At 44.5% G+C, this 55,766-nt stretch carries 64 protein-coding genes, 1 tRNA gene, 1 pseudogene and 2 riboswitches (2 of these 68 cut by a window edge); of the genes and pseudogenes, 16 read left to right on the forward strand and 50 right to left on the reverse strand.

Features of this window, described 5'->3' with window-relative positions:
- Together fdhF and ATL39_RS17660 are read right to left on the reverse strand one after the other, a co-directional pair.
- A protein-coding gene (fdhF, locus tag ATL39_RS16030) for a formate dehydrogenase subunit alpha (RefSeq protein WP_120194387.1) crosses the window boundary here: on the reverse strand, positions 1-105 show its start. It extends 2,877 nt beyond the left edge of the window; only the first 105 of its 2,982 coding nucleotides appear in the window; it begins with the start codon at positions 103-105; the stop codon falls past the left edge of the window.
- A gap of 153 nt (positions 106-258) precedes the next feature.
- Complete coding sequence (locus ATL39_RS17660) at positions 259-387, reverse strand: hypothetical protein (protein ID WP_281270904.1); 129 nt, start codon at positions 385-387, stop codon at positions 259-261.
- 163 nt (positions 388-550) lie between these two features.
- Here ATL39_RS17660 and ATL39_RS16035 point away from each other — a divergent pair, with 163 nt between their 5' ends.
- Positions 551-1,450: a helix-turn-helix domain-containing protein gene (locus ATL39_RS16035; RefSeq protein WP_120194388.1), complete on the forward strand. Its 900-nt coding sequence runs from the start codon at positions 551-553 to the stop codon at positions 1,448-1,450.
- Between the two features lie 37 nt (positions 1,451-1,487).
- Here ATL39_RS16035 and metK read toward each other — a convergent pair whose 3' ends face one another.
- Entirely contained in the window at positions 1,488-2,699 is a 1,212-nt protein-coding gene (metK, locus tag ATL39_RS16040) for a methionine adenosyltransferase (RefSeq protein WP_120194389.1), read from the reverse strand.
- Between the two features lie 175 nt (positions 2,700-2,874).
- Positions 2,875-2,988, reverse strand: a riboswitch (SAM riboswitch).
- A gap of 216 nt (positions 2,989-3,204) precedes the next feature.
- Between metK and pckA the strand changes: the two genes are divergently transcribed.
- Positions 3,205-4,803: a phosphoenolpyruvate carboxykinase (ATP) gene (pckA, locus tag ATL39_RS16045; protein ID WP_120194390.1), complete on the forward strand. Its 1,599-nt coding sequence runs from the start codon at positions 3,205-3,207 to the stop codon at positions 4,801-4,803.
- Between the two features lie 33 nt (positions 4,804-4,836).
- On the opposite strand, the gene ytkD is transcribed toward pckA, so the two are convergent.
- The 3 genes from ytkD to ATL39_RS16060 form a co-directional block, all read right to left on the reverse strand.
- On the reverse strand, positions 4,837-5,310 hold the full coding sequence (ytkD, locus tag ATL39_RS16050) for an RNA deprotection pyrophosphohydrolase (protein ID WP_120194459.1): 474 nt from the start codon (positions 5,308-5,310) through the stop codon (positions 4,837-4,839).
- Between the two features lie 43 nt (positions 5,311-5,353).
- Positions 5,354-5,830: a YwpF family protein gene (locus ATL39_RS16055; RefSeq protein WP_120194391.1), complete on the reverse strand. Its 477-nt coding sequence runs from the start codon at positions 5,828-5,830 to the stop codon at positions 5,354-5,356.
- A 69-nt stretch (positions 5,831-5,899) separates the two neighbouring features.
- A complete protein-coding gene (locus ATL39_RS16060) occupies positions 5,900-7,063 on the reverse strand; it encodes a MalY/PatB family protein (RefSeq protein ID WP_120194392.1) in 1,164 nt (387 codons plus the stop codon).
- A gap of 216 nt (positions 7,064-7,279) precedes the next feature.
- On the opposite strand from ATL39_RS16060, the gene ATL39_RS16065 reads away from it, so the two are divergent.
- Complete coding sequence (locus ATL39_RS16065; RefSeq protein ID WP_120194393.1) at positions 7,280-7,642, forward strand: YhjD family protein; 363 nt, start codon at positions 7,280-7,282, stop codon at positions 7,640-7,642.
- A gap of 24 nt (positions 7,643-7,666) precedes the next feature.
- On the opposite strand, the gene ATL39_RS16070 is transcribed toward ATL39_RS16065, so the two are convergent.
- Positions 7,667-7,858 (reverse strand): hypothetical protein, encoded by a 192-nt coding sequence (locus ATL39_RS16070; protein WP_120194394.1) that lies wholly within the window; start codon positions 7,856-7,858, stop codon positions 7,667-7,669.
- 176 nt (positions 7,859-8,034) lie between these two features.
- Positions 8,035-8,110: transfer RNA gene (locus ATL39_RS16075), tRNA-Ala, on the reverse strand.
- 410 nt (positions 8,111-8,520) lie between these two features.
- Here ATL39_RS16075 and ATL39_RS16080 point away from each other — a divergent pair.
- A complete protein-coding gene (locus ATL39_RS16080) occupies positions 8,521-9,054 on the forward strand; it encodes a hypothetical protein (RefSeq protein WP_120194395.1) in 534 nt (177 codons plus the stop codon).
- Between the two features lie 128 nt (positions 9,055-9,182).
- Here ATL39_RS16080 and ATL39_RS17495 read toward each other — a convergent pair whose 3' ends face one another.
- The 3 genes from ATL39_RS17495 to yugI all read right to left on the reverse strand — a co-directional run bounded on the left by ATL39_RS17495 (position 9,183) and on the right by yugI (position 11,361).
- Positions 9,183-9,344, reverse strand: a complete 162-nt coding sequence (locus ATL39_RS17495; protein WP_170146970.1) for a hypothetical protein — start codon at positions 9,342-9,344, stop codon at positions 9,183-9,185.
- A gap of 63 nt (positions 9,345-9,407) precedes the next feature.
- Complete coding sequence (locus ATL39_RS16085; RefSeq protein WP_120194396.1) at positions 9,408-10,760, reverse strand: glucose-6-phosphate isomerase; 1,353 nt, start codon at positions 10,758-10,760, stop codon at positions 9,408-9,410.
- 157 nt (positions 10,761-10,917) lie between these two features.
- Positions 10,918-11,361: a S1 domain-containing post-transcriptional regulator GSP13 gene (gene yugI / locus ATL39_RS16090; protein ID WP_120194397.1), complete on the reverse strand. Its 444-nt coding sequence runs from the start codon at positions 11,359-11,361 to the stop codon at positions 10,918-10,920.
- 206 nt (positions 11,362-11,567) lie between these two features.
- Between yugI and ATL39_RS16095 the strand changes: the two genes are divergently transcribed.
- Entirely contained in the window at positions 11,568-12,914 is a 1,347-nt protein-coding gene (locus tag ATL39_RS16095; protein ID WP_120194398.1) for a sodium-dependent transporter, read from the forward strand.
- Positions 12,915-12,955: 41 nt separating this feature from the next.
- Here ATL39_RS16095 and ATL39_RS16100 read toward each other — a convergent pair whose 3' ends face one another.
- The gene (locus ATL39_RS16100; RefSeq protein WP_120194399.1) at positions 12,956-14,143 is read right to left on the reverse strand and encodes an aminotransferase; all 1,188 of its coding nucleotides are present in this window, start codon (positions 14,141-14,143) and stop codon (positions 12,956-12,958) included.
- A complete protein-coding gene (locus ATL39_RS16105) occupies positions 14,143-14,640 on the reverse strand; it encodes an Lrp/AsnC family transcriptional regulator (RefSeq protein ID WP_120194400.1) in 498 nt (165 codons plus the stop codon). The genes ATL39_RS16100 and ATL39_RS16105 overlap by 1 nt, the downstream gene beginning before the upstream one ends.
- A gap of 159 nt (positions 14,641-14,799) precedes the next feature.
- Here ATL39_RS16105 and ATL39_RS16110 point away from each other — a divergent pair, with 159 nt between their 5' ends.
- Positions 14,800-15,390 (forward strand): cysteine hydrolase family protein, encoded by a 591-nt coding sequence (locus ATL39_RS16110; protein WP_120194401.1) that lies wholly within the window; start codon positions 14,800-14,802, stop codon positions 15,388-15,390.
- A 59-nt stretch (positions 15,391-15,449) separates the two neighbouring features.
- Here the strand turns inward: ATL39_RS16110 and ATL39_RS16115 are convergent, their stop codons facing one another.
- The 4 genes from ATL39_RS16115 to ATL39_RS16130 form a co-directional block, all read right to left on the reverse strand.
- The gene (locus ATL39_RS16115) at positions 15,450-15,920 is read right to left on the reverse strand and encodes an S-ribosylhomocysteine lyase (RefSeq protein WP_120194402.1); all 471 of its coding nucleotides are present in this window, start codon (positions 15,918-15,920) and stop codon (positions 15,450-15,452) included.
- Between the two features lie 115 nt (positions 15,921-16,035).
- On the reverse strand, positions 16,036-17,112 hold the full coding sequence (locus ATL39_RS16120) for a DctP family TRAP transporter solute-binding subunit (protein WP_120194403.1): 1,077 nt from the start codon (positions 17,110-17,112) through the stop codon (positions 16,036-16,038).
- A gap of 48 nt (positions 17,113-17,160) precedes the next feature.
- Positions 17,161-18,426 carry a TRAP transporter large permease gene (locus tag ATL39_RS16125; RefSeq protein WP_120194404.1) on the reverse strand — a complete coding sequence of 422 codons (1,266 nt, stop codon included), beginning with the start codon at positions 18,424-18,426 and terminating at the stop codon, positions 17,161-17,163.
- Positions 18,427-18,453: 27 nt separating this feature from the next.
- Entirely contained in the window at positions 18,454-19,002 is a 549-nt protein-coding gene (locus tag ATL39_RS16130; protein WP_120194405.1) for a TRAP transporter small permease, read from the reverse strand.
- A 634-nt stretch (positions 19,003-19,636) separates the two neighbouring features.
- On the opposite strand from ATL39_RS16130, the gene ATL39_RS16140 reads away from it, so the two are divergent.
- Both ATL39_RS16140 and ATL39_RS16145 read left to right on the forward strand, forming a co-directional pair.
- Complete coding sequence (locus ATL39_RS16140; protein ID WP_120194407.1) at positions 19,637-20,119, forward strand: divergent PAP2 family protein; 483 nt, start codon at positions 19,637-19,639, stop codon at positions 20,117-20,119.
- Between the two features lie 18 nt (positions 20,120-20,137).
- Entirely contained in the window at positions 20,138-20,950 is an 813-nt protein-coding gene (locus ATL39_RS16145) for a cobalamin-binding protein (protein ID WP_120194408.1), read from the forward strand.
- A gap of 56 nt (positions 20,951-21,006) precedes the next feature.
- Here the strand turns inward: ATL39_RS16145 and ATL39_RS16150 are convergent, their stop codons facing one another.
- Positions 21,007-21,336, reverse strand: a complete 330-nt coding sequence (locus tag ATL39_RS16150) for a YuiB family protein (protein ID WP_120194409.1) — start codon at positions 21,334-21,336, stop codon at positions 21,007-21,009.
- A 97-nt stretch (positions 21,337-21,433) separates the two neighbouring features.
- Complete coding sequence (locus tag ATL39_RS16155) at positions 21,434-22,639, reverse strand: NAD(P)/FAD-dependent oxidoreductase (protein WP_120194410.1); 1,206 nt, start codon at positions 22,637-22,639, stop codon at positions 21,434-21,436.
- 327 nt (positions 22,640-22,966) lie between these two features.
- Between ATL39_RS16155 and ATL39_RS16160 the strand changes: the two genes are divergently transcribed.
- Positions 22,967-23,956, forward strand: a complete 990-nt coding sequence (locus ATL39_RS16160) for an NAD(P)/FAD-dependent oxidoreductase (protein ID WP_120194411.1) — start codon at positions 22,967-22,969, stop codon at positions 23,954-23,956.
- Between the two features lie 53 nt (positions 23,957-24,009).
- On the opposite strand, the gene ATL39_RS16165 is transcribed toward ATL39_RS16160, so the two are convergent.
- Positions 24,010-24,519: a hypothetical protein gene (locus ATL39_RS16165; RefSeq protein WP_120194412.1), complete on the reverse strand. Its 510-nt coding sequence runs from the start codon at positions 24,517-24,519 to the stop codon at positions 24,010-24,012.
- A 207-nt stretch (positions 24,520-24,726) separates the two neighbouring features.
- On the opposite strand from ATL39_RS16165, the gene ATL39_RS16170 reads away from it, so the two are divergent.
- A complete protein-coding gene (locus tag ATL39_RS16170; protein WP_245961017.1) occupies positions 24,727-26,310 on the forward strand; it encodes an aryl-sulfate sulfotransferase in 1,584 nt (527 codons plus the stop codon).
- Positions 26,311-26,475: 165 nt separating this feature from the next.
- Here ATL39_RS16170 and ATL39_RS16175 read toward each other — a convergent pair whose 3' ends face one another.
- Together ATL39_RS16175 and ATL39_RS16180 are read right to left on the reverse strand one after the other, a co-directional pair.
- Complete coding sequence (locus ATL39_RS16175) at positions 26,476-26,829, reverse strand: HesB/IscA family protein (RefSeq protein WP_120194414.1); 354 nt, start codon at positions 26,827-26,829, stop codon at positions 26,476-26,478.
- 67 nt (positions 26,830-26,896) lie between these two features.
- The gene (locus tag ATL39_RS16180; RefSeq protein ID WP_245961015.1) at positions 26,897-27,097 is read right to left on the reverse strand and encodes an aspartyl-phosphate phosphatase Spo0E family protein; all 201 of its coding nucleotides are present in this window, start codon (positions 27,095-27,097) and stop codon (positions 26,897-26,899) included.
- 272 nt (positions 27,098-27,369) lie between these two features.
- Here ATL39_RS16180 and mqnE point away from each other — a divergent pair, with 272 nt between their 5' ends.
- On the forward strand, positions 27,370-28,476 hold the full coding sequence (gene mqnE, locus ATL39_RS16185; RefSeq protein WP_245961016.1) for an aminofutalosine synthase MqnE: 1,107 nt from the start codon (positions 27,370-27,372) through the stop codon (positions 28,474-28,476).
- Positions 28,477-28,495: 19 nt separating this feature from the next.
- Here the strand turns inward: mqnE and dapF are convergent, their stop codons facing one another.
- Genes dapF through ATL39_RS16200 form a run of 3 tightly spaced genes read right to left on the reverse strand, consistent with a single transcriptional unit; the run spans position 28,496 to position 29,859 of the window.
- Positions 28,496-29,359: a diaminopimelate epimerase gene (dapF, locus tag ATL39_RS16190; RefSeq protein WP_120194415.1), complete on the reverse strand. Its 864-nt coding sequence runs from the start codon at positions 29,357-29,359 to the stop codon at positions 28,496-28,498.
- Positions 29,356-29,604 carry a hypothetical protein gene (locus tag ATL39_RS16195; RefSeq protein ID WP_120194416.1) on the reverse strand — a complete coding sequence of 83 codons (249 nt, stop codon included), beginning with the start codon at positions 29,602-29,604 and terminating at the stop codon, positions 29,356-29,358. The genes dapF and ATL39_RS16195 overlap by 4 nt, the downstream gene beginning before the upstream one ends.
- 18 nt (positions 29,605-29,622) lie before the next feature.
- Positions 29,623-29,859, reverse strand: coding sequence for a YuzB family protein (locus tag ATL39_RS16200; protein WP_120194417.1), 237 nt, complete (start codon positions 29,857-29,859; stop codon positions 29,623-29,625).
- A gap of 216 nt (positions 29,860-30,075) precedes the next feature.
- Here ATL39_RS16200 and ATL39_RS17715 point away from each other — a divergent pair.
- Positions 30,076-30,228 (forward strand): annotated as a pseudogene (locus ATL39_RS17715) (TetR/AcrR family transcriptional regulator); the annotation flags it as partial.
- A 408-nt stretch (positions 30,229-30,636) separates the two neighbouring features.
- Positions 30,637-31,710: an NAD(P)/FAD-dependent oxidoreductase gene (locus ATL39_RS16205; protein ID WP_425453036.1), complete on the forward strand. Its 1,074-nt coding sequence runs from the start codon at positions 30,637-30,639 to the stop codon at positions 31,708-31,710.
- A gap of 21 nt (positions 31,711-31,731) precedes the next feature.
- On the opposite strand, the gene ATL39_RS16210 is transcribed toward ATL39_RS16205, so the two are convergent.
- Positions 31,732-32,043 (reverse strand): DUF1462 family protein, encoded by a 312-nt coding sequence (locus ATL39_RS16210; protein ID WP_120194419.1) that lies wholly within the window; start codon positions 32,041-32,043, stop codon positions 31,732-31,734.
- A gap of 203 nt (positions 32,044-32,246) precedes the next feature.
- Here ATL39_RS16210 and ATL39_RS16215 point away from each other — a divergent pair, with 203 nt between their 5' ends.
- Positions 32,247-32,489 (forward strand): NifU family protein, encoded by a 243-nt coding sequence (locus ATL39_RS16215; RefSeq protein ID WP_120194420.1) that lies wholly within the window; start codon positions 32,247-32,249, stop codon positions 32,487-32,489.
- A 74-nt stretch (positions 32,490-32,563) separates the two neighbouring features.
- Here the strand turns inward: ATL39_RS16215 and thrB are convergent, their stop codons facing one another.
- From thrB to ATL39_RS16240, 5 genes are all read right to left on the reverse strand, one after another.
- Entirely contained in the window at positions 32,564-33,493 is a 930-nt protein-coding gene (thrB, locus tag ATL39_RS16220; protein WP_120194421.1) for a homoserine kinase, read from the reverse strand.
- The gene (gene thrC, locus ATL39_RS16225; RefSeq protein ID WP_120194422.1) at positions 33,483-34,553 is read right to left on the reverse strand and encodes a threonine synthase; all 1,071 of its coding nucleotides are present in this window, start codon (positions 34,551-34,553) and stop codon (positions 33,483-33,485) included. The genes thrB and thrC overlap by 11 nt, the downstream gene beginning before the upstream one ends.
- Positions 34,550-35,848: a homoserine dehydrogenase gene (locus tag ATL39_RS16230; RefSeq protein WP_120194423.1), complete on the reverse strand. Its 1,299-nt coding sequence runs from the start codon at positions 35,846-35,848 to the stop codon at positions 34,550-34,552. The genes thrC and ATL39_RS16230 overlap by 4 nt, the downstream gene beginning before the upstream one ends.
- Before the next feature lie 128 nt (positions 35,849-35,976).
- Entirely contained in the window at positions 35,977-36,774 is a 798-nt protein-coding gene (locus tag ATL39_RS16235; RefSeq protein WP_120194424.1) for a TIGR01457 family HAD-type hydrolase, read from the reverse strand.
- Positions 36,775-36,786: 12 nt separating this feature from the next.
- A complete protein-coding gene (locus ATL39_RS16240; RefSeq protein WP_342768794.1) occupies positions 36,787-37,248 on the reverse strand; it encodes a DUF86 domain-containing protein in 462 nt (153 codons plus the stop codon).
- A 152-nt stretch (positions 37,249-37,400) separates the two neighbouring features.
- Between ATL39_RS16240 and glpX the strand changes: the two genes are divergently transcribed.
- Together glpX and ATL39_RS16250 are read left to right on the forward strand one after the other, a co-directional pair.
- Positions 37,401-38,375 (forward strand): class II fructose-bisphosphatase, encoded by a 975-nt coding sequence (gene glpX, locus ATL39_RS16245; RefSeq protein WP_120194426.1) that lies wholly within the window; start codon positions 37,401-37,403, stop codon positions 38,373-38,375.
- Between the two features lie 15 nt (positions 38,376-38,390).
- A complete protein-coding gene (locus ATL39_RS16250; RefSeq protein ID WP_120194427.1) occupies positions 38,391-38,669 on the forward strand; it encodes a DUF3055 domain-containing protein in 279 nt (92 codons plus the stop codon).
- 41 nt (positions 38,670-38,710) lie between these two features.
- Here ATL39_RS16250 and ATL39_RS16255 read toward each other — a convergent pair whose 3' ends face one another.
- The 19 genes from ATL39_RS16255 to ATL39_RS16345 all read right to left on the reverse strand — a co-directional run.
- Positions 38,711-39,037 carry a YutD family protein gene (locus ATL39_RS16255; RefSeq protein ID WP_120194428.1) on the reverse strand — a complete coding sequence of 109 codons (327 nt, stop codon included), beginning with the start codon at positions 39,035-39,037 and terminating at the stop codon, positions 38,711-38,713.
- A gap of 59 nt (positions 39,038-39,096) precedes the next feature.
- Entirely contained in the window at positions 39,097-40,008 is a 912-nt protein-coding gene (lipA, locus tag ATL39_RS16260; RefSeq protein WP_120194429.1) for a lipoyl synthase, read from the reverse strand.
- 191 nt (positions 40,009-40,199) lie between these two features.
- A complete protein-coding gene (locus ATL39_RS16265) occupies positions 40,200-40,304 on the reverse strand; it encodes a methionine/alanine import family NSS transporter small subunit (protein ID WP_120194430.1) in 105 nt (34 codons plus the stop codon).
- Positions 40,304-41,833, reverse strand: a complete 1,530-nt coding sequence (locus ATL39_RS16270) for a sodium-dependent transporter (RefSeq protein WP_120194431.1) — start codon at positions 41,831-41,833, stop codon at positions 40,304-40,306. The genes ATL39_RS16265 and ATL39_RS16270 overlap by 1 nt, the downstream gene beginning before the upstream one ends.
- Before the next feature lie 262 nt (positions 41,834-42,095).
- Entirely contained in the window at positions 42,096-42,584 is a 489-nt protein-coding gene (locus ATL39_RS16275; RefSeq protein WP_120194432.1) for a dihydrofolate reductase, read from the reverse strand.
- A complete protein-coding gene (locus ATL39_RS16280; protein ID WP_120194433.1) occupies positions 42,581-43,375 on the reverse strand; it encodes a thymidylate synthase in 795 nt (264 codons plus the stop codon). The genes ATL39_RS16275 and ATL39_RS16280 overlap by 4 nt, the downstream gene beginning before the upstream one ends.
- Positions 43,376-43,391: 16 nt before the next feature.
- A complete protein-coding gene (locus ATL39_RS16285; protein ID WP_120194434.1) occupies positions 43,392-44,789 on the reverse strand; it encodes a bifunctional metallophosphatase/5'-nucleotidase in 1,398 nt (465 codons plus the stop codon).
- Between the two features lie 35 nt (positions 44,790-44,824).
- On the reverse strand, positions 44,825-45,649 hold the full coding sequence (locus ATL39_RS16290) for a sulfite exporter TauE/SafE family protein (protein WP_120194435.1): 825 nt from the start codon (positions 45,647-45,649) through the stop codon (positions 44,825-44,827).
- 65 nt (positions 45,650-45,714) lie between these two features.
- Positions 45,715-46,581, reverse strand: a complete 867-nt coding sequence (locus tag ATL39_RS16295; RefSeq protein ID WP_120194436.1) for a DUF72 domain-containing protein — start codon at positions 46,579-46,581, stop codon at positions 45,715-45,717.
- Positions 46,582-46,769: 188 nt separating this feature from the next.
- Complete coding sequence (gene sufB / locus ATL39_RS16300; RefSeq protein WP_120194437.1) at positions 46,770-48,167, reverse strand: Fe-S cluster assembly protein SufB; 1,398 nt, start codon at positions 48,165-48,167, stop codon at positions 46,770-46,772.
- A gap of 65 nt (positions 48,168-48,232) precedes the next feature.
- Positions 48,233-48,682, reverse strand: coding sequence for a Fe-S cluster assembly sulfur transfer protein SufU (gene sufU, locus ATL39_RS16305; protein ID WP_120194438.1), 450 nt, complete (start codon positions 48,680-48,682; stop codon positions 48,233-48,235).
- Positions 48,669-49,892 carry a cysteine desulfurase gene (locus ATL39_RS16310; RefSeq protein ID WP_120194439.1) on the reverse strand — a complete coding sequence of 408 codons (1,224 nt, stop codon included), beginning with the start codon at positions 49,890-49,892 and terminating at the stop codon, positions 48,669-48,671. The genes sufU and ATL39_RS16310 overlap by 14 nt, the downstream gene beginning before the upstream one ends.
- Positions 49,893-51,203: a Fe-S cluster assembly protein SufD gene (sufD, locus tag ATL39_RS16315; RefSeq protein WP_120194440.1), complete on the reverse strand. Its 1,311-nt coding sequence runs from the start codon at positions 51,201-51,203 to the stop codon at positions 49,893-49,895.
- Between the two features lie 20 nt (positions 51,204-51,223).
- Complete coding sequence (sufC, locus tag ATL39_RS16320; protein ID WP_120194441.1) at positions 51,224-52,015, reverse strand: Fe-S cluster assembly ATPase SufC; 792 nt, start codon at positions 52,013-52,015, stop codon at positions 51,224-51,226.
- 244 nt (positions 52,016-52,259) lie between these two features.
- Positions 52,260-53,099 carry a MetQ/NlpA family ABC transporter substrate-binding protein gene (locus tag ATL39_RS16325; protein ID WP_120194442.1) on the reverse strand — a complete coding sequence of 280 codons (840 nt, stop codon included), beginning with the start codon at positions 53,097-53,099 and terminating at the stop codon, positions 52,260-52,262.
- Between the two features lie 16 nt (positions 53,100-53,115).
- Positions 53,116-53,781 (reverse strand): methionine ABC transporter permease, encoded by a 666-nt coding sequence (locus tag ATL39_RS16330; RefSeq protein ID WP_120194443.1) that lies wholly within the window; start codon positions 53,779-53,781, stop codon positions 53,116-53,118.
- Positions 53,774-54,802 (reverse strand): methionine ABC transporter ATP-binding protein, encoded by a 1,029-nt coding sequence (locus tag ATL39_RS16335; protein WP_120194444.1) that lies wholly within the window; start codon positions 54,800-54,802, stop codon positions 53,774-53,776. Before ATL39_RS16335 ends, ATL39_RS16330 begins: the two co-directional genes overlap by 8 nt.
- 171 nt (positions 54,803-54,973) lie before the next feature.
- Positions 54,974-55,082, reverse strand: a riboswitch (SAM riboswitch).
- Positions 55,083-55,268: 186 nt separating this feature from the next.
- Complete coding sequence (gene gcvH, locus ATL39_RS16340; RefSeq protein ID WP_120194445.1) at positions 55,269-55,652, reverse strand: glycine cleavage system protein GcvH; 384 nt, start codon at positions 55,650-55,652, stop codon at positions 55,269-55,271.
- Between the two features lie 27 nt (positions 55,653-55,679).
- Positions 55,680-55,766 carry the end of an arsenate reductase family protein gene (locus ATL39_RS16345; RefSeq protein WP_120194446.1) on the reverse strand. The gene runs 273 nt beyond the window's last position, so the window shows 87 of its 360 coding nt (coding positions 274-360); its start codon lies off the right edge, out of view — the gene reads right to left on this strand; the stop codon is at positions 55,680-55,682.

Here is a 55,766-nt window from a genome sequence, read left to right on the forward strand (position 1 = left end):
GTTAGGAAGTTCTGAAGGTGTTCCAATTGTATATTGCAGGACACTCTGGTCATTTTCTACTGTTTTCTTTTCACCGTTAAAGGTGATTTGAATTCTTTCCGGCAATGTTCATCATCCCTTTCTACTATTGTTAAGCTGCCAAACCCCGCTATCGAGTTTATAGACCTAAACTATAAAAAGTATATACCCCTCATTGCCTTTTGACAAACGTAAAGGAAGATGATCCAAATTATGTAAAGATACCGTACTGCCCGTCAATTAATGTTTGTGGGGAAGATTAAGCGGCATTAGTTGGGAGAATCCTGTAAAAAGCACATCTATCCCCTGAACATTCATTAATATCGTGCATATTGCAGCAGAAGCAAACACATACCCTATTTTATTCAATCAAATCACCTCCTCTTCACAAAAAATAGTATAATATAACTACTACTTATTAACATTTTCCTTTATAAGCCATTTATAGGCATTTTATATAGACTTTTTACTTCCATCTTTAGTACCTGTTGGTTATAATAATTATAGGAATAAACAGAAAGGAGGAAATCTAGTGGACTTTTCGAGAGTAGGGAAAAAAATTCAGGAGCTGCGCCAGTATAATCATATGACCCAGGCTGAACTGGCTGATGGCATCTGCACCCAGGCCCAGATAAGCAAAATTGAAAACGGCTCTATTATCCCGTATTCGAATACGCTTTTTCAAATTGCTGAAAAACTTGGCGCTGATATGTATTATTTCTTTGAAGAAGCCGTTTCAGAGCGCCCGGACTACGTGCAGGACGTTTTTGACCAGCTTGAGGAATGCCGCTTCACGCAGGATTATAAACAGATGGAAGCTTTGATTTTATATGAAAAAGACAACCCTCTTTTTACGCCCCCTTTGTACAAACAGTACATAGCCTGGCATAAGGGAATTTTTTTATACCATCTTTATAGAAAAACGGAAGAAGCCTTCGAGCAGCTTCTATTCTCCATCTCGATTGACCCTAATCCTTCTTTTACCGAAAGAAAAGCCGAGATAAGCAACTCTTTAGCTGTTTTTTATAATCTGGAAGAACGCTACGAAGACGCTGAAGCCCTATGTAAAGAGGCGCTGAATAAATGGAAGCAGATGAAAAAAAGAAAAGATCCTTCTATTGAAATGAAGTTAACCTACACGCTCGCCATTTCACTCACAAAACAACAGCGCTATAAAGAATCAGCGCAGTGGTGTGAAAAAGGCATAAAACGCTGTCTGGAGACAAGAACTATGTACGTTTTCGGTGAGCTGCTTTATCAGAAGGGCCGGAACCTCCTGCTGATGGGAGAAACCGAAAAGGGACTCGAGCACTGGAATGAAGCTTTGGGGATGTTTAAATCCACCCGGCAGCACCATTTGGTCGATTTAATGGACAAAGATATGAATCAGTTTATAAAAGATGGCGTATTAAAAGAAATACACTACGAATAAAAAAAGACGACCCCATTTTAGGGCCGTCTTTCTTTTTTTATTGTTTTTTTTCTTTTGCCAGCTGGTTCAGCAGTTCAGCTTTATCTGTTTTTTCCCACGGCAGATTTACGTCTGTACGTCCAAAGTGGCCGTAGGCAGCCGTCTGTCTGTAAATAGCACGGCGCAGGTCCAGCATTTTGATGATACCTGCAGGACGCAGGTCAAAATTATCCTTCACCAGGTCCACCAGTACGCTTTCCGATACTTTTCCGGTGCCGAATGTTTCCACCGCAATAGATACAGGACGGGCAACTCCGATAGCATAGGCAAGCTGCACTTCGCATCGTTCTGCCAGTCCAGCAGCTACTATATTTTTCGCAACATAACGGGCGGCGTACGAAGCGGAACGGTCTACTTTTGTCGGATCCTTCCCTGAAAAGGCTCCGCCTCCATGACGGGAATATCCTCCATACGTATCCACAATTATTTTTCTTCCCGTCAGACCGGCATCCCCCTGAGGGCCACCGATAACAAACCTGCCGGTTGGATTCATAAAGTACTTTGTTTCTTCATCTAAAAGAGCTTCCGGTACAACAGGGTCAATAACGTGTTCTCTCAAGTCGCTGTCTATCTGCTCCAGCGTAATATCTTCCTGATGCTGGGCTGAAATAACAATCGTTTCTACACGAAGCGGTTTCCCGTCATCACCGTATTCGATCGTTACTTGTGTTTTTCCGTCGGGACGAAGGTAAGGCAGAATTCCTTCTTTTCTCACGTAGGTCAGCCTTCTGGCCAATTTATGAGCAAGGGAAATTGGAAGAGGCATTAATTCTTTTGTTTCGTTATCCGCATAACCAAACATAAGACCCTGGTCTCCTGCACCAATTGCCTCCAGCTCGTCTTCTGTCATTGAACCTTCGCGCGATTCCAGCGCTACGTCGACTCCCTGGGCGATGTCTGCTGATTGTTCATCAATGGAAGTAAGAATGGCACACGTTTCGGAATCAAAACCGTATTTTGCCCTGGTGTATCCCACCTCTTTTAGCGTTTCTCTTACAATCTTCGGAATATCTACATACGTAGATGTACTAATTTCTCCAGCAACAAGCACAAGGCCTGTATTCACTACTGTTTCGCAAGCTACTCTCGCATTTGGATCCTGCGATAATATCTCATCTAATATTGCATCTGAAATTTGATCACACAGTTTATCAGGGTGTCCTTCTGTAACAGACTCTGATGTAAACAGGCGGCGTCCAATTGTTTCCATGAAATATCCTCCTTTTTATCCTGCTTATAACTTATTCTGCCGTACTTCTGCCTGCTGCATACTATTATGCACGCTGCCTAAGCCGCCTTATTATATAGAAGAAGAAGAGAAAGAAAACACAAAACCCCCTTTTCCATGGCGAGGAAAAGGGGGTTTCTATCCGTTCCTTTTTCGCCTCTTATCTTCCAAGACGACAGTCGTCTCTCCAGGTTAGCACCTTTCCGTTTCATACTTTCGGATGGTTGCCGGGTTTCGCAGGGCCTGTCCCTCCACCAGCTCGGGATAAGAGTATCCGTTCGAAAAATATGTTACCTCAGTTCCAATCTCTTGTCAAATAAAGCATTTTCCTATGCTGTATGTCTTAAAAAAAATTTCTTTTCCATTAACAGAATAGCGTGATTTATTTTTGAAAATTTCCAATAGTAGTATAGACTAATATTTTTAATGTGTTATACTAATTAACAATTAGATGATACTATTCAAGAAAAGAAAGGATTTTGCCGCCATGACTACTTTAGATTTTTCCAATGAAATTCATCACCTTCTTCATGGTGACAACATTCATATGAATCTGCCCGTTTCACACCTTGTAGAAAGAGCGTTGGCCAGAAAAGAAGGCATTCTTACAGCCAGTGGAGCCCTTAGTGTGGAAACCGGTAAATATACGGGCCGTTCTCCAAAAGATAAATTTATCGTTGAAGAAGAGAGCGTACTAAATGATATAGACTGGGGCCCGGTAAATCAGCCGATCTCCAAACAGATCTTCACGGATCTTTATAAAAAAGTAATGGCTCATCTTGCTGAGCAAAAAGAACTGTTTGTCACGCAGGCTTTTGCAGGAGCAGACCCTGCCTACCGGCTTCCGATCCGTGTGATTAATGAAGATGCCTGGCATAACCTTTTCGCCAAGCAGCTGTTCATCCGTCCCTCGGAAGAGGAACTGCAGACACATGAGGCCGGCTTTACGATTATTTCTGCTCCACACTTTAAAGCGGACCCTGTCGTGGACAAAACATCCTCCGAAGCATTTGTTATTATTTCATTTGAAGAACGTATTGTACTAATCGGCGGCACCGAATACGCCGGAGAAATGAAAAAATCGATTTTCTCCGTCATGAACTACCTTCTTCCCCAGCAGAACGTATTGTCTATGCACTGTTCAGCCAATGTTGGCACAGAGGGTGATACCGCTTTGTTTTTTGGTCTTTCCGGTACAGGGAAAACTACTCTTTCCGCTGATCCGAACCGCTACCTGATCGGAGACGACGAGCACGGCTGGTCCGATAATGGTGTATTTAACATTGAAGGCGGCTGCTATGCTAAATGTATTAATTTATCTTTCAAAAAAGAGCCCCAAATCTGGAATGCTATTCATTTTGGAGCTGTTATTGAAAATGTTAAAACGGATAAAGAAAGCCGTACTCCTGACTACGATAATGTATCCTTAACGGAAAACACGAGGGCCGCCTACCCGCTGGACAGCATTCCCAATACGATGATGCCGAGCATTTCCGGACATCCATCGACTATTGTGTTTTTAACGGCTGATGCTTTCGGCGTGCTGCCGCCCATCAGCAGACTTTCCAAAGAACAGGCTATGTACCATTTTCTAAGCGGATACACGAGTAAGCTTGCCGGAACGGAACGTGGTATTACGGAACCAGAGGCTACTTTTTCCACATGTTTCGGTTCTCCATTTCTTCCTTTGGAAGCATCCCGTTATGCGGAAATGCTTGGAGATAAAATAGAACAGCACGAGGTAAATGTGTTTCTTGTAAATACCGGCTGGTCCGGTGGTCCTTACGGTGTAGGGGAAAGAATGAACCTTGCTTATACGAGAGCGATGGTTCAGGCAGCACTGCAGGGAGAACTGCAGAACTGCGAAACGGTTAAGGATCCATTTTTCGGCCTTCATATCCCGCTCCGCTGTCCAGGCGTTCCCGATGAGGTGCTTCAGCCGAGACAGACATGGAAAGATACGGCCGCTTATGATGAAAAGGCTAAAGAGCTTTCCCAGCAGTTTCAGGAAAACTTTAAAAAATTTACTTCTGTTTCCGATAACATTCGAGCCGCAGGCCCGAGCGTGTTCGCTTCAGCAGAATAAAGAAAAGCACTGCCGGCTGTCGGCAGTGCTTTTTCATGTCCAATTTCTTTGTTTGAGCTCAGTAAGGCAGTAAGGAATAACGTCATCTCTCATTAAAAAACTAAAGGACGCATTATTTTTTAAATCTGCCGGAAGCTCCCTGGAGAGAACCGGTCCCAGGGTTTCCATATAATCCTCTTTCGGGATGAGTTCTTCTACCCGGGCAAAATATACATTTTTATAAATAACCTCGGCTTTTCCTGTTACTTTATACTGTCCAAGCCATTCGATGGAAGCTAGACCAGCTCCTGTTTCTTCCCAGACTTCCCGCACCGCTGCGTCGTCTGGAAGTTCGCCGGCTTCCACTTTCCCGCCCGGAAATTCCAGCCCGCGTCTTGAGTGCCTGGTAAGCAGCCACTGCTCTTTGTACCGGCAGATTACCAGCACATGTCGCGGATCCGAAATAAAACCATGATCGTTAAATGTCAGCTGCACTTCATTTTTATAGTAATCCTGGAACGTAAAAATGTTCATGAAAAGCTCCTTTAGCTCGTGTTCCTGCCGGCCTGTTTTAGTTTGTACTGCCGAATGATTCAAAAATACGCTGGGCCATTTTTGCTGACCGTATTCTGGAATTTTTTTTGCGCACCTGAAATTCTTCAATCATTTCCGTTCCCGTGTATCCCTCTTTAGCAAGATCCTCTAAAATCATCTGCGAAACATCTTCCTGACCGCCTGCCATCTTTGCCTTAATCAACAGGCTGATGCCTTCGCTTAAATCAGACTGATCCATCACTGTTCCTGTCATGATCGCCGGTTCGTTTCGGGGGTCGGTAATGATAACTTCTATAACAAGTGGGTTTTCCTGGTCTCTGGAATGAATAAACCAGGTCTCCTGATCCCGGTCGACTACTGCATTAATAAGCCAGCTCCCGTCTTTTTCTTCCCGGTTGATAATTAATCCTTCTTTTAAAGGAATCGGAAGGTGGACAATCTCTCCATCTTCCTGCTCCAGGCATTGAAAGGACACAAGCCGAAACGTCTTCATTAAGGTTTCCCCCCGCTGTCATTCTATGTAAAAGAGGCCGAAGCCGGCCTCTTTCTGATGCCCGTTATCTTAAAGAGCCTGATACGCTTTATATAGACGCTGGAGACCTTCTTCTACGTTGGCACGGGGGCAGGCTACATTAATACGGATAAAACCTGCTCCTTCTGTTCCAAAAATGTGGCCGTCACTTACCGCCAGCCTGCCTTCTTCACGCAGCCAGTTCTGCTGCTCCGTGGCAGAAAGACCGAGGGCCCTCATATCAATCCAGATTAAATAGGTGCCCTGCGGCTTGATCACATGAAGATCCGGCATATTGCTTTCCACATAATCTTTAACGTATTCCACGTTCCCACGAAGGTATGCAAGCAGCTCTTCCAGCCATTCTTCGCCTTCACGATAGGCCGCTTCTGCTGCAGCCGTTGCAAACGGGTTGTTAATTTCTACAAATTCGTCTGCCAGATGTTTTTCATAGGCTTTTCTGGAGTCGACCTGGTCAAATACAACGTATGATAAAGATAAAGCAGCCAGATTAAAGGTTTTGCTTGGCGCCATGCACGTCATCGTTTCCACGCCATGCTCTTTTGCTATGGTGGAAAACGGAGTGTGCGTGCCTTCCAGAATCAAATCTGCGTGTATTTCATCAGACACGACAAACACGCCATATTGTTTACAAAGAGCAGCTACCCCCTGCAGTTCTTCTTTTTCCCAGACACGTCCGATCGGATTGTGCGGGCTGCAAAGCAGAAGCATTTTCGCTCCCTGCTTCATCTGTTCTTCGAGATTTTCCAGGTCGAACGTAAACCCTTCGTCTGTTTCTTTTAAAGGATTTTTCATCATTTTGCGTTCATTATTATCAATAAGTGCGTAGAACGGGTAGTAAACCGGCGGCTGGATAATCACGCCGTCGCCTTTTTCTGTAAAGGTCTGAATTAAATGACTAATGGCAGGAACGACTCCCGGCGTAAAGGCAAGCTGCTCCTTTTCCACTTTCCAGTTAAAGCGCTTTTCAATCCACGCGAGTGTTGCTTCCTGAAGGCTTTCGGGCCTGCGGTGATAACCAAACACACCGTGATCTACAATTTTCTGCATTTCATCGAGCACATGCCGAGGTGCCTGAAAATCCATATCGGCTACCCACATTGGCCATAAATCACTTGATCCGTAGCGTTCTGCTGTAAAGTCCCATTTCATTGAGTTCGTTTTCTTTCGATCTATTACATTTTCAAAAACCATGTCCTGCAGGCCTCCCAATAGCTGTTGTTTTCATATTCTCCATATATCTTTCTTTAGTTTGCCTCTTTTATGCTTATTTTTCAAGAGGAAGGGGTCGTATCTTCTTCTGTCGCTGGTTTATTATCCTACCTGAGAAGATTATATGGTTAAACACGTTTAAAAGAACACATGTTCGTGTATACTAATAAGTAAGAGAACAAGGGGAGGCGATTCATCATGAATGAAGACTGCCAGGGATTAATCGACAATTATATTTATTCTATTTTTCTTTTAAAAGCATTACAGCGCGATTGCAGGCAGTTGAATAAGCAATTGGCACTCGGGCTCCACTACCAGCTGTATTTCAAAGAATTAATGGAAGACCTGAACCATCATATTGCACATCTTGAACAGGAGATGAAACAAAAGCAGCTCCGCGTTGTCTTTCCTTCTACTTATAAAACAGAAGTTCTGCTGTTTCACGTGGAGATTAATGGACACTGGCAGGAGCTCTCGATTCCTTCGAGCGATACGAAACGAATAACCGGTAAATACTTTATAAGCAGAGCCCGCCGGAAAGCCGGCCTTTCGGCTGTATAAAAAGCACAGAACGGGAGAATTCTCCTATCCTGTGCTTTTCTGCTTCTTCATTTCTTTGGTTACTTCATTTTTGAACCCTTCAAACTGTCCGGCCATCTGCATCGTCCGCTTAATCAGTCTCATTTCCGCCGTAATGGCATGCGTCGGTTTATCCATAAGCTCCAGCAGCATCTGCTCATCCACCAAATGAAGATAACGATTAATCGCATATTTCATCTGTAAAGCTCCCCTCCAGCTTTCTAAATGTGGTTACCGGGTCTTTTGTCTTTGCTACAAAGCTAACGAAATAAAAGAGAAAACGGGTCACAAAAATTGCTGCTTTTCGATGAAAATATAAAAAAACAGCAATGGGCTGAGTGTATCTCAAACCATTGCTGTTAGTCCTATATGTATGGTGGAGCATAGCGGGCTCGAACCGCTGACCTCTTGGCTGCCAGCCAAGCGCTCTCCCAGCTGAGCTAATGCCCCATTTTCATAAACGTTATAAACCCGATAACATTACGTCTTTAATCGAGATGTTTTTCGCCTACAAGAAAGTATTTTACGCTATCAAGGGCGCTTAACGCAATAGTTATTTTAAAAATTATTATAATATTTTAAGCCGGTGTTTTGAATCGTATATTGCGATGATTTTTATACAATACAAATTTCGTTTTACTACGCAAGAAATAGATTTAATCAAATAGCGCTATTATTAGTAGAATATAGTCAAATAACAGCCGACTGCTTCGTTTTTCATGCTTTTAAGAAGTTGACAAATTTATAAAAAGAGATTTTAAAACTATATATAGTGTCAATATATAAATTATAAATACTATATATTGATTTGGCAAAAAAAGGTATTGTATAATTGTCTGTATAGAGAGGGGGTGAACATAATGGAATATGGAATGAATCAGTATCAAATGGCGACTATTAATCAAGCTAGTAATCAAGCAAAAATATTAAAAGGCATTAATATGCAGTTAGCAATGCAACAAATAGAAGCTATCAATCGTTTTAAAAGTCAATTCGCCGGGATTAATACAGAATTAATCAAATCCCTCACTCAACCTCATCGTGAACTAATAGCTATGGTGGCTAGGCAAGCAAGAATTCGTCGTGAAACATTCGCTGCACTGCAACGTTCCCTTGTGCCTAAATACAGCGTAATGGCTACTATTCCACGAATGGAAACAGTAACACCTAAGAAAGTAAATATGTTCCAGTCAACTTATTACCGATTAATAGACGTTCTACAAAGTGAGCCAGTAAAGAAGTTTTTCACTATAAGCGACAAAGTAATAAACGTAATAAACTTTCTTTTTAGAATGAATGAAGCAGCTGAAAATATTTCTAGTATGGAACTTCAAATTATCGGAGAATTTTTCAAAAGTTTAGGCTCTTGGTTATGGAAGCTTTTTACAAGTTAATTAATAAAATTCGGCAAACATTCCGCTGTTGCGCGCGCATGAGTGTTTTGCTCCTACATAGGATTTATTCCAGTGGCAATTCGATCAAAACTTAATTTTCGCTTACTTCGATACATAATTCTTCAACGTTAAAAAATTAATTCCAGCACAATCCATCCCAATGCCGCTGCAATGCCGGTAATGAAGGATTGATAAATACTTTCTTTGCGAAATGACTTTTCCCGTACCAGATCAAGAATCATCCATCCAATAAAGATGGCAATACCGAATATGACTGCTTCAATAAACATAAGCCCCGCCTTTTAATAGGAACATCCGCCCTCTGCTTAGAGAACGGATGCTCTGCTTTATTTTTATTTTAATCGTTTTTCAAGTTCTGCTTTCCGGTCCTCAAATCCGGGCTTGCCAAGAAGAGCAAACATGTTCTGCTTGTAAGCTTCCACTCCGGGCTGGTCAAACGGATTCACACCCATCAGGTAACCGCTCATTGCGCATGCTTTTTCAAAGAAATATACAAGATAACCGAAATAGTATTCGTTCATTTCAGGTATTTCAACAATGAGGTTAGGCACCTGTCCGTCAGTGTGGGCTAACAGAGTTCCCTGAAATGCTTTTTTATTTACGTAATCAATCGACTCTCCGGCCAGATAGTTCAATCCATCCAAATCATCTTTGTCTTCTTTAATCAGGATGTCTTCGCCGGTATAGTTTACATGCAGCACTGTTTCAAATAAATTTCGTCTGCCTTCCTGCACATACTGTCCCATCGAATGAAGATCTGTTGAGAAATCAACGGCAGCCGGGAAAAGGCCTTTATTGTCTTTGCCCTCGCTCTCACCGAACAGCTGCTTCCACCATTCACTGACAAAGTGCAGGCGCGGCTCATAGTTCACAAGAAGCTCTGTTACATATCCTTTGGCGTAAAATGCCTGACGGATAACTGCATACTGGTAGGCATCGTTATCTGAGAGGCTTTCACTGCCCAGCTCATTTCTTGCATCCCGGGCGCCCTGCATCATTTGTTCAATATCCAGCCCTGCTGCTGCTATTGGAAGAAGGCCTACTGCTGTGAGAACAGAATAGCGTCCTCCTACATCATCAGGCACAACAAAGGTTTCATATCCCTGGCCGTCAGCAGATGTCTTGAGCGCCCCTTTGCTTTTGTCTGTAGTCGCGAATATACGCTTTGCTGCTTCTTCCTGGCCATATTTGTTTTCCAGCCATTCTTTAAACACCCGAAACGCAATAGCCGGCTCTGTCGTTGTTCCTGATTTGGAAATAACATTAACGGATACATCTTTGCCTTCGATAATCTGCAGAAGATCGCGGAGATATGCCTGGCTCATCTGGTGTCCGGCAAAATATACTTCCGGCCCTGTACGGTCTTCCCCTGACTGCTGGTTGCGGAAGCTGTGGGAAAGACTTTCCAATGCCGCTTTTGCTCCAAGGTAGGAACCGCCGATACCAATAACAATCAGCACGTCCGAATGGCTCCGGATCCGTTCTGCTGCCTGCTGGATTCTTGCGAATTCTTCCTGATCGTAATCTTCCGGCAGATCGACCCATCCTAAGTATTCACTTCCGACACCGGTTTTTTCATGAATCTGTTTATGAACAGTAGAAACCGCAGCTTGTGCCTGCTCTAGTTCTTCTTCTTTAAAAAAACCAAGCGCATTGCTGTAATCCAAACGAATATGATTTGACATATTTCATCGTGCTCCTTCCATTTATATCCTCTATTCCAATGTAAAGAAGGAATGGAGGCAAAGCAAGATTTTTTTACAGGATCATGCCGTTAATAGAAAAATGATTGGTTTGGCGTATAAGAAAAGCAGCTGTTCGTTAATGAACAGCTGCTGCTTTCTACTTGCGGATTCTTTTGTTAAGATCTGCCTGGATTTCGTTGGACTGCTTCAACCAGTCTTTAAGCTTGTCTTCAAGTGTGTTAAAGCCCTGAGCTTTCTGCTGGACTGGAGCACTCTTGGAAGCGCCTGCGTATCCTGCACCGCGGCCGCTGCTTCCGAAATCTTTTCTTTCTTTTCTTTCGGGTTTCTCTGGAGCTTCCTGAGTATCACGGATAGAAAGAGAAATTTTCCCGGAAGATTCTTCAATAGACTTAATTTTAACTTTTACCTCGTCACCGACAGAAAGTACGTCATTTATATCTTTCACATACCCATGCGCTACTTCAGAGATATGAACCAAACCTTGTTTTTTTGTGTCAAGGGCAACAAAAGCTCCGAAAGGTTTAATCCCGGTTACCTTTCCTTCAACAGTGCTACCAACTTCATACTGCTCTACCGTCATGCAAACATCTCCTATAACTATTTATTAACTTAACAATTATACCATATTTCCTATTTTCCTGCAATTTGAACCCTGAATATTTTTCTGCTGTATTCTTCTTATTTTTCGATAGTCTGCTTGACAAAAAGACAAAAATTCAGCTACTCTTTAACACTGTGAATTAAAACGAACTAACCATTTTCTATAGGAGAAAGCAGGTATATAAAGTGAAACAGGCACGAGAACAATGGACATCCAAAATTGGATTTATTCTGGCAGCCGCCGGATCGGCTGTAGGGCTTGGCGCCGTCTGGCGGCTTCCATATGTAGCAGGGGTAAATGGCGGAGGGGCCTTTTTTCTAATTTTTCTCTTGTTTACACTTCTGCTGGGCAGCTCCCTGCTGCTTGCAGAGTTTATTATTGGAAGAAAGACGCAGAAGGATCCTATTTCCGCTTTTAAAGAACTCGCTCCGAACTCCTCCTGGTATATGATTGGTGTATTGGGAGTTGTGTCGTGCTGTTTGATTCTTTCTTTTTACGCCGTCGTCGGCGGCTGGATCGTTACATATTTATTCCGGAGCATCTTCGGAAGCCTGACCGGCCGCTCCAGCGGAGAATACAGCGAGCTGTTTGCTTCAATTATCTCTAATCCTTGGGAAGTAGGCGCCGCTCATCTCGTATTTATTATTATTACTATTCTTGTTGTACAAAAAGGCATTCAAAAAGGGATTGAACGGGCGAGTACGATTATGATGCCGCTGCTGTTCATTATATTTTTGCTGCTTGTTGTCCGCGCTGTGACGCTTGATGGCGCAGCGGAAGGCATATCTTTCTTCTTATCGCCTGACTTCAGCCAGGTTACCGGAGAAACGGTATTATTTGCTTTAGGACAGGCTTTCTTTTCGCTAAGCCTCGGTGTTTCTATCATGATCACCTACAGCTCCTACCTGTCAAAACAGGACAGCCTGATTCATTCTGCCGGTTCCGTCGTCGGCCTTAGTATTCTAATTGCCTTTCTTGCCGGACTGGCTATTTTCCCGGGCGTCTTTGCTTTCGGCCTCCAGCCGGATGAAGGACCAAGTCTCATTTTCACCGTACTTCCTGCCGTTTTCAGCGAGATTGCTTTTGGCGGGCTGTTTTTAAGCCTTTTTTTAATGCTTTTATTATTCGCAACGCTGACTTCTGCTTTTTCTCTGTTGGAAATTGTAGTAACAACCGCGGCTAAAAACAATAAACAGCGCCGGAAGAAAGCGGCCTGGATCGCCGGTCTTGCCGTTTTCCTGCTTGGTATTCCTTCCAACCTTTCTTTTGGGGTGCTAGCAGACTGGGATGTGTTCGGAGATACGTTTTTTAATCAAATCGACTTTCTTGTCAGCAATATCCTGCTTCCCCTCGGTGCGCTTCTCATTTCTATTTTTGTGCCTTTAAAGATGAAGAAGCCTGAATTGAAGCATGAACTGCTGACAGGCACCAGCCTGCATACGCGTTATTTTGAAGTCTGGTACTTTCTTATAAAGTATGTCACGCCTGCTGCTATTGTTATAGCAATGCTTGACTTGCTTGGTTTTCTATAGCAGCAAAAAGCGGGCCCCGTTAATTAGCGGGGTCCGCTTTTTTACTGCGCAGCTTTTCGTTTGGATAAAAATCGTTCTATCCGGCTTACTGCCGTTTTTAAAGAATCCATGGAAGTTGCATAAGAACAGCGGACATAGCCTTCTCCGCCTTCTCCAAACACACTGCCCGGAACGACAGCTACCTGTTCTTCTTTTAACAGCTGCTCCGCAAATTCTTCTGAATTAAGTCCTGTGTTCTGAATGGAAGGAAACAGATAAAAAGCGCCGCCCGGTACATGGCAGTCCAGTCCGATCTCTTTAAAAGCTTCAATCATATAATTGCGGCGCTGCCGGTAGCTGATGACCATCCGTTTCACATCATCCTGTCCGTCACGCAGTGCTTCCAGCGCTCCGAACTGCGCCAGCGTGGAGGCACACATCATCGTATATTGATGAATCTTAAGCATTGCTGCAGAAATATCTTCCGGGGCGCAGACATAGCCCACTCTCCACCCTGTCATAGCAAATGCTTTGGAGAAACCGGATATTAAAATGGTACGGTCTTTCATACCTTCAATTTTAGGGAAACTATAGTGCTTCGTATCATAACTGAGCTCTGCGTAGATTTCATCAGAAATCACCATTAAATCATGTTCCTTGATAACCGCCGAAAGTTCCAGAAGCTCCGATTCTTCCAGGATTGTTCCGGTTGGGTTGTTCGGAAAACAGACAATCACAGCTTTTGTTTTGGGTGTAATCGCCTCTTTTAATTCAGCAGGCGTTAGTTTAAATCCATTTTCTTTTTTGGTCTGCACGGAAACCGGTACGCCCCCCGCCAGAGACACAATCGGAGCATAGGAAACAAAGCTCGGTTCGACCACAATTACTTCTTCTCCCGGATCAACAATCGCCCGGACGGCAATATCAATTGCTTCACTTGCCCCAACGGTAACGACAATTTCGGATTCCGGGTTGTACGGTGTATCAAAACGGTCTTCCAGATAACGGGCTATTTCTTTTCTGAGTTCCAGCATCCCTGCGTTCGCTGTATATGCCGTATACCCGCGTTCCATCGAAAGAATGCTGGCCTCTCTTACATTCCAGGGCGTGACAAAATCAGGCTCGCCCACTCCTAATGAAATAACATCCTCCATTGTAGAGGCCATATCAAAAAAACGGCGGATCCCTGACGGTTTAATGTGCTGCACTGTCTGCGATAAACGCTGCTTTCGTCCCGTAGTGGATTCCATTATGGAGACACCACGATTCTTTTATCGCCTTCTCGCTTCTCTCCAAACACGACACCATCATGCTTATATGTTTTCAGCTGAAAGTGAGTAGTCGTTGAAATAACCGAATCAAGCGCAGATAATTTTTCCGATACAAACCTCGCAATTTCTGTCATTCTGCCGGCTTCAATTGTTACTGATAAATCATAGGCACCTGACATTAAGTAAAGAGCCTTCACCTCAGGAAAGCGGTGAATGCGTTCTGCTACTTCATCAAAACCTACACCTCTCTGCGGCGTTACTTTCACATCAATCATTGCAGTTACCCCTTCATAGCGGCGCACCTGACTCCAGTCAATAACCGTAGAATAATTAAGGATAATGTTTTCATCTTCCAGTTTTTGAATAATCTGCTCTACTTCGTCTATAGTCATTTCTGTCATTTTTGCGATCGTTTCTATATCCAGTCTTGCATTTCCCTCAAGCAAATGAAGGATTTCCAACTCCTTGTGATCCATCCTGCACACTCCTCCCAGAACTGTTCTTGCTGTCTATTGTCTTATATTTATCCCCTATCATACCATATTTGCAGAATATCCTGGAGTGAAAAAAGATTAAACTTCAGCAGATCCGGGGAATAAAGAAATATCTCTTATTAAAAGAAAGGAGCATGTTTGATGGGCAGCGACGCACCACACATTCACAAAAAGTCCAATACGGCTTTGTTAGTTATAGATATGATTAACGATCTCGAGTTTCCAGGAGGGGAGGATCTGCTTCCTTACGCTTCAAAAGCCGCTGATCGCATTAATGACCTGAAGCAGCGGGCTAACGAGCAGGGTATACCGGTTATTTATGTAAATGATAACTACGGAAGATGGCAGAGCGATTTTCGTGAGATTTATGAAGCCTGTGCCGATGAAAGCAAACGCGGGAGCGATATCACAAAAAAAATGAAACCGCTCGATGAGGACTACTTCGTTCTAAAACCTCAATTTTCTGCTTTTTTTGCTACTCCATTGGAACTGCTTTTGGATCATCTGGAAACCAAAAATCTTATTATGACCGGCGTATCCGGCGATAAGTGCATTCACTTTTCTGCCAACGATGCCTACATGAGGGCCTATAATTTGTATATCCCTTCTGACTGCATGGCGTCAGATGAAGAAGAAAACAATAAGCTCACCCTTGAACTAATGAAAAATGTAAATGGCGCCGACACTACGCCATCTGCTGAGCTTTCCCTCGAAGAAATAAACCGCAGGTAAACAACTAACAGCTCCATAAAAAAAAGCCTTCTGCGGCAGCTGCCGCGGAAGGCTTTTTATTAAAATACCTGTTCTAATTCTTTTTTATCCTGATCAAGCCAATACTTCATCCATTTCTTAGCGCCTTCCAGGTCATGAAGCTTAGCCTGGCCGCACTGCAGTTCTGTAGCAGCCGGTACTTCTTCAATAGGAAGAGCCGCCTGCATTGTTTTTTCCAGAATATCAATAAGCTCAGAAACCTGAGGCTCTCCATTCATAATGAGGTAAAAACCTGTCTGGCATCCCATCGGAGAAAGATCAATTACTTCAAAGTGATCATAGTCTTCTGCAAAATCGCGGATGTTCAGCGCCAGCAGGTGCTCAAGCGTGTGAATGACCGGCGGCTGCAGGTTATCTTTGTTCGGCTGGCAGAAACGTATATCAAATTTATTTACGACACCATCTGTACCAACCTTTTGAACTCCTGCCTGGCGGACGTACGGTGCTTTTACTTTTGTATGGTCCAATTCAAAGCTTTCTACTCTTGCCACAATAACACTCCTCTTCTATCTGGTCTTATTCATCATCATACAATGAATAAAGTTAGATGACAAACATACCGGTATGTAAAAACCGAAGCGGAATCACCGCTTCGGCTGTTATAGATTATTGGGAGGTTTCTCCACTTTCCACCTCTTCAATTTCTCCTTCAAGCTTTTCTAAAATAGCTCCTGCATCTTCACCGCTGTTTTCTGCGAAAAAGTCACGCTGCGGCACAGCAAGCTCACGGAAAGCATCACGCTGTTCTTCCGTCAATTCTGTGATTTCCGTAGGTGTATCTGTGTTTTCTTCAATATCCGTTAATAATTCGTCGTTAAGGCGTTCCTGAAGCGCGTAGCTTTCATCGCGCATTTCGTCAACTGTCTCATCGATCATACCCTGAATATCTTCAGGAAGGTCGTTGTAGAAATCAGGATTGACTGTTGTCATCGCTACATATGTGTTGTGATTGGAAATTGTCATATAATCCTGTACTTCATGGTAGGAGGAATCCTGGATAAAGAAGATAGGATTTTCCTGTCCATCCACCGTTCCCTGCTGCATAGCACCATAAAGGTCTCCTGCACTCATCACTGTTGGATCGGCGCCATATGCTTCATAAGAACGCTGATTTAATGGTGAGTCCTGTGTTCTCATGCGGAACCCTTCAAAATCTTCCGGCTCCGTTAATTCTCTGTTTCCTGTCCATTGAGTGGCACCCTCTGTCCAGAAACTTAGTGGAAGAATACCACTTTCCTCATACAATGCAGCCAGGTCTTCATTTAATGCTTCACTTTCATTTAACAGCTGGTGTGTAACTTCCTGATCATCTGGAAGCAGAAACTGAAGCGAGAAAATCTGTCCCTCCTCTACCATGGTTCCTGTAAAGCCGGGAGAAACGATTGCAAATTCCACAGCTCCGTTCTGCAGCTGCTCCACCTGGTCGACTTCGCTTCCCAGTCCGCCAAACTCAAATACATCCATATTAATACGTCCGTCTGATTTTTCATTCAAACGATTCGCAAACTCTTCTGCGTATTCATATTGAACCTGTCCTTCGTTTTCTTCCGTTACAAAACGCCAGTCATATGTTTCTTCGCCATCACCGCCGGCTTCCTCTTCGCCGCCACCGCCGCACGCTGATAATACGAGCGCTGATACCATTGCTGAACCTGCCAGCCATCCATACTTTCTTTTTCTCATTATGTTGTCCCCCTTAAGTATAATAAATACTATATATTCACTCCCGCTCTAGAGCAGGAAAAGTGAAAGTGGTTCAAAGATAATAACGATAATGCCAATAAGTACCATCATTACAATAAATGGAGGAGTCCCCCGTATCGTATCCATGTAGGATCGGTTAAATACGGCGCTGGCCGTGAATATATCAACTCCAAACGGCGGAGTGGCTGATCCGAGTGCCGCCTGGAAAGTAATAACAATACCAAGATGTACCGGGTCAACCCCTGCCTGCATCGCGGCAGGGTAAAAAATAGGAGTTAAAATAAGAATGACGACAATTGGATCGACGAACATACAGCCAATAAAAAAGAAAATAGAGACAATTATAAGAACGTATATCGGCCCAGGGCTTCCCGAAAGAAAGGTATCTGTAATGAGCTGGGGAATTCTCGCAAACTGAATCGCCCAGGCAAATGCCTGCCCGCCAGCTACGAGAATAAACACAGCCGAAGTAACCAGGCCGGTTGATAAAGCTACTTTTGGTATTTCCATAATTTTAATGGAACGGTAGATAACGACTTCCAGCAGAAGAGCGTACAATACAGAAATAGCAGCCGCTTCTGTCGGCGTGAATAATCCTGTGTAAATTCCGCCTATAATAATTACCGGAAAAAGCAAAGGTAAAATCGCTCGATATGTAACCAAACCGCGCTGTTTCCAGCTTATTTTCTCTGCCAGTGGTATATTATTAATTTTCGCATGAACATAGCCGTAAAGAGCAAAACATAAAAGAACAAGAATACCCGGGCCAATACCTGCAATAAATAAATCACCTACGGAAGTGCCTGAAGTTAGGGCATAAATGATCATCGCAATACTCGGCGGTATAATAAGCGCCACGTCGCTTGCATTAATAATAAAAGCAATTGCGGTTGAATCCTTATAGCCAATTTTCAAGAGCCTTTCCCTCATGGGTCTTCCAATGGCTACAACCGTTGCCTGGGTGGATCCTGAAATCGAGCCGAATACAGCGCATGCGGCAGCTGTTGTTATCGCATAACCACCACGCAGATGGCCGACGAACGCGCCGATAAAATCAAGAAGACGGTTGGAAGTACGCCCTTTTGACATAATGTCCGCCGCAAAAATAAATAACGGAACAGCCAGCAGGGCATAATTTGAAATACCTTCCAGCATCTGCTGAACCATAAAAAATGGTTCTACGTTCGGAAAGAAAAAGATGACGACTACCAGTGGAGCAAGAATAAGCGGAATCATCATTGGAAAGCCCAGCATAAGGAATACAAACATTATTCCAACAAGTGTTAAGATCATTTGTGTGTCCCCCGCTATCTGAATGAATTATATGTTTGTAGGATTTTCCACTTCGCTGTCTGAAGCATAGTCCTTACGTTCAGCAGCCAAGTAAACTTCTTTGTTTCTTACATTCACCCAGAAATTCCTGAGAAACTGAATGCCCCCGAGCGTAAATCCTATAGGTGCCCATATGAGCATCCAGTAATAAGGAAAACGCAGAGCGGATGTCGTGCGGCCTGAATTATATACAGACATCACATATTCGTATGAATAAAAGGCTAAAACAAATAAAATAATGGCAGTAACAAAAGGAATAATCAGAGCAAGTGCTTTTCTCGGCTTATAAGGTACATTATCAAAAACGGCAGACATGCTTATGTGCCGGCCCTGCCTGGCTACATAGCTTATTCCCATAAAAGTTGCCATATAAAGAGCAAGCTGGCTGATTTCTTCTGTGAACGCCCAGCTTCCCATATTCAGGTTACGGCTCACCGTATTTCCTGCCACCATGACTGTAATCGTAATAATGGACAACGCTAAAATAGCCTCTTCCACTCTCTTTAGACCAACATCCAGCCATTTAAGTATTTTCATTCTACATCGACATCCATTCTTTAGGAGTATACTGATTAGTTGTTATCTGATACTTTAGGCATACCTATAATAGTAAAAGAACCCTTCCTTCTATTCAAATACAGTCACCGGGTTTAAAAGCCCGTAAAGAAGGATAAACAGCTGTATAGTGTCCATATCAATGTCATTTCTTTCCTTATCTTCTTTTCCCCCCTTTCCAGCTGCCTGTTTTATAAACAGTTTGTGAAGATCAGGCATTTGTTCTGTGATAGAAAGCGTGTCTGTGATAGGGTAAAAAGGTAGGGTTTGTGCAGAATATAAATATTTTGCGCCTATAGTATTAATAAACAAATAAAAACAAATTAATCCTGATGCGAATATTTACATCCTATAATAAATTAGTTAAATGATCACAGGGCTTGTCATATTATGTACTAAAGTTTCCTTGTTCCTTTATGTTTTTCGTACGTATAAAGGTTTTTGTAATTATAACAATTTTCCGAAAAATATAAAAGAGTTAGTTCTTTAAAACTATTTCAAGATGCCTTCTGCCTTTATTATTTTATATTAGAAAAGTATATGTGTACGCGTACAGTTACTGAAACATCATTTATCACGTATCAGGAGAAATTAATGGAGAGGAAGATCATATTACATGGAAATCATAAATAACTTTCCATTATGGGTAGCTTTGTTTTCTATCCTTTTTGCACAGGGCATCAAGATTCCCCTGGCCTTTATCGCTTCAAAAAAATGGGATATGACTTTGGTTACGAGTACTGGAGGCATGCCAAGCTCGCACTCTGCTGCCGTCACCTCCGTCTGTACAGCAATCGGCCTGGAACAGGGATTTGATTCTTCCATGTTCGCTGTATGTACTATTTTCGGCGTTATCGTCATGTTTGATGCTACCGGGGTCCGCCGTCATGCGGGATATCACGCGACAATGATTAACCAGCTTGTCGTAGATTTCAATAAATTTGTTACCGAAGCCAGAACTTGGCAGAAGAAAGAAGAAACAGAAAAGCGGGAGGAATTGAAAGAACTGCTCGGTCATCAGCCGGTGGAAGTATTCTTTGGTGCCCTTCTCGGTATTCTTATCGCTTATTTTGCCAATATGTATTTCATTGGATCCTAATAAAGGCAGGTGCAGAACATGACCCGAATCGTTTCTCTATGTCCAAGCAGCACGGAAACAGCAGCATATCTCGGCCTCACTTCTAATCTTGTCGGGGTCGACTCTTACTCCGACTGGCCTGCAGAAGTGAACGACCTTCCCGACCTCGGACCGGACCTTTCCATCGATATGGATGCGGTAATGGAGCTCAAGCCGGACGTAGTATTAGCCTCCCACAGCGTTCCCGGCATGGAAAAAAACACACAGGAAATGGATAAAAGAGGTATTTCCTACGTCTTAACCTCTCCCAACACCCTGTCTGATGTTCTGGAAGATCTGATGATCATTGGAGAGGCTACCGGCACTACGGAAAAAGCAGAAGAAATTATTTATGCATGCCGCCAGATGATGGATACGTACCATGAGCTGGCATCGAGGTGCGAGCCTTCCAGACTTTACTGGGAATGGTGGCCCAAACCTCCTTTTACGCCGGGAGGCGGTAACTGGCTGACAGAAATCAGCGCTATGGCAGGGGCGGAAAATATTTTTGCCGATAAAGAAGAAGCCAGCGTGAAAACGACATGGGAAGAAATCCGGGAACGCGATCCGGATCGTATCTGCCTTGCATGGGTAGGGGTTCCTTTTGATAAAGTAAAGCCAGAGCTTTTGAAAAAAAGAGAAGGATGGCCGTCCATGAAGGCAATGGAGAACGGCAGCATTGATGTGCTGCCGGAGCCGTTGTACTGCCGGCCTTCCCCACGGCTTTTTACAGGCCTTGCCGAGCTGGCCTATCTTCTTCATCCGGATATCTTTCCAAAACCCCTCTCATCGGACGTACTGCTTCATCCATAACTATTCATCCGTGCACACAAAAGCCGCTCCTTACCAGGAGCGGCTTTTTTCTTAATTTAAAACATCTGGTACCCCCGGACTCTCAGCATCCGAATGGCTATCCCTGCAACAATTGCACCTATAAATCCGCTCGTTAAAATCAGATAGTCCACAATCTGCAGCGACAGCAGCTGTTCACCAAGCTGGGAAAAAGAAGCGCCCGGCGCGGAGAAATAGCTCCAGATTCCCAGGCTGTCTACTATCCATACCACAATCAGCGGATATGCTATCGCCATTACCCACGTCGATCGTAAAATCATATTCAGCAGAAAACCAATGCCAAAAAACAGCAGCAAAAACAGCATCATTGAAATAATCAGCTGCGGGAGGCTTCCGATTCCCGTCATATTCTATACCCCCTGTATTGATCGCGCTTACACAAGCGGAGAAAAACCGGAAATACCGTCTCAACGATATTTCCAGCTGTTCTGTCCTGACTCGTATTTAAAATGGGTTTTTCCCCTTTTTCAGCACGAGGCCCGGTCCGCCCAATATCCATAAATAACGATTATCAATCATTTTTTTCATAAAGTTGGCGGAAGTGCCGAATACTTTACGCTTTCCGATAACGCCAATGGCTTCTTTACCGCCTAGTGAAGCCACGGTACCTTTAATCTCGGGCTTGAATTCTTCAAGCGCTTTATTGTTAATTAATGCATTCAAGTTATTGGCCACTGTTACTGCCTGCTGCATGGCAATCTGTGCCGTTGGCGGATACGGACGTTCTGTTTCTTCATTAATTATAAGCGAACAGTCTCCAATAATAAACACGTTCTCATATCCGGGCGCACGAAGATCTTTATCTACTTTCACACGGCCGCGCATGTTTTCAAATCCTGACTTCTCAATAACAGGATTGCCGCGTACACCGGTAGCCCATACTACAGTAGACGCTTTAACTTCTTCTCCGTTTTTAAGCACAAGACCTTCTGCTGTAACCGCAGAAATCGGGGTATTAATTTTAAATTCCACTCCCCGGTTTTCAAGCAGGTTCATCGCATATTCTACAAGCTCCGGGTCAAATCCAGGAAGAGCCGTTGGGGCAGCTTCTACAACATACATCTTTATTTTATTCATTGGAATATCGTATTTTTTGCTGAGTTCGGGTATACGTTCGCTCAGCTCACCGATAAATTCCATACCGGTAAAACCAGCGCCTGCTACAGCAAACGATAAATCTGCTTCTTTAGGCTCTGGATCGTTGTTGTACTTGGAGAACATATATTCAATATGGTCTTTGATCTGGCGGGCTCCATTAAGTGTCCACTTGCTGTATGCGTGTTCAAAAACGCCCTCTACGCCGAACGTTTCCGGTACAGCTCCAAGACCCGTAACGATGTAGTCATACTCAGCGCTGCCGGTATTTTTAAGCACTACTTTGTTTTCAGCCGGCTTAATTTCTACTACTTCATCTTGAATAAATTTAATTTTCGTAGTATCGATCACATCTTTAATATTCATTCTTGTACGATCAGGATGCATCGTACCAGCGGCCGGTTCATGCAGCCATGTCGTCTGATAATGATAGTCATGCTTGCTGATTAATGTTACATTGGCCTGGTTCTGGTCAATTTTTTTGAAAATTTTCGCTGCCGTAACCATTCCGGCGTACCCTGCACCTAAAATAAGAATATTTGGCTTTCCTGCCATGTTGCGTCACTCCCTAGAGAATATAATTTATTTTTTATACGTGCGTTTGTGATCTATTTCACGTTCAAATACGCAGAAATATTCTTGTTGTTTATAGGATCAGGCTTTATCATAACAAAAGCATGAAAATGTCGTAAAATATTCACAAATCTCATTATTAATGATATGGGTTTTACCCGCATATTTCAACCTTTTTTTGCGTCTGTACTCTTTTTATTGCAGCGTTTTCTCTCCATTTATCCGGAATGAGAAGCAGGACTTTTAAAACAAGGCCTGATATGCGTATAATAGAGGTAGTTTTCTCAGCATAATTTGGAGGTAGATAACGTGGCACTTGAGCAAGATATATATGATATAACGATTATCGGCGGAGGGCCGACCGGTCTTTTTACAGCATTCTACGGGGGAATGCGTCAGTCAAAAGTAAAAATTATCGAAAGCATGCCCCAGCTCGGAGGACAGCTGTCTGCTCTTTATCCGGAAAAGTATATATATGATGTAGCAGGCTTCCCTAAAATCAGGGCACAGGAACTTGTCGACAACCTTATTGAGCAGATGACCCCGTTTGGTCCCAAGGTCGTATTGGAACAATCGGTGGAAAATGTCATTAAAGTAGATGACGATATTATTGAACTGCACACAGACAAAGAAATCCACTATACAAAGACCATTATCATCACCGCCGGCGTCGGTGCATTCCAGCCCCGCCGCCTTCAGGTGGACGGAGCAGATCCTTATGAAAAAGGAAACCTCCACTACTTTATCAACGATCTGCAGACATTCGCAGACGAGAAAGTAATGATTCTCGGCGGCGGCGATTCCGCTGTAGACTGGGCAAACATGCTTGACCCTATTTCAGAGGTAAAGCTTGTGCACCGCCGTGCTAAGTTCCGCGCCCACGAACACAGCGTAGAACAGCTTGAACAGTCTGATGTAGAGGTTATGACCCCCTACCAGGTAACCGCGATTCACGGAGACGGTACGAAGATTCAGCAGGTAGAACTCCAGGAAGTAAAGGGAGACGAAAAATTACTCGTTGATATCGACTCGCTTATCGTGAACTACGGCTTTGTTTCTTCCCTCGGCCCTATTAAAGAATGGGGACTTGATATTGAGAAGAATACTATCCGGGTAAACAGCCGGATGGAAACAAACATTCCGGGCATCTATGCCGCGGGTGATGTGGCAACGTATGACGGTAAAGTAAAGCTGATTGCCACCGGCTTTGGTGAAGCGCCGACAGCCGTCAACAATGCTAAAGCATACCTTGACCCCGATGCGAAGCTTCAGCCGGGACACAGCTCCCACATGTTTTAAAAAACAGCATAAAAAAAGCCCTCCGGTGCTATCAGCCGGAGGGCTTTTTTTCGTTATATGAGCTGGTCCGAAAAAATCTCCAGCCGCTCTATCCATTCGCTCTTTGCTGTTTCATCCCTGCTGTACGGATTATTTGTATCTACTTTGATTTCAATTTCGACGTTATCTTTATGAGCAACTGATAATCCTCTGAATAATTTCTGACCCCAGTCATAATATTCATTTTTCATTTCCGGTCCTTTATAGTACATTTCTTTAGATAAATGATCCGGAAGCACCTTTCTGCTGACCGTATACGTTCCTACCAGTGGAAGCGCAGTTTTTTCACATGCAATGGTATATTTGCTTAGCGCTCTTGTGCCGGATTCGAATTCGAGTACTTCCAGAACGTCTTTTCTGCTGTCCCACGTTTCAATAAGAATACTTCCGCTTTTGAGGCGGGGCTTAATAAACTGGCTGCACCCGCTGATAAAATAATCCAGTTTCTGTTTTTCTTCTTCTTCACTCGCGCTGCAGGCCGCATGTTCCAATTTTAAGTTTTCTGTAATCTGGTTTATTTCCATAGACTGTTCACTCCCTCTGTATGCTTAAACAGTAGGCTAAACAGTATAAAATGTCAATAAATTCTGACTTCTTTTTCCGTATTTAAATTCCCGGCTTTGGCTGTTCTCTAATGCGAATACTTTGTATTCAAATACACATGTTTTGCTTATAATTGAGATTAGGATCTTTAAAAATCTGAAAAATGGGGAGGGTATTTTTTGAAAATAATGACTTTTTTCATCCTCGCACTTGGCATTGTCTGGATTATTATTGCAGAAACTACGAATCAGACCGTTTCTTTTTCTATTTTTCAAAGTGCCTCTACAACGAACAGCGAAACCGATTTAATAGAAGAACAGGAAGAAATGGAGAAAGAATGGCAGCAGGAATATATGAACGGCAGCTACTCGTTTGACAATCCAATGGTAATTGAGGATCCCTACGGAGAAGCTCCATTGACTGCCTTAGCGAAGTTCCGAACAGAGGAACCGAGCCGGATTACAGTAACGGTGGCCAGCAGGGAAGGCGCAGAAGATATTACACATACTTATTCTTCTTATGCACAGGAACACGAGGTGCCTGTTCTCGGCCTCTATCCCAACAGCGATAATGAAGTCACTATTACTGCTGAGAACCAACAGGGAACTATTCAGGAAAAAACGATTTCCATAGAAAACGATAGGACTCTTGAATCCGCCCATGATAGACAAATAGTAGAAAGTTCTCCCGCCGATATGGAACCAGGTCTTACATTTATTAATACTGCTGTGACAGAACCTTACGGGGTGGATGAGCAGGGGGATATCCGCTGGTATTCATCGAGGACCGGAGGATTTGCCTTTAAACGGCTCGCTAACGGAAATCTGCTCCGCGGAATGTCCGAATCTGCGGATGAGCGAAATGAATATCTTCTTGAAACAGATATGCTTGGAAAAGTGCAGCACCAATATAAGATTAATGTTCCCAACTATGATGACAACAACGTTATTCATCATGACGCGATTGAACTGCCAAACAATAACCTCCTGGTTACCATACATGACAACAGTAATTCCTATGTAGAAGATACGATGGTAGAAATTGACCGCGAGACCGGAGAAACCGTCGAAACCCTCGATTTAAAGGACGTTTTTCCAGCCGAAGTCTACGAAAATTATGCCGGGCCCTATAAAAATGAAGGCGACTGGTTTCATCAGAATGCGGTGTGGTATGATGCCGAAACGGAAAGTATCCTCGTATCCGGACGCCATCAAAGCGCTGTTCTCAGCCTGACGTATCCGGATATGAATATTAACTGGATTCTCGCAGCACCGGAAGACTGGCCGGACAGCATGATGGAAAAAGTACTTGAGCCTGTGGGTGATCCTATTAAGTACCCAGGTGCCCAGCATGCGCCTATGATTCTTCCGGATCAGGACAATGACCCGGATACTAAAGATATTCTTTTATTTGACAACAATACAGCAGTCGTCCGCGGCAATGACTCTATCAGCAGAGATTTCAGCCAGGGTATTCAATACCGGATCAACGAAACAGACGGCACGGTGGAAACCGTTTGGAATTACGGTGAAGATCGTGGAAAAGAATTCTTTTCCAATGTAGTCGGTGATGCTGATTATTTATATGAAACCGGAAACCGCCTGCTGACGTCCGGTTACAATGAACTCGAAAACAGCTACCGGGCTGTTATTGTGGAACTGGCTTCTGATACAGATGAAATAGTTTATGAACTCGAACTTAACGGCATTCAGGAAGGTGATGGCCGAATTGTATACCGCTCTGAACGCATGCCTCTTTATACGGCACAGTAATACTGTTCTCCCGGGTTGACCTCCCGTTACGCACGTACCTGAATGCATTTTTATTTCGGCTATTAAAAAAAGCCCTCTTACCGGCAGTCGATTACCGGTAAGAGGGCTGTTTAGGAGGCTTGCCTTCCGCATAAATGCAGTTAACTGCCCCTTATTGGAGAAAAATTAACAATCTTCCGGCGTACCGGCTTTCGTTGCTGTACGGAATGATGATCCGCAGCCGCATGAAGCGATCGCGTTCGGATTGTCGATGGTGAAACCGCCGCCCATCATGTTTTGTTTGTAGTCAATCACGACTCCATCCAAAATCGGGGCGCTTTCTTTATCTACAATAACGTCAAGTCCACTTATTTGGAGCACGTCGTCCTCTTCTTCTTTAACAGAATCAAATCCCATTCCATATGAAAGGCCGCTGCATCCTCCGCCTTTAACGCCTACACGGAGCATAAGGTTTGTATCTTCTTCTTCCTGCATCATCTCTCTTACGCGAGCAGCAGCTGGTTCTGTAATATTTAGCATGATATGTCCTCCTTTAAGGAATAATTGCTGTCCTTTAAGAAAATTATATATGCTATTGCCTGTAAATTCAAATGATCTGAAAGGATGCCGCTTTTTGAGAAACAGCAGCAGGTGGATGTAATTCCATAAGCATGTTATGATGTTTGTCGAGCTTTTCGCTGTAATATAAAACAAGCGGATGGCTGAATCCATACGTAGAAGCAGCATTCATCATTTTTACACGAAGTTCTTCAATTCTTTTTTCATTTTGCTCTGCTGTGATTTTCACGACGATCCTCCTTTTTACTTAATAATTTTTCTTATCCATATATTTCTTCAATTATATGTCAATTACCAATTTAAAACAATAAATAGATCATTACTATTTGATTAAATTTATATTCAAACCGGTTCTCTTTAATTTACTATTTCCAGGATGTATAATGGAAATTGCAGCTACATTATGTATATTTTTTTAGCAGGATAACTTGTTTCATTTTATATAGTCTATTTTTCCAGAGTCGAGAGGAACCAACAGTTTATACAGGGAGTTAGAAAGGGATGATGGATGTGCCTGTAACATTAAACACAGATGTACGAATGAAAGAAATCATTGAAAAAGTCAATCATGGACAGCGCTTGTCTATAGATGACGGGCTTTACTTATACAACACAACGGATCTGCTGACCGTAGCCCAGCTGGCAAATCAGGTAAATGAGCAGAGAAATGGAAATAATGTATATTTTATTGAAAATATGTACATTAATCCAACAAATGTATGTGAAGCGAGCTGCAGCTTCTGCGGGTTCAAACGAAAGCCCGGTGAAGAAGGCGCCTATACAATGCATGAGGATGAGCTTCTTGAGTATGTTGAAAAACGCTGGAATGATAATATCCGTGAATTTCATATCGTCGGCGGACATAATGTAGAAGTTGGATTTGAATACTATCTAAACACGATTCGTGCGCTTAAGAAGCACTATCCGTCAGCCGCTATTAAAGCATATACCGGCGCTGAAATCGAATTCTTTTCCAGAATTTCCGGCCTTTCCATGAGAGAAGTGCTTCAGGAGCTCATGAACGCCGGCCTGGACACTCTTCCAGGAGGCGGCGCTGAGATTCTTACAGAACGCTACCGCGCTAAAATGAGCCCGGATAAGGCTTCTACTGATGAATGGCTGGAAGCACATGAAATTGCACACGATCTCGGTATGAAAACACATGCTACAATGCTTTATGGTTCTATCGATACGTTTGAAGAACGCTTAATCCATATGGACCGGCTCCGCCAGCTTCAGGATAAAACAAATGGCTTCATGGTGTTTATTCCGCTTGCGATGCAGCCGCGGAAAGTCGGCGCCGGGCTGAACCGGAGAACGTCTGCTTATGACGATATGCGTACTATTGCTATATCACGTCTGATGCTTGATAATTTCGACCATATTAAAGCTTACTGGATTAACATCGGTCCGCAGCTTACTCAGATGGCCCTCACATTCGGATCGGATGATATTCACGGCACGCTTATTGAAGAAAGAATTTCCCACTCTGTTGGTGCCCTTACTTCCCAGGGATTAACGAGAAAAGAACTAGTTCACCTGATCAAAGGCGCGAACAAGCAGCCAATCGAGCGTGACACGTTCTACAACGAAATTAAAAGATATTAATCTACAAAAAAAACAGACCCTACCGGGGTCTGTTTTTTAATGTGCCTTCACATATCGTTTCTGCTGCACCATTCATCGAGATATGGCCGTCTTTCTGCCATGTAATAAATAAATCACCGCCGGGCAGGTGCACAGTAATTTCTTTGTTTTTCTGCATTTTTCCGTTTAATATAGCTGCTGCTACGGCTGCACAGGCTCCTGTTCCACATGCCTGTGTTTCGCCGGTGCCCCGCTCCCATACGCGGAAATTCATTTCTGTTTCAGATATAACATGCACAAATTCAATATTAGCCCGTTCCGGAAAGACTTCATGCTTTTCCAGAAGAGGACCCAGCGTATGAACAGGCGCTTCCGCCGTATTCTCTACAAACAGAACAGCGTGCGGGTTCCCCATCGATAATGCCGTTATTTCAAAGCTTGTGCCGCCGGCTTCCAGCATTTCACGGACCGCTTCCCTATCCGGATCACCGGATACCATCGGAATACTTTTCTTTGCGAGGCGCGGTTCTCCCATATCAATAGTAACCATATCCACAATCGATTTGGAGTGATCCGGATGTACCGTTGCTTTCACGGTGCCGCCTTTTGTTTCAATCGTAAACCGTTCGTTTTCTACATACTTTTTTTCGAATACGTACTTCGCTGTGCAGCGCAGGCCGTTTCCGCATGTCATCGCTTCTGAGCCGTCGGCATTGAATATTCTCATCCGGGCATCTTCTGTCCGGGACGGTTCAATAAGAATTAATCCGTCCGCCCCTATTCCCCTGTTTTTGTCGGAAACGTAAACGGCAAGTTCGCCCAGGCTTTTTTCTTCCAGTTCCTCTTCAAATAAATCAATATAAATGTAGCTGTTTCCCAACCCATGCATTTTTGTAAACTTCATCGTCCTGCTCCCCTCAATTTATCCTCTGTCCAAAAGTAATCTTCGTCTGCTTGTATAATGACCATCCGCGTGAAACAGCACGGCATAATAAGCGGTGTTTTTATTTCCTCTTTTGCTCTCTGCAGATTATCCCTGGTCAAATGAGTCAGCACGTTCTCTTCTCCGCAGTAAGGGCATTCCTGTACGTAAATGTCGTTTCCCATCTTTTCATATGGCCATGTATTTTCAAACGTTAGAAATACCATACCTGCATCTCCTTCCAGTTAAAACATTGGATTTTCTTCTAAATACTGATATATATTATCGACCAGTTCATCAGGGGTTTCTCCTTCAACGACTTCCCCATTAACCAGCGCATAGTTGGTATCCGCACATAAGCCGCAGTTTCCAAGACAGCCGTATTCGATGATATCAAAGTTTGGATCTCTTTCCAGTTTTTCCATGGCTGCCTGGGATCCGCTGGCCAGATTACTCAGGCAAAACTCTATAATTGGTCTCATTTGCTTTCCCACCCTCTTTTCAGCTCTGCAATTATCCTACCGTTCTATGCTTCCAACCGTCAACGTATCTACTCTATTTATTTCTTCATTATAAGTTTTCTGACTATTTTCCAGTTGTTGTAATGTCGATCTAAAATCTTTATAATAAAATTGACCAGGGTCACTTTTGATACAAAGTATCCTTTGAAGCAACGGAGAGGTCGAGTTATGAATAGAATGCAGAAAAAAGAACGTACAAAACAGAAAATTCTTTCGGAAGCGCTTTATCTCTTTCGGGAAAAAGGATTTGATGATACGACTGTCCAGGAAATAACCGAAGCTGCCAACGTAGCAAAAGGAACTTTTTTTAATTACTTTCCTACAAAAGAATCGATCATGCAGTCTCTGGCAGAAGACAGACTTCACCAGGTAGAATCCTATATCGATAAATATGCCCTGCAGCGTCTGGCACTATTTTCGAGAATACGCGCCTACGTCAGCTACTTTCTTGGAGAATACCAGCTGAATCCGCAGCTGACAAGAAAAGTGTGGCAGCACGTTGTCGAGCATGAAGCGCTGCTGCGCAGCCACTGGGAGCAGCTTCTTTATGACAGTGAACACCGGGGAGAAATAAAGCCTCACCTCGACATTCCTGCATGGAGCCATATTATGAACAGTCATTTTCATTACCTGCTGGCAACGAGTACTGCTGTTAACCGGGAGGAATTTATAGAAGAAATGATGGCTATGATGTATACAAGCCTCCATAGCATCACTACAAAAAGGGGACATGAAACAATGAAAAGAGTTGTTATACTAGGCGGAGGGTACGGCGGCCTGCGCCTGCTGCAGCGCCTGCTCACCAACGATCTTCCAGCTGACGTCGAAATTGTGCTTATAGATAAACTTCCTTACCACTGTATGAAAACCGAATACTATGCACTTGCCGCCGGTACAGAATCAGACCATCAGGTAAGGGTGCCTTTCCCTACCCACAAACAGCTCCGCCTCCAGTTTGGCACGATTGACCGTGTCGATATGGACAGTAATCTCGTTCATATGAAAGGGGAAAACCCGGTAGCCTATGACAGCCTGATTGTAGGGCTTGGCTGTGAAGATAAATTTCATGAAGTACCGGGCGCTGCGGAGCACACGTACAGCATCCAGACAATGGAGGCGACCCGGAAAAGCTATCAGGTGCTTAACAGCCTTCCCGCAAACTCCAGTGTCTCCATTGTTGGGGCGGGACTAAGCGGGGTGGAACTCGCCAGCGAACTCCGTGAAAGCCGCTCTGATTTAAGAATCCGCTTGTTTGACCGCGGCGATACCATTCTGCCGATGTTCCCAAATCGTCTGAGTAGATACGTACAGAAATGGTTTGAAGACCATCAGGTAGAGGTAATCAGTAACTCCGACATCACCCAGGTGGATGAACATACGATTTACAATCACGGGGAACCACTCGAATCCGATGTAATTATCTGGACGGCCGGCATTCAGCCAAATAAAGTAGTCCGGGATATGGACGTGGAAAAAGACCCAAGAGGCCGCGTTATACTAACGCCCCACCACCACCTGCCGGACAACAAAAACGTCTTTGTCGTCGGTGACTGTGCCAGCCTTCCTCATGCGCCGAGTGCCCAGCTTGCTGAAGGCCAGGCAGAACAGATTGCGATGGTTCTTAAAAAGAGATGGAAGGGTGAATCCATCCCGGAGACGCTGCCTGAAATCAAATTAAAGGGCGTACTCGGTTCCCTCGGGAAAAAACACGGATTTGGTATGATGGGTGAAAAAGCTGCTGTTACAGGCCGTGTCGCCCGTATGCTGAAAAGCGGCGTTCTTTGGATGTACAAAAACCATAACGGCGTATAAATGTTTAAAAAAGCTCTCTTCTCAGGAAGGGAGCTTTTCAATATATTCATACATTTTTTTCAGTCTAGGATTTCCCTCTGCAATAATATCGCCGTTTACCAGTACAAGCGGATAAATTCTATTATTCTCTATCATGTCCCGGGCCGTTTCCTCTTCTTCTTTTCCGTTTGGGTGATACATATCGACATAGACGACATCCAGCGGTTTATCCGGGTATTTTCTTTGCAGCGCCGCTTCCAGCCATTCTTTTGTTTCTATGCTTGAAGGAAGCTGTACGCATCCGGAGCACTTTTCCTCTGATCCGTACACTTTTATTGTAATGGGTCGATTCATGGTTGATCCCTTCTTTCTTTTTTTCTGCACAAAGCCCGGCAGAACGGTGTTTTTTAAAGTTATTTAGAAAATAGTAGTGAGAATGCTTCGCATTAGTTGTCATAGAAAAGCAATTCATAGTAGAATATAACTTAAGTTCCTTTAATTATAGACTATCTTTACAAGAGGTACTATAATAAAGGCAAAGAAAGGAGAGATACATCATGCCACAAACTACTGAAGATATGAACGGACAGGTACTAGAAGTATTAGACAAGCTGCGCCCATTTCTACTTCGCGACGGCGGTGACGTTGAGCTCGTAGATATTGAGGACGGTATTGTAAAAGTCCGCCTAATGGGAGCATGCGGATCTTGCCCTTCTTCAACGATTACTCTTAAAGCAGGAATCGAGCGCGCCCTTTTAGAAGAAGTACCGGGCGTTGTTGAAATAGAGCAGGTATTTTAAGCACTCCTTCATACGGATAGTAATTCATACGAATCAAAAGAGTACGCTCCCGGCCGGGAGCGTACTCTTTTTCGTTAGGAGGGAATCTCCACTCCTGCGTCTAATTTTACGTAGTATACCTGCGATCCCTTATGATCAGGCGCTGCGATCTGCACGTCAAAGGCAGGATAATCAAGCTGGATTTTTTTCCTTACTTTTTCTCCGTCTCCTTTAGGGACAATGCATAATACAGTAGGGCCGGCACCGCTTAATGCAGCACCGTGAGCACCATAGGCTTTTGCCTCCTGCATAATGTCCATCAGGCCGGGAACAAGACCGGCACGGTAAGGATGGTGGAATACGTCACGCACCATCATATCACCGACAAGTTCCCAGTTGCCGGTCAGGATAGCGGCAGTCAGGACATTACTTACCGCACTGCCTTTAATTGCCTCTTTATACGGCAGCTGTGCTGGCAGAATCCCCCGGGCTTTTTTAGTCATCAGCTCCTGTTCCGGCACCGCGATAACAATATCAATATCCGGCACGCCGGCATGAACCATGCTTGTTGCATCTATACTGTGGGCACCAATAATAAGGCCGCCGTAGAGGCAGGGCCCTACATTATCCGGATGTCCTTCCCAAATACTTGCAAACCTCATTTTTTCTTCCTTCGTCATGTCTGCAGATGTTATCTGATCAGTCATTTCGATTCCGGCAATAATCGCCGCTGCGCTGCTTCCCAGGCCTCTTGCAAGCGGGATATTGGTCGTCATGTGTACATGGCAGGCAGGAAGCTCTTTGTTGAGCTCCTTTGCCAGCGTCTCTGCAACAATATAGATAAGGTTGTCTTTTCCGGAAGGAATGCCTTCTAATTCAGCTGAATCCGAGGTAAAAGACCATTCTTCAGCAAGTGTGACCTCCATCGTTAAATAACGATCAACCGCCAGGCCGATGGAGTCAAAGCCCGGCCCCAGGTTAGCGGAGCTCGCTGGTACAGTGACGACCAACTTTTCACCCCTCACTCACGACACCTCCTTTTATTTGTTCGAGGAAGGCCTCCCGGCTGTTTGGCAGCACAGTAGGCTTAACCGTAATCGTATCGATAGCTGTGCTTGGGTCTTTCAGTCCGTTGCCAGTAAGCACACAGACTACGGTGGACCCTTTAGCAATTTCCCCGCTTTCGATCTGCTTTTTCAAACCGGCCACTGAAGCACATGAAGCAGGTTCTGCAAAGACACCTTCGGTTTGGGCAAGCAGCTGATATGCCTCGAGGATTTCTTCGTCTGTGACCATATCAATTTTTCCGTTGGATTGATTGACTGCCGTTACAGCTTTCGTCCAGCTCGCCGGATTTCCGATACGGATCGCCGTAGCAATCGTTTCCGGCTCTTCAATAATCTCATTTCTTACAATAGCGGCCGATCCTTCTGCTTCAAAACCGCGCATCTGTGGAAGACCGGTACCGTTTCTTTCATGATACTCCTTAAATCCTTTCCAGTACGCTGTGATGTTACCGGCATTTCCGACTGGTATCGCAAGTACGTCAGGCGCGCGTCCAAGCTGCTCACACACTTCAAATGCAGCGGTTTTCTGGCCTTCAATGCGGTACGGATTCACCGAATTAACGAGGGTGATTGGTTCTTTTTCGCTGATCAGCTTTACAATTTCAAGAGCATTGTCGAAGTTTCCCTGGATTTCAAATACTTCGGCTCCATACATGACAGCCTGTGCCAGCTTACCTAGCGCAATTTTGCCTTCAGGAATAACAACGATGCAGCGAAGACCTGCACGGGCACCATAGGCTGCTGCTGCTGCAGATGTATTACCTGTGGAAGCACAGATAATTGCTTTACTGCCTTCTTCTTTTGCTTTCGCTACAGCCATCACCATGCCGCGGTCTTTAAACGAACCGGTCGGGTTGGTGCCCTCTGTTTTGACATGAATATCGACGCCCCACTCTTTGGAGAGCTTTTCAAGCGGGATTAGAGGGGTGTTTCCCTCTCTTAAAGATAAAATAGGTGTTTCGTCTGTTATCGGTAAAAATTCTTTGTACGTTTCCAAAAGGCCTTTCCAACTGCTCATTCTGCATTTCCTCCCTCGACACGATAGCTGCTTTTGACTGCTACAACAACGTCCATTTTTTCCAGTTCTGCAAAAATTCTTTCGTATACCGACTTAGTCGTTGTATGCGTGATAACGGCTACTTCTGCGATCTGATGTTCAATCGGCCACTGCATTAATTTCTCAAAGCTTACATTTTCTTTGGCAAATACAGAAGTCAGTGCTGCAAACGTTCCCGTTTGATCTTTCACGTGCAGGCGGATAAAGTATTTGGACTGCACTTCATCATGTGTTTTCATTTGTTTATGATACAACGGCGGAACAATACTTCTGCCGCTGACGCCAAGCTTCATATTTTTCACTACTGTCACCAGATCGGAAACGACAGCTGTTGCCGTCGGCAGGGAGCCGGCGCCCGGTCCGTAAAACATTGTTTCGCCAATTGCATCGCCATAAACATATACTGCATTGTATTCATCATGTACTGAAGACAATGGGTGTTTGGCGGGAAGGAGCATCGGCTGCACCGTTAATTCAATCCGGTCGCCGTCCCGTTTGGCAAGGCCGATCAGCTTTAATGCATAGCCCATCTGCTCGGCATATTTAATATCATCAATGGTCACGGTCGTAATACCCCGGACGTCTACATCTTCAAGCTCTACATCCATAGAAAAGCCAAGGGAAGCAAGAATAGCCATTTTACGTGCTGCATCAAGACCTTCTACGTCCGACGTCGGGTCGCTTTCAGCGAATCCAAGCGCCTGGGCTTCAGCTAATACATCATCATAGGCCCGTCCGTCCTGGCTCATTTTTGTTAAAATGTAATTCGTTGTTCCGTTTACAATCCCCATCATCTGCGAAATCCGGTCGGAGGAAAGTCCTTCGGTAAGGCCGCGTATAATAGGGATTCCACCCGCTACACTTGCTTCATAGAATAAGTCACAGCTGTTTTCTGAAGCAATTTTCACAAGCTCTGCTCCGTGAAGGGCAATCAGATCTTTATTTGCCGTGACTACATTTTTTTTATTTTTCAGTGCCCGGATGATATAGTCTTTTGCTTCATCAATTCCGCCCATTACCTCAATTACCACTTTAATATCGTCATCCTGCAGAATGTCTTCTACTTTATCTGTGAGAAGCTCTCCTGCATTTTCTATATCCTGGTATTTATTCATGTCCCGGACAAGTACCTTCTTTACCTGAATACCGGAGCCCACCTGATGGGCTAAATCTTTCTGGTGATCTCTAATAATCTGCAGGACCCCTGTTCCAACGGTTCCTGATCCGAGTAATCCAATTTGTATATCCCTGCTCATTCTCTCCACTCCTCACCACTGACTGCTTCATTCTCTCTTTACTTAAAGGTATATTGTCCATTGTAACGAATTACCCTGTATGTTTACAAGGGGGAAACATATGTCTTTTTATAAAGGACATTACTACATTACTTTTTGCTGCTTTTTTCTCCACTATTCTTCATAAGTGTCCAGTCTGCCATACTTTGTATACTGTACGAAGGCAGCACCGGCTTCTGCTCGATTTCCTCGAGGCTGGTAATGCCTGTCTGCACGTGAATCGTATCCATACCGGTGCGGATGCCCGCCAAAATATCTGTATCATAATTATCACCAATCAGCACCGTTTTTTCGAGCGGCGTGCCGAGGATATAAAGGGCCTGCTCTATAATAACTTGTTCCGGTTTGCCGATAAAGACCGGATCCTGTCCGGTCGCCGTCTGTACAACAGAGGTAAGCGCCCCGTTCCCCGGAAGAAATCCTCTTTCAGTAGGAAGCGCTTTATCACTGTTCGTGGAAATAAAAGCAGCCCCGTTCCTTACCGCAAGCGCTGCTTTCGCCAATTTTTCATAGGTGATGCTGCGATCTATTCCCATCACTACATAGGCCGGGTTTTCTTCTGTATATTCGACACCAGCCTCTTCCATAGCCTGAAGCAGCCCGGTTTCACCGATAATATAGGCTGTGTGCGGAGCCGGTCCAGCTTTCACATAGGCTGCAGCTGCAAGAGCTGTTGTCCAGATCTGGGCGGGTTCTGCCGGAACATTAAAAGCCTGGAGCTTGAGGCTGACCTCTTCAGGCGTGGCAGAGGAATTGTTCGTTATGAATAAATAAGGAAGACCGGCCTCTTTTAATTGATGAATAAACGCTATAGCTTCCGGTATCGGCTCTTTTCCTCTATACACTGTTCCATCCAAATCAAGCATATATCCTTCATAGGGCTTCATTTTGTATCTCTCCTAGTTGTTATCCTGTTTATTTTCCGGCAGAAATGCGGATACCGGTCCAAGTTCTTTTTCGATGTACGTGCGCACGCAGTCCGGAAACTGTTTTACGTATTCCGCTTCCGCCTGAATATTTTTCCATAATGCTTCATGGTCTATTTCCATATAGTCGCGGGTTAGTGTTTTTCTCAGTTTAATCAATCGGGTGAGACCTGCAAACACTTCGTCCGGAATCACCTTTTCGTCTTCCAGAATTGCGAGGATATCTTCATAGCTCCCCGGGTCCCTCATAATAAATCCGTCTATCATCTGGTTCCCCGTATCAATAATCGCTTCAATCCAGCCTTGTGCCAGTCTTTCCAAAGCGAGGCGCTGGATCATGTCTCCCATCGATTGAAAAGACGTGACAGCTTCATACAAGGACTCTATATAAGCCAGCTGGGCTTCAATTTTCTCCCGGTCTACAAAATACATCATTCATTCCCCCTGTACCTGATCTGCATAATAAAACTAGTATATCATAGGAGCTTTTCAAACCGTATACGCGCAAATCTTCTATAATATGATAGGATAAAGACTGCTGATTGCAGTTTGCTTTTTTAAGGATAGTACATAAAAGGAGAGAGAAAATGGATAGAGAATTAGCTTTAGAAGTAATTCGAGTGACCGAAGCCGCAGCTATTTCATCGGCGCAGTGGATGGGAAGAGGAAAAAAAATAGAAGCTGATGATGCGGCCACTTCTGCGATGCGGCTTATTTTTGATTCCGTCAGCTGCAAAGGAACCGTTGTAATCGGAGAAGGAGAGCTTGATGAAGCTCCAATGCTCTACATCGGCGAAGAGGTCGGCAACGGCAACGGGCCGGAAGTAGACATCGCCGTTGATCCGCTGGAAGGAACCAATATTGTGGCCAACGGCCGCGGCAACGCGATGGCCGTCCTGGCTCTTGGGGACCGCGGTACGCTGCTCCATGCTCCCGATATGTATATGAAAAAACTCGTTGTCGGACCGGAAGCAGCCGGCCTGGTGAGGTTGGATGATCCTATTGAAAAAACAATTGATATTGTCGCAAAAATGAACAACAAACGGACCCGGGATGTTACGGTTATTATTCAGGACCGGGAGCGTCATCAGGATATCATTGACCGGGTACGCGCTAAAGGATCGCGTGTTAAGTTGTTCGGAGACGGGGATGTCGGCGCTTCGATTGCCACCTCCCTTCCGCAGACCGGTATCGATTTGTTTGTAGGTACCGGCGGCGCTCCGGAAGGCGTCATATCCGCTGCTGCGATTAAAGCGCTCGGCGGCGATATGCAGGCCCGGCTCGTTCCGGATAACGAAGAAGAGGAACAGCGCTGTATTGCGATGGGTTTAACAGATCCGCGCCAGCTTCTGCATTTACATGACCTTGTAAAAGGCGATGATGCTATTTTTGCCGCCACCGGCGTTTCTTCCGGAGAGCTTCTGGAAGGGGTACGCTTTCTTGGTGGGGACCTTGTGGAAACAGATTCCATTGTGATGCGGGCTAAAACCAGAACAGTGCGGTATATTAAAGCACACCACCGCCTGCAGAATAAACCGCATCTGCTAGCAGATGATGAGTAAAGGAGGAATACAGCTATGAGCGACCGTTTTTATATTCATGATGAAGAAGAGGAATCCAGCATCCGGTTTGTAAGCTTTATGGGAGATAACGATGAGCGATTTGACCTGGCTCTCATTTCCACCGAGCGCTATTACGGAAAGCAGGTTGTCCTCGACATACGCACCCAGCGTTTTGCCCTTTTGGGAGTCGACGACCTCGAAGAGCAGGGGCTGCTCGAAGATGCCTATCAGATCGATGAAGAAACAGCTGAAGAACTGCGGGCTTTTCTACTCGAAGCGATTGTGGAATATTAATATAACGTAAAAAAGGCTTCCGCTGCGGCGGAGGCCTTCTTTTATGAGTTCACTTCTTCTTCTTTTTCTTCCGTTTCTACTTCCGGCTGTTCCTGTTTTTTCTGTTTTTTTACTACGAAATAAGCGCAGCCAAAGTTACAGTACTCCAGCAGGTAATCATGCAGCGTGCTTATTTTCATATCATAGGAAACTTTTTTCCGCGAATCATCAAAAAATCCACGCAGGCGGAGCTGTTCGTGTCCCCAGTCCCCCAGAATATAGTCATATTTATGAAGCACCTCGCTGTAACGTTCTATAAATACTTCTTCGTTCCAGCCGGAGCGGTTTTCTTCAACCACTTCGTACGTATAGCCCTGAACTTCCACCATTTCTTTCCCTCCTTTTGTAAAAACCGGCTCCCGTTAAAAGGGAACCGGTCACGTATTGATTATTCAGCCTGTTTATATTTATTTGCTTCTTCGTGTACCTGTGCCTGGTTAACCTGTTCATCAGCGTGATAAGAAGAACGGACAAGCGGGCCGGCCTCACAGTGGCTGAAGCCTTTTTCCATGGCAATTTCCTTAAATTTCGCAAATTCTTCAGGAGTATAGTATTTTTTAACTTTTAGATGCTTCTTCGTCGGCTGAAGATACTGGCCAATTGTCATAATATCTATATTATGCGCACGAAGGTCATCCATTGTTTCAATAATTTCTTCGTCTGTTTCTCCAAGGCCGATCATCAGACTGGATTTGGTTGGAATATCCGGGTGAATTTCTTTAGAGCGCTGCAGAAATTCAAGTGAACGCTCGTATGTAGCTCTGGCGCGCACTCTTGGCGTCAACCGCTTTACTGTTTCAATATTGTGGTTCAGGATATTCGGACGCGCTTCCATCAGCGTTTCCAGGTTTTCCTGCACGCCCATCATGTCTGAAGGAAGTACTTCAATGGTGCAATTCGGATTGCGGCGGCGCACTGCTCTAACCGTCTCTGCGAACACAGTCGATCCGCCGTCCTTTAAGTCATCTCTTGCAACTGCGGTAATAACGACATGCTTAAGTCCCATCTGTTCTACGGACTCTGCAACACGTTCCGGCTCCTGCCAGTCCAATTCATTTGGCAGTCCTGTATTTACTGCACAGAAACGGCAGGCGCGCGTACACACATCGCCCAGAATCATGAATGTTGCTGTTTTTCTTTCAGACCAGCACTCGTGAATATTGGGACAGCGTGCTTCTTCACATACGGTATGAAGGTTTTTTTCACGCATCATTTTCTTAAGACCCTTGTACGAGTCGTTTGTATTTAATTTAATCTTCAGCCATTCCGGCTTACGAAGGTATTCTTCTGTTTTTGCCAAACCGCTCACTCCCCATTCTTTTCCTCAGCCTCATTATAAACCATCGTACCCTGTCAAAGAAGTCTTTGATATTAATACTTTAACATGTTCTATACTGCCTCGACAAATGTACCGTTCGTTTTCACATGATTGCCTTTTCCCCTGTAATCATAAAAAAAGCAGCCGCTTATCCAGTAAGCAGCTGCCTTCATTTATTTTCTTTTGGAAACCGTTCTTGCATACAGTAAACTGCCAGCAAGGCCTCCCCAGATAATTACAATCCCTATAATCATCATTATAATCGCACCGGCTGTCATTATTTTTTACCCCCTTCATCTCTGCGTGCCAATTCAGGCTTGTTTTTCCATTTCACAAATGAAAGAACAATACCAGCGGCAAGAGCAAAGAGTGCTACGGACCAGCCGCTGATTACAACGAAGGAATTAGCGTATCCTTCATAGTTTCCTGTTTCTGTGTCAAATTGACGAAACAGATTCTGTACGAACAGGCTGAACATCATGTAACCAAGGATAATCGGCGTAATGATGCCCAGACATACTCTCCACCATAAACCAAGCGGGATATCTGAGACTCCGTTCGCGTGCTCCTGAAATTCAGGAAGCTTCCGGAGAAACCAGGCTACTACAATTACTTCCACAAGTCCGATCAGTGCTACACCGAATTGGTTAATAAAGTAATCGGCTGCGTCCAGGAAGTTAATTCCGCCGTTTGTCGCGAAAATTAAGGAAAGGAGAGCTGCAGCTCCACCGCCTATAGCTACGGATTTAGCTCTGGAAATATTGAATTTTTCAGAGATTCCTTTTACATATGTTTCTGAAATAGAGATAAGCGAGCTCAGTCCTGCCAGAACGAGCGACAGGAAGAAAAGAAATCCAAACAGACCGCTAAGTGCCGGAAATGCATTAATGATCTGCGGGAAGACGACAAAGGCCAGACCGATGCCCCCTGCTACGACTTCATCTACTCCAACACCCGCCTGAGTCGCCATGAAGCCAAGCGCGGCGAATACGCCGATACCTGCAAGCAGCTCAAAGCTGGAGTTACTGAATCCGGTAATAAACGCATTGTTTGTAATATCCGATTTCTTCGGAAGATAACTGGAATACGTTATCATGATTGCAAATGCAATCGATAAACTAAAGAATATCTGCCCGTAGGCGGCCACCCATACCTCACCGGATGTAATAGCGCTGAAGTCCGGCTCAAAGAAAGCCTGAAGCCCTAATGCAGCTCCTGGAAGCGTTACGGCGCGGATACAAATAATTAAAAAGATAACGACCAAAGCCGGGATAAAAATACGGTTGGCAATCTCTATGCCCCGCTGCACGCCTCTGAACAAAACGCCGAGCGTAATAACCCATACAATAATCAGCGGAATAAGCACTCCCGGCACAAGACTTCCGATCTGGCCTGCATCAGCTACCTGCAGGTATTCCCCGAACAGAAATCCTTCTGTATCGTCCCCCCAAGACTGATTGAGGGCAAAAACACTGTAGCTCATGGCCCAGGCAATAATAACAGAATAATACGTGGAAATGACAAACGCGACAAACACCGCCCACCATCCAATCCATTCTGTTTTCTTGCTCATCCGGGAATAGCTCAGCGGAGCCGATCCTCTGTATTTATGGCCGATCGTAAACTCCATAATTAAAAGCGGAATACCCGCTGTAAGAAGTGCGATAAGATATGGAATGAAAAAGGCTCCGCCGCCGCCGTCATAAGCTACTGCGGGAAAGCGCCATATATTGCCCAGCCCGATGGCTGAACCAATTGCAGCCATAATAAAACCTGCTCTAGTGCCCCATTGTTCTCTGGCTTCCATCGTGTGTTCCCCCTTTATGTTTTACATCACCCTGTATAGAATATTCAGAAAATATAGCAGGAGTGCTGCTTTTCTCTTTCTTAAGTATACTTCTCTCTGCTGCCTGGTCAGCGCCTGCTGGAACGTCCTCCTTCCTAGAACTTTTGTCTGATAATTCGTTATTTTATTATAATTTTTATTTTTGGATTTGTCAAAATATTTTTAAACTGGAAAAAGCCTTCCGTATTGAAAGGCTTCTTTCCGTCTATCTGCTCTGTCCGCACTATTTTTTGGATTTCTGCCATGTAATAAAGCGGTGGGGGTGCTTATTTTTGTCATCGACAGCACCCTGTTCTTCTTCAAGCTTTTCCCATGCTGCCGTGTTCCATTCCGGGAAAAAGGTATCTCCTTCAAATGATTCATCGATATGGGTTAAATACATTTTATCGGCATACGGCAGGCAGGCGTTAAAAATTTCCGCCCCGCCGATAACGAAAAATTCTTCTTCTTTTTTCCCAAGCTCCTGGACTTCCTCAAGGGAATAAATGACTTCGCAGCCGTCCGCCTGAAACGTTTTATTTTTTGTTACAATAATATTCCTTCGGTTAGGAAGCGGCTTTCCAATCGATTCAAACGTTTTCCGCCCCATCACAATGGTTCCGCCGCTCGTTACTTTTTTAAAGTGTTTCAGATCGGCGGGAAGGTGCCACGGAAGCTGATTGTCTTTTCCAATGAGACGGTTCTTATCCATAGCGGCAACAAATGAAATCATACGGAGACCTCTCCTTTAATATGAGGATGCGGGTCATAGCCGGTTAATTCAAAGTCATCAATCGTGAAATCAAAAATGGATGTCACATCAGGATTAATTTTCATCTGCGGCAGTTCTCTTGTTTCTCTTGTAAGCTGAAGATTCACCTGTTCAAGATGGTTGCTGTATATATGGGCGTCACCAAGCGTATGAATAAATTCGTGTGCCTGCAGGCCGGTGACCTGAGCGATCATTTTTGTTAAAAGGGCATAGCTTGCGATGTTAAACGGCACGCCGAGAAATACGTCTGCACTGCGCTGGTAAAGCTGGCAGGAAAGCTTTCCGTCATTGACGTAAAACTGGAATAGACAGTGGCATGGTGCCAGAGCCATATCATCAATTTCCGCTACGTTCCAGGCGTTTACAATGAGCCGGCGCGAATCCGGGTTTTCTTTGATCTGTTTGATCACATCGGAAATCTGGTCTACCGTCCGTCCATTGGCGCCTTCCCATGACCGCCACTGCTTGCCGTATACGGGGCCCAGATCTCCATTTTCGTCTGCCCATTCGTTCCAGATGCGTACATTGTTTTCTTTCAAATAATCGATATTTGTGTCCCCTTTTAGGAACCAAAGCAGTTCATGAATAATCGACCGAAGATGGAGCTTTTTCGTCGTCAGTACAGGAAAACTGTCCTCCAGCGAATAGCGCATCTGGTAACCAAATGTACTGATAGTACCTGTTCCGGTGCGGTCGCTTTTTTCTGTGCCGTGTTCCAAAATGTGGCTGCATAAATCTAAATACTGTTTCATGTTACCTACCTGCCTTTTATGAATATTTCTTTTCCAGTATGAATTGAAGCACGTCTCTCATCATTTCCGGCATAAAATATTTCTTTTGCTTTGTCTGGGACAGTCCGGGATACAATGGCCCGAATGTAAACATGTCCGGAGCTGCTACGCGGTACATTTTTTTGTTTTCGATGTCTGTACCCTGGATTTTTATTTTTTTCACAAGAGCGTCCTCTCCTGCTGTTCCCATCTCTATAGTAATGCCGCTGAACGCCAGCACACCGAGTTTAATTCCCCTGAAGCCAAGTCCTTTCAAAGGAAGATGAATCATTTTTTGTGTATAGGCTGCATGAATGGATTCTTTCAAAACTGCGCCAGACACCTCGATCACCGCTGGATTAATCGGATGAGGACAGAGCCGGTGAATATCTTCTTTCGTAACCGGGCCTGGAGCTAATGATTCAAGCAGCAGGCCGGAATTTATTAAAGCCAGATCCGTTTGGCACCAATCCCGGAGGCCTTCCGCCAGTAAATCAGCAAAAGGGGAAGGTTCTGTCCAGGAGACGGGAAGCGCCGAAGGGATCCGGGCTATTTCCTCATGCATCTCTGCTACAGCCTCTGTTTCCAGCCGGCGCAGAAGCCCGGCCGTTTCCGGAGAAGGCGGCTCATGGCTCACGTCTACGGCGTACCCTTTTTTTGACACGAGCTCTCTTTTTTCCGTATCAAATTCCAGGTTAACCTGTCCTACATAATACGCATTTTTGCCGCACTGGGCCACCAGGGACTGATTAATGATTTCCGCTTCTTTTAGCAGGTGGTGGGTATGGGCTCCCAGAATAACATCAATATCCGGAAAGGATTCAGCTATTTCTTCATCATAATCCAGCCCCATGTGAGAGAGCAGCACAATAATGTCCGACTGCGCTTTAACTTCCTCCAAAATTCCTGGAAGCAGCATCAAAGGATCCTGAATATCCCAGCCCAGCTCGTTATAAAACGGATAAAAAGGAATAGTAATACCGATCAGACCCAGCCTGATTCCTTCTTTTGTTTCAATTACATCATAAGGAAGCACCCATTCCGGACGTTTTCCCTGTTCATCAAATAAATTGGCAAGGAGCACTTTGAAATTGGCTTTTTCGTAAAGGTTTCCGAGCTCCTGCCTTGAAAAAGTAATGCCTTCATTGTTCCCTATTGTCACGTGGGAAATTTCTGCTTCATTAAGAAGCTCTACGTTTCCTTTTCCTCTGGTGGCTTCTGTGACCACATGGGACCGGTCGGTATGATCTCCTATATCAAAAAATAAAGATGTTTCCTTTTTTTTATCGTGAAACCGCCGCTGCGCTTTTAAATAAGAAACGGCGGAGGTCCACTGGGTTAAATCACTGTGCAGATCGTTGGTATGATATATCGTAATGGGGACAATTGCTGACACCCTGCTACACCGCCTTCTCCTATCAACTATTCTCTCTATATCCCCTGAATTCCCTGCCAGATAAGCCGAAAGGCAATAATAATTAAAAAGAATCTAAGCAGTATAATCAGGGTATTGCTTTTCAATCGTTTGTTAATCGCGGCTCCAATAGAAGCTCCAAACCACGCCCCGGGAATAAGTGCAAGAGCATACAGCCATTCTACATTCCCCAGTGATATATGGGAAATCGAGCTGATAATCGAGGAAAATAAAATCATAAACATCGACGTCGCCACAGCAACGTGAGGGGGAAAGCCAAACAGCAGAATCATTGCCGGGACCATAAGCGAGCCACCGCCAATACCGAACAGGCCTGAAAGCGTCCCGACAGCAAAAGCAATACTCAGGCCCAGCGCGAGCGAAAATCCATATTCCTGTTTTTCTCCCAGCTCTGTTATGTACTCCCGTTTGATAGAGGTACGCTTCACCGGAAGCGGCTTTAACCGGTTCCGGATAAATAAAACAAAAGCAACAAACAGCATAAACAGGCCGAAAATAATAAGAAACACATTGGTTTCCATGCCTTTATTAAGCCAGACGCCAAATAATGCGCCGGGCCCGCTTCCTGCCAAAAAGATAAAACCGGATTTCATATCAACGACTTTCTGCTTTGTATAGGAAATAGTCGAAGACATTCCGGTAAAAATCATGATTAATAATGAGGTACCTACGGCTGTCTGCGGAGTAATGCCTGCAAAAGATGGGACAACGTCACTCATGACCAGCAGAGCCGGCACAACAATAATACCGCCTCCAAGCCCCAGGAGACTTCCAAATGTTCCAGCCGCAAGGCCGAGTAAGACCAGCAGTAACCAATCCATAGAATCCTTCTTTCTTCGTCTGCTTATACAGCCCGCTCTGCATTCTTTTATTATAATACCATTTTTTACGAAAAATCGCCTTCGTCAAATAGGGAAGTCTGACGCGGCGCCAGTCCGTCATATGAAATATCCGCCAGTTCTAAAAAACGCTTGGCGTTAGGTGCCGCATGGCGTCCGGAATTATTATTAAAAACGACATAAATATTTTCAGAGGTTTTCTCGAGAGTCTGCACCCTCTCTTTCCACTCATTGAGCTCGGTATCATTGTAATCATACAGGTAGCGGATTTCCCGCCATTTTTCTCCTTTGGCCGGTTTTTTCCAGGCTTCTGTATTTCGTCCATGGAGGCGCACGAGCGTTTTTTCTTTATGCGTCGGATGCATCACAATTGGAACGGAGCCTCCTTCGATCTGCGGCTCATCGCAGATGCTGTGAATCCACTCCTCGTCTTTCATAAATTCCAGGGTTCTTTCCTTAAATTCCGGTTCGAACCAGGACTGATGCCTGAATTCCAGTGCACACGGAAAGGCGGACAGCTGATCCCTTACATAGCGGAGATACTCGACGTTTTCTTTATTGCATTCGAACCACGGTGGAAACTGGCACAGTACCATGCCCAATTTACCGGATTCCATGACAGGCCGTACAGAATCGACATATGCTTTAAACATTTCTTCTTTGGAAGCAAACGGAATCTCCCCGCGTTCATGACCTGTGATGCCCTGATAGGCCTTTACAATAAAAGAAAAACGTTCCGGGGTATCTCTTATCCATTTATCATAATTTTTCTTAGGCTGGACCGCATAGAACGCTGCATCCACCTCTACCGTTGGAAAATGGCCGGCATATTCAGCCAGTTTTTCTCCGGGCTTGATCCCCTGCGGATACAAAGAAACATGATCTCCCCATCCTGTAAGTCCTGTAATAATCATCGCTTTTCCTCCTTCAGCTTACCTGTCTTTCTTTCTTTTCTCATAGCCTTTTTCGTCTGAAAGAAAACACTCCGGAGCATCTTTCCCTCTTTGTACCGCCTTTATCTTATTCAGCTCGCCTGCGGTTCTATCGATACATAAAAAAACCGGCCTCTCTTGAGAGGCCGATCCTAAATGATAAGAAACTATTAACCGATAGATCCTTCCATTTCGAAGCTGATCAAACGGTTCATTTCTACAGCGTACTCCATCGGAAGCTCTTTCGTAAATGGCTCGATAAAGCCCATTACGATCATTTCTGTAGCTTCCTGCTCGGAGACACCGCGGCTCATTAGATAGAAGAGCTGCTCTTCTGATACTTTTGAAACCGTCGCTTCGTGTTCAAGCGTAATGTTGTTGTTTAGAATTTCGTTGTACGGAATTGTATCTGACGTGGACTCGTTGTCCATGATCAGCGTGTCGCACTCAATTTTTGAGAAGGAGCCGGCTGATCTGCGTCCGAAGTGAGCAATACCACGGTACGTTACTTTACCGCCGTGCTTAGAGATCGACTTCGATACAATCGTAGAGGAACAGTTTGGTGCAAGGTGCGTTACTTTCGCGCCTGCATCCTGGTGCTGTCCTTTACCTGCGATGGCGATAGAAAGGATAGTTCCTTTTGCGCCTTCGCCGCGCATGATAACTGCAGGATATTTCATTGTAAGCTTAGAGCCGATGTTTCCATCCACCCATTCCATTGTGGCGCCTTCATCACATACTGCTCTTTTTGTTACGAGGTTGTAGATGTTGGAAGACCAGTTCTGGATTGTCGTGTAACGGCAGTAAGCGTTCTTCTTAACAATGATTTCAACTACGGCACTGTGAAGGGAGCTCGTTGTATATACAGGAGCTGTACAGCCTTCTACATAGTGTACGGAGCTGTCTTCATCAGCAATAATGAGTGTTCTTTCGAACTGTCCCATGTTTTCAGAGTTAATACGGAAATATGCCTGAAGCGGGGTATCTACTTTTGCGCCTTTTGGCACGTAGATAAACGATCCGCCGGACCATACGGCCGAGTTAAGTGCTGCGAATTTGTTGTCTGATGGCGGAATAGTTTTTCCGAAGTGCTCGCGGAAAATATCTTCGTTTTCCTTAAGAGCCGTATCGGTATCTTTAAACACAATTCCCTGATCTGTCAGTTCCTGCTTCATGCTGTGATAAACCACTTCTGATTCATACTGCGCAGAAACACCAGCAAGATACTTTTGCTCTGCTTCAGGAATACCAAGTTTGTCGAACGTATTTTTGATTTCCTCCGGTACTTCGTCCCATGATGTTTCAGAACGCTCAGAAGGCTTCACGTAATACGTAATATCGTCAAATACAAGGCCTGTAAGATCTCCACCCCACTGCGGCATTGGCATTTTGTAAAACTGAGCCAATGATTTCAAGCGGAAATCAAGCATCCACTGCGGCTCTTCCTTTATTGAAGAAATCTCACGAACCACTGCTTCAGTAAGTCCACGCTCAGAGCGGAAAATGGATACGTCGCGGTCAGCAAATCCATATTGGTAATCGCCTAGTTCCGGCATTTTTTTTGCCATTTGAATACCTCCCTTAGGTTAGCAGGGGCTTATACGCCCCTTGCTTTCGTGCTTTATATATAGGGCTATTCGTTATGCCCGTTTTCATCGATGCCTTTTTCCATTGCCTTCCACGCAAGTGTAGCACACTTAATACGTGCTGGAAACTTTGTGACTCCCTGAAGAGCTTCAATGTCGCCAAGGTCAAACTTGCCTTCTTCATAATCCTTGCCAAGCATCATGTCAGAGAAAATAGCGGAAAGCTCCAGCGCATCCTCAACGGATTTGCCTTTTACGATATCTGTCATCATGGAAGCTGATGACAAACTGATGGAGCATCCTTCCCCAATGAAGCTGGCGTTTTTGATCAGGCCGTCTTCTACCTCAAGCTGAAGCTGAATGCGGTCTCCGCAGGTAGGGTTGTTCATATTGACGTGAAGCGTTTCGTTTTCCAGCTCTCCGCGGTTTCTGGGATTCTTGTAATGATCCATAATAACCTGGCGGTAGAGAGTATCAAGATTATTATGCGAAGACATCACCAAAATACTCCTTTGTTTTTATTAGTCCTTCAGCAAGACGATCCACTTCTTCCTTCGTGTTGTAAATATAAAAGCTTGCACGAGCGGTAGAGCTTACATCAAGCCATTTCATAAGAGGCTGGGCGCAGTGGTGTCCGGCACGAACGGCAATGCCTTCTGAATCAAGGACAGTTGCTACATCATGCGGGTGGACATCATCTATATTAAACGTAACCACGCCGGCTCTTTCCTTCGGACCGTAAATTGTTAAACCATCTACATTACTCAAGACTTCCATGGCGTAACCGGCAAGTTCTTTTTCATGTGACTCTATTATATCAAAACCAACGCTGTTAATAAAATCAATTGCCGCTCCAAGACCGATAGCTCCTGCAATGATCGGGGTTCCCCCTTCAAATTTCCAGGGAAGCTCTTTCCAGGTCGATTCGTACAGGCCGACAAAATCAATCATTTCCCCGCCGAATTCTACGGGTTCCATGTTGTTCAGCAGTGCTTTTTTGCCGTACAGTACACCGATACCGGTAGGTCCGCCCATTTTATGGCCGGAAAAAGCGTAAAAGTCACAGTCAAGCTCCTGCACATCCACTTTAATATGCGGAGCGCCCTGAGCGCCGTCGACTACAATAACTGCGTCATTGGCGTGGGCGATTTCTGCGATTTCTTTTACCGGGTTTATCGTGCCGAGCACATTGGAAACGTGAGTGACCGCAACGATTTTAGTTTTTGGGCCGACCGCTTCTTTGACATCTGCCATAGAAAGCGTACCGTCCTCGTTCATTGGAAGATATTTCAGTTTTGCTCCGGTTCTTTTGGCTGCCTGCTGCCATGGGATGATGTTGCTGTGATGCTCCATATAGGTGAGCACAATTTCATCATCTTCCTGCAGGTTGGCTTCACCATAGGACTGAGCGACGATATTAATGGAAGTAGTAGTTCCCCGTGTGAAGATAATTTCCTCTACGGAAGAAGCATGAAGGAAATTCCGGACTTTCTCCCGGGCTCCTTCATATCCATCGGTTGCCATACTGCCAAGAGTATGAACACCGCGGTGCACATTGGAATTATACTTCTTATAATATTCATCTATTTTTTCAATAACAGCCAGCGGCTTCTGGGAAGTCGCCGCGCTGTCAAGATAAACAAGAGGGTGACCGTTGACCTGTTCATTTAATATAGGGAACTGGCGACGGATCTCCTGAATGTCCATTTAGTACACTTTCCTTTCGATAACCTCAGTCAGTCTATCTTTAACCGCCTGGATAGGCAGCTCGGCTACTACCGGCTGAAGGAAACCGTGAATAATAAGACGCTCGGCTTCAAGACGGCTCAAGCCGCGGCTCATCAAGTAGAACATCTGAAGCGGATCAATACGTCCTACAGAAGCTGCGTGTCCTGCTGTTACATCATCTTCATCAATGAGAAGAATTGGGTTCGCATCTCCACGAGCTTTTTCGCTTAGCATCAGTACACGTTCAGTCTGTACGCCGTTTGATTTCGTCGCGCCGTGTTCAATTTTCGAAATACCGTTGAAAATAGCACGGGCGGAATCTTTCATAACGCCGTGAGTCAGAATCTGTCCATCGGAGTGCTTACCGAAATGAATGATCTGTGTCCAGAAATCCTGTGCCTGCGTACCTCGGCCGATTGATACAGATTTCACGTCGGAGTAAGAACCATCTCCTCTTAAAATCGTTGTATTATCAGAAAGAGTATTTCCGTCATTCATCTGGCCTAAAGCCCAGTCAATGCGGGCATCTTTCTGAGCCACACCGCGGCGGTTCACGTACGTTGTAACCCCTTTTTCAAGGTGATCTACAGCGCCGAAGGATACTTTCGAAGCAGGGCCTGCGTAAACTTCTGCGATAATGTTTGCCGCTGATTCCTGTTCACTGTTGAATGACACGTAGTTTTCCAGGTACGTTACGTCACTGTTGTCCTCTGTAGCCAATACTACATGATTGAACAGGCCGGCTTCCGGATCTTCCTGAAAATATACAGCCTGAAGAGGCTTTTCCAGCTGAACGTTTTTAGGCACGTAAATAAATGCACCGCCGCTTAGAAAAGCTGTATGAAGAGCAGTAAGCTTATTCTCATCTACTTTTACTGCTTCACCCATGAAATATTTCTTCAACAGGTCGCTGTGCTCTTTCGCTGCCGTTGCGATATCAGTGAAAATAACGCCTTTTTCTTTTGCTTCTGATGAAAGGCTGTAATAAAGAGGCTTTCCATCTCTAACCACTAGAAGATTCTGGTCTTCTTCTGTTACGTTAATAAGCTTTTGAACATCGGTATGAAGATCAGAAAGGCTTGATACCGTGCCCGCTTCTGTTCCCTGATGCTTGAACTCCGTGAAGTTCCACTTGGTGATTTTAGTTTTTTCCGGCTTAGGAAGCTCAAGCTTCTCAATCAAACGGAAAGCAGTAAGCCTTTCCTCTGTTAGCCATTCCGGTTCTTCTCTCTGCTCGGAAAATTCTTTGACGTATTGTTCATCAAACGTCCATTTTGTTTCTACTGACATAAAATAGTGACCTCCCTTCTTTACGCTTTCTGTTGGTTTCCAACTCTTTCGTCTTCGATGCCAAGTTCTTCTTTGATCCAGTCATAACCGTCTGCTTCAAGGCGTTCTGCAAGCTCTGCTCCACCTGATTTAACGATACGTCCCTGCATCATTACGTGTACTCTGTCCGGTGTAATGTAATTGAGAAGACGCTGGTAGTGAGTGATAATAAGGCAGCCGAAGCTTTCACTTTTCATTTCGTTGATTCCGTTGGAGACGACACGAAGGGCGTCAATATCAAGACCGGAGTCAATTTCATCAAGAATTGCAATTTTAGGCTCAAGCATAAGAAGCTGAAGAATTTCATTACGCTTTTTCTCACCGCCGGAGAAGCCTTCGTTTAGATAACGCTGGGAAAATGCCTGATTCATCTCAAGCTTATCCATTTTTTCGTCCATTTTACGGATAAACTTCATCAGGGAAATCTCGTCGCCTTCTTCACGCTTTGAGTTGATGGCAGAGCGCATAAAGTCTGCGTTCGTTACACCGCTGATTTCGCTTGGATACTGCATAGCAAGGAACAAGCCGGCTTTTGCACGCTCATCCACTTCCATTTCCAATACATCTTCGCCGTCAAGAATGACGCTTCCGTGGGTAATTTCATACTTTGGGTGACCCATGATAGCAGAAGCCAATGTAGACTTACCGGTACCGTTTGGTCCCATAATAGCGTGGATTTCCCCGCCTTTTATTTCAAGGTTGAAGTGCTTGATAATTTCTGAGCCTTCTATTTCAACCGTTAGATCCTCGATTTTAAGAGTTGATGCTGACATTAAAAAAACCTCCATTAACTTTATTTTAACCACAGAAAGTGGTTTCTCATTCTCACTTTATTATCATTATCAGTTTATAACAAATGTAAACAGAGTTCAAGAAACACACTTTACTTTATCCGAACGGAATACAAAAAGGAGGACTGCCTAAAAGCTTTCTCTTTCAGGATAGCCCCCCCTTATTGTTTTTAGTATAACAAACTAGATTGCTTTGTTAAAACATAAACTGTTAAGGAACAGTATTTTATTCAGCGTTTTCGCCTTCAGCAGGAAGCACAGCGCCCTCATATTCGTCTTCAATAAATGATCTTACTTCATCGGAATGCAGTACATCGACCAGTGTTTGTATTTCTTCACGATCTTCGTCACCGCTGCGTACCGCTATAATATTGGCGTAAGGATTGTCCTCAGCGCTTTCAATAGCAATAGCGTCTTCGCTTGGGCTCAGGTCGCTGTCTAGTGCATAGTTGGAATTGATAAATACGGCATCGCCTTCGCCGTTCTGGTAAGCCTGTGGAAGTGTAGCTGCTTCTACATTGGCACTAAACTCAATGTTTTTTGGGTTTTCTGCGATATCATCTATTGTTGCTTCGATACCCGCATCTTCTTCCATTGTAATTACACCTTCGTCTTCAAGCATGCTCAAAATACGGCCGTGGTCTGCTACAGAGCTGCTCATGATTACTTCAGCGCCTTCCGGCAGTTCACCTAAGCTGTCGTAATCCTGGGAATACACGCCCATAGGCTCTATATGAATCGCACCTGCATTGGCAAAGTCATAGTCATTTTCTTCAATCTGTGATTCAAAGTAAGGCACGTGCTGGAAATAGTTAGCATCAATTTCCTCTTCAGCCAGCGCCTGGTTCGGCACGATATAGTCATTAAATGTTTCAATCTGCAGATCCACGCCTTCTTCTTCAAGTTGATCACGTGCAAATTCAAGAATTTCGGCGTGAGGTACGTTGGAAGCACCTACTGTAAGCGTCGTTGTTTCTTCTTCAGAACCCGATTCTTCTCCGCCGCCTCCGCAGGCTGCAAGTCCAATTGTTAATGATAGTGCTGGAATCATCCAAATCTTTTTCATTTTACTTTCTCCCCTTTTATCTTTTATCAATTCTATATATAATTCTGTCGCCAATCCACTGCAGGATCATAACGATCACCAGGATAGCGGCAGTTGCTGCCAGCGTTACATCTGAGTTGCTGCGCTGGAACCCTTCCCGGAAAGCAAGGTCGCCAAGTCCTCCGGCTCCAATCACTCCGGCCATTGCCGTATAGCTTACAAGCGTAATAGCCGTAACGGTAATTCCGGAAATTAAGGCGGGAAGCGATTCAGGAATCAATACTTTAAAAATAATATGCCATTGATTGGCGCCCATGGACTGGGCTGCCTCAATAACTCCTTTATTCACTTCACGAAGACCGATTTCCACCAGTCTGGCGTAAAACGGTGCCGCTCCTATTACCAGAGCAGGCAGAGCCGCACTCGGCCCGAGCATTGTTCCGACAATAAATGTCGTAAACGGAACGAGCAGGATAATTAAAATAATAAATGGAATTGACCGAAATATGTTTACAATCGCCGCTGCCGCTAAGTGGACCGGCTGATTTTCCCACATGTTTCCTTTGTCCGTCATGTAGAGGACAAGACCGAGCAGAACGCCCAGAATAAAAGTAGCCAGAACTGCCAAAGCACTCATGTATAACGTTTCTAACGTAGCTTCCCACATGTTAGCCCAGTTTATATTTTCAAATATTTCATTCATGCGCTGTCATCACCTCTGTCTGTACCTGCTGATCTTTTAAATAGGACAGCGCGTGGTTCAGCTGTTCCTGATTCCCCTGGAGCTGAACAAATAATGTACCATAGCTGCCATCTCTGGTTTTAGACACTTTGCCCTGCAGGATGTTTACGGAAACGCCGCATGTAAGAATAAGGTTTGTCATAATAGGCTGTTCCGCATCTTCACCGAGGAAAGATATCTTGACTATGGGACTGGTGTCGCCTGTTTTCATTAACTCCCGGATAGCTTCCATCGTTTCTTCCGGCTCCGTTATCTGCTTGACGAATTCTTTGGTCATTTCTTCACGGGGCTGCCTGAACACATCCAAAACCGGTCCTTCTTCGACTATTTTTCCGTTTTCCATAACGGCTACCCGGTTGCAGATTTTCCGGATCACGTGCATTTCATGAGTAATAAGCACAATGGTCAAACCGAGCTTTTTATTAATATCCGTGAGAAGTTCCAATATCGAATCTGTCGTTTTCGGATCCAGCGCCGAGGTGGCCTCATCGCACAGCAGCACTTTAGGATTATTCGCAAGAGCTCTCGCAATGCCGACGCGCTGCTTCTGGCCGCCGCTGAGCTGAGCCGGATACGCATCTTCTCTACCAGTGAGACCGACAAGATCTATCAGTTCATCCACCCTGGCATTTTTGTCTTTTTTTGAGAGCTTCGCAATTTCCAGTGGAAAGGCGATATTTTCCCGTACGGTTCTTGACCAGAGAAGGTTAAAATGCTGAAAAATCATGCTGATTTCCTGGCGCGCTTTCCGAAGAGAGGAGCCCTGCAGATCTGCCATATTTTTTTCTGCAATAATAATTTTTCCCGACGTCGGCTTTTCCAGCATATTCAGCAGGCGGATGAGCGTACTTTTACCTGCTCCGCTGTACCCGATTACCCCGAATATTTCTCCTTCGTCTATCGTTAAGTCTATATTGTCTACTGCCGTTATATCCCCATTGGATGTAGGAAATATTTTCGATAGTTTTTCCAATGCTATCATATGTCCACCCTGTTTCTTTTCTTTATTAACCTCACTTATCATACCAGATAACTTGGTCTTGGAACAAATCCTTTATCATACCTGTAACAGGCTGACACATCCCTTTATTTAAACACAATAAAATACCCTTCAGCTTTTATCATAAGCAGAAAGGTTATTGTTCGTTCCTTTCTCTCATCTGCCAAAGCGCACGCTTCGCAGGAATTGGCACCATTTCATTAGACACAATGACGGTTGCCGGGCTTCAAAGGGCCAGTCCCTCCACCTCTCATGATAAGAGTTATTAAGTATGTAGGTTATTTAGTACAAATCGAAGCTTAGCATGGAGCCGGCGCGGGTGTCAACTAATTTGCCGGAGGTGGCTTCGGTTTGATGGATGCTTCTATATAAAAGATAAAAGAATAATTCAAAGCAAAAAAGAAGCCCGCCTCTATTAAAGAGACGGACCTCTTATGTAACAGCCGTTTTAGTCGGCGCTGACCATTTTTTCGTAATCTTCTGCAGACATTAAATCATCGATCTGGCTGCTGTCGGATGGCTCTACAACAATCATCCATGCCTTATCATAGGGAGAATCATTGACGAACTCCGGGGAATCATCCAGGTCTTCATTTACCTCGACGACCGTTCCGCTTAAAGGAGCATACAATTCAGAAACCGTTTTTACCGACTCTACGCTTCCGAATGGTTCATCTGCCTTTATTTCGTCTCCTACTTCCGGCAGCTCAACAAATACGATGTCTCCAAGTTCAGACTGGGCAAAGTCTGTAATGCCGACTCTGACTTTTTCACCTTCTGTTTTTACCCACTCGTGCTCTTCTGAGTACTTCAATTCCTTCGGTACGCTCATTGTTCATTCCTCCAGTTTTCATTTACTTTATTGTTTCCATGTTTCCTCAAATAATGCTTCTTTAAACCCTAATGTAACAAGATTCCCATCTGTAACAATGGGCCTTTTTATTAG

This window comes from Sinobaca qinghaiensis, assembly GCF_003610495.1.
GTDB lineage: Bacteria > Bacillota > Bacilli > Bacillales > Marinococcaceae > Sinobaca > Sinobaca qinghaiensis.

Excerpts from the sequence above, each read along its gene's own strand:
- metK (WP_120194389.1), bottom strand. The coding sequence starts at position 2,699 with ATGGAAACAATTGGACGCCGCCTGTTTACATCAGAGTCTGTTACAGAA.
- pckA (WP_120194390.1), top strand. The coding sequence starts at position 3,205 with ATGACTACTTTAGATTTTTCCAATGAAATTCATCACCTTCTTCATGGT.
- ATL39_RS16055 (WP_120194391.1), bottom strand. The coding sequence starts at position 5,830 with ATGAAGACGTTTCGGCTTGTGTCCTTTCAATGCCTGGAGCAGGAAGAT.
- ATL39_RS16060 (WP_120194392.1), bottom strand. The coding sequence starts at position 7,063 with ATGGTTTTTGAAAATGTAATAGATCGAAAGAAAACGAACTCAATGAAA.
- ATL39_RS16065 (WP_120194393.1), top strand. The coding sequence starts at position 7,280 with ATGAATGAAGACTGCCAGGGATTAATCGACAATTATATTTATTCTATT.
- ATL39_RS16070 (WP_120194394.1), bottom strand. The coding sequence starts at position 7,858 with ATGAAATATGCGATTAATCGTTATCTTCATTTGGTGGATGAGCAGATG.
- ATL39_RS16080 (WP_120194395.1), top strand. The coding sequence starts at position 8,521 with ATGGAATATGGAATGAATCAGTATCAAATGGCGACTATTAATCAAGCT.
- ATL39_RS17495 (WP_170146970.1), bottom strand. The coding sequence starts at position 9,344 with ATGTTTATTGAAGCAGTCATATTCGGTATTGCCATCTTTATTGGATGG.
- ATL39_RS16085 (WP_120194396.1), bottom strand. The coding sequence starts at position 10,760 with ATGTCAAATCATATTCGTTTGGATTACAGCAATGCGCTTGGTTTTTTT.
- yugI (WP_120194397.1), bottom strand. The coding sequence starts at position 11,361 with ATGACGGTAGAGCAGTATGAAGTTGGTAGCACTGTTGAAGGAAAGGTA.
- ATL39_RS16100 (WP_120194399.1), bottom strand. The coding sequence starts at position 14,143 with ATGGAATCCACTACGGGACGAAAGCAGCGTTTATCGCAGACAGTGCAG.
- ATL39_RS16105 (WP_120194400.1), bottom strand. The coding sequence starts at position 14,640 with ATGGATCACAAGGAGTTGGAAATCCTTCATTTGCTTGAGGGAAATGCA.
- ATL39_RS16110 (WP_120194401.1), top strand. The coding sequence starts at position 14,800 with ATGGGCAGCGACGCACCACACATTCACAAAAAGTCCAATACGGCTTTG.
- ATL39_RS16120 (WP_120194403.1), bottom strand. The coding sequence starts at position 17,112 with ATGAGAAAAAGAAAGTATGGATGGCTGGCAGGTTCAGCAATGGTATCA.
- ATL39_RS16125 (WP_120194404.1), bottom strand. The coding sequence starts at position 18,426 with ATGATCTTAACACTTGTTGGAATAATGTTTGTATTCCTTATGCTGGGC.
- ATL39_RS16130 (WP_120194405.1), bottom strand. The coding sequence starts at position 19,002 with ATGAAAATACTTAAATGGCTGGATGTTGGTCTAAAGAGAGTGGAAGAG.
- ATL39_RS16140 (WP_120194407.1), top strand. The coding sequence starts at position 19,637 with ATGGAAATCATAAATAACTTTCCATTATGGGTAGCTTTGTTTTCTATC.
- ATL39_RS16145 (WP_120194408.1), top strand. The coding sequence starts at position 20,138 with ATGACCCGAATCGTTTCTCTATGTCCAAGCAGCACGGAAACAGCAGCA.
- ATL39_RS16150 (WP_120194409.1), bottom strand. The coding sequence starts at position 21,336 with ATGACGGGAATCGGAAGCCTCCCGCAGCTGATTATTTCAATGATGCTG.
- ATL39_RS16155 (WP_120194410.1), bottom strand. The coding sequence starts at position 22,639 with ATGGCAGGAAAGCCAAATATTCTTATTTTAGGTGCAGGGTACGCCGGA.
- ATL39_RS16165 (WP_120194412.1), bottom strand. The coding sequence starts at position 24,519 with ATGGAAATAAACCAGATTACAGAAAACTTAAAATTGGAACATGCGGCC.
- ATL39_RS16170 (WP_245961017.1), top strand. The coding sequence starts at position 24,727 with ATGACTTTTTTCATCCTCGCACTTGGCATTGTCTGGATTATTATTGCA.
- ATL39_RS16175 (WP_120194414.1), bottom strand. The coding sequence starts at position 26,829 with ATGCTAAATATTACAGAACCAGCTGCTGCTCGCGTAAGAGAGATGATG.
- mqnE (WP_245961016.1), top strand. The coding sequence starts at position 27,370 with ATGATGGATGTGCCTGTAACATTAAACACAGATGTACGAATGAAAGAA.
- dapF (WP_120194415.1), bottom strand. The coding sequence starts at position 29,359 with ATGAAGTTTACAAAAATGCATGGGTTGGGAAACAGCTACATTTATATT.
- ATL39_RS16195 (WP_120194416.1), bottom strand. The coding sequence starts at position 29,604 with ATGGTATTTCTAACGTTTGAAAATACATGGCCATATGAAAAGATGGGA.
- ATL39_RS16200 (WP_120194417.1), bottom strand. The coding sequence starts at position 29,859 with ATGAGACCAATTATAGAGTTTTGCCTGAGTAATCTGGCCAGCGGATCC.
- ATL39_RS16205 (WP_425453036.1), top strand. The coding sequence starts at position 30,637 with ATGAAAAGAGTTGTTATACTAGGCGGAGGGTACGGCGGCCTGCGCCTG.
- ATL39_RS16210 (WP_120194419.1), bottom strand. The coding sequence starts at position 32,043 with ATGAATCGACCCATTACAATAAAAGTGTACGGATCAGAGGAAAAGTGC.
- ATL39_RS16215 (WP_120194420.1), top strand. The coding sequence starts at position 32,247 with ATGCCACAAACTACTGAAGATATGAACGGACAGGTACTAGAAGTATTA.
- thrC (WP_120194422.1), bottom strand. The coding sequence starts at position 34,553 with ATGAGCAGTTGGAAAGGCCTTTTGGAAACGTACAAAGAATTTTTACCG.
- ATL39_RS16230 (WP_120194423.1), bottom strand. The coding sequence starts at position 35,848 with ATGAGCAGGGATATACAAATTGGATTACTCGGATCAGGAACCGTTGGA.
- ATL39_RS16235 (WP_120194424.1), bottom strand. The coding sequence starts at position 36,774 with ATGAAGCCCTATGAAGGATATATGCTTGATTTGGATGGAACAGTGTAT.
- ATL39_RS16240 (WP_342768794.1), bottom strand. The coding sequence starts at position 37,248 with ATGATGTATTTTGTAGACCGGGAGAAAATTGAAGCCCAGCTGGCTTAT.
- glpX (WP_120194426.1), top strand. The coding sequence starts at position 37,401 with ATGGATAGAGAATTAGCTTTAGAAGTAATTCGAGTGACCGAAGCCGCA.
- ATL39_RS16250 (WP_120194427.1), top strand. The coding sequence starts at position 38,391 with ATGAGCGACCGTTTTTATATTCATGATGAAGAAGAGGAATCCAGCATC.
- ATL39_RS16255 (WP_120194428.1), bottom strand. The coding sequence starts at position 39,037 with ATGGTGGAAGTTCAGGGCTATACGTACGAAGTGGTTGAAGAAAACCGC.
- ATL39_RS16265 (WP_120194430.1), bottom strand. The coding sequence starts at position 40,304 with ATGACAGCCGGTGCGATTATAATGATGATTATAGGGATTGTAATTATC.
- ATL39_RS16270 (WP_120194431.1), bottom strand. The coding sequence starts at position 41,833 with ATGGAAGCCAGAGAACAATGGGGCACTAGAGCAGGTTTTATTATGGCT.
- ATL39_RS16275 (WP_120194432.1), bottom strand. The coding sequence starts at position 42,584 with ATGATTTCATTTGTTGCCGCTATGGATAAGAACCGTCTCATTGGAAAA.
- ATL39_RS16280 (WP_120194433.1), bottom strand. The coding sequence starts at position 43,375 with ATGAAACAGTATTTAGATTTATGCAGCCACATTTTGGAACACGGCACA.
- ATL39_RS16290 (WP_120194435.1), bottom strand. The coding sequence starts at position 45,649 with ATGGATTGGTTACTGCTGGTCTTACTCGGCCTTGCGGCTGGAACATTT.
- ATL39_RS16295 (WP_120194436.1), bottom strand. The coding sequence starts at position 46,581 with ATGATTATTACAGGACTTACAGGATGGGGAGATCATGTTTCTTTGTAT.
- sufB (WP_120194437.1), bottom strand. The coding sequence starts at position 48,167 with ATGGCAAAAAAAATGCCGGAACTAGGCGATTACCAATATGGATTTGCT.
- sufU (WP_120194438.1), bottom strand. The coding sequence starts at position 48,682 with ATGTCTTCGCATAATAATCTTGATACTCTCTACCGCCAGGTTATTATG.
- ATL39_RS16310 (WP_120194439.1), bottom strand. The coding sequence starts at position 49,892 with ATGGACATTCAGGAGATCCGTCGCCAGTTCCCTATATTAAATGAACAG.
- sufD (WP_120194440.1), bottom strand. The coding sequence starts at position 51,203 with ATGTCAGTAGAAACAAAATGGACGTTTGATGAACAATACGTCAAAGAA.
- sufC (WP_120194441.1), bottom strand. The coding sequence starts at position 52,015 with ATGTCAGCATCAACTCTTAAAATCGAGGATCTAACGGTTGAAATAGAA.
- ATL39_RS16325 (WP_120194442.1), bottom strand. The coding sequence starts at position 53,099 with ATGAAAAAGATTTGGATGATTCCAGCACTATCATTAACAATTGGACTT.
- ATL39_RS16330 (WP_120194443.1), bottom strand. The coding sequence starts at position 53,781 with ATGAATGAAATATTTGAAAATATAAACTGGGCTAACATGTGGGAAGCT.
- ATL39_RS16335 (WP_120194444.1), bottom strand. The coding sequence starts at position 54,802 with ATGATAGCATTGGAAAAACTATCGAAAATATTTCCTACATCCAATGGG.
- gcvH (WP_120194445.1), bottom strand. The coding sequence starts at position 55,652 with ATGAGCGTACCGAAGGAATTGAAGTACTCAGAAGAGCACGAGTGGGTA.